Annotated in this window: 55 protein-coding genes and 6 pseudogenes (2 of these 61 cut by a window edge); 33 read left to right on the forward strand and 28 right to left on the reverse strand. The window is 60.6% G+C overall.

Annotated elements, in window-relative coordinates:
- From K6T50_RS18350 to K6T50_RS18365, 4 genes are all read right to left on the reverse strand, one after another.
- Nucleotides 1–458, reverse strand: the 5' portion of a protein-coding gene (locus K6T50_RS18350; protein WP_222609281.1) for a phospholipase D-like domain-containing protein. It extends 517 nt beyond the left edge of the window; only the first 458 of its 975 coding nucleotides appear in the window; its start codon is at nt 456–458; its stop codon lies off the left edge, out of view.
- A 20-nt stretch (nt 459–478) separates the two neighbouring features.
- A complete protein-coding gene (locus K6T50_RS18355; RefSeq protein WP_222609282.1) occupies nt 479–2,467 on the reverse strand; it encodes a hypothetical protein in 1,989 nt (662 codons plus the stop codon).
- Nucleotides 2,468–2,558: 91 nt separating this feature from the next.
- On the reverse strand, nt 2,559–6,440 hold the full coding sequence (locus tag K6T50_RS18360; protein ID WP_225935470.1) for a helicase-related protein: 3,882 nt from the start codon (nt 6,438–6,440) through the stop codon (nt 2,559–2,561).
- A gap of 170 nt (nt 6,441–6,610) precedes the next feature.
- Nucleotides 6,611–9,232 carry a DISARM anti-phage system protein DrmE domain-containing protein gene (locus K6T50_RS18365; RefSeq protein ID WP_222609284.1) on the reverse strand — a complete coding sequence of 874 codons (2,622 nt, stop codon included), beginning with the start codon at nt 9,230–9,232 and terminating at the stop codon, nt 6,611–6,613.
- 236 nt (nt 9,233–9,468) lie between these two features.
- Between K6T50_RS18365 and K6T50_RS18370 the strand changes: the two genes are divergently transcribed.
- A complete protein-coding gene (locus K6T50_RS18370) occupies nt 9,469–10,653 on the forward strand; it encodes a hypothetical protein (protein ID WP_222609285.1) in 1,185 nt (394 codons plus the stop codon).
- Between the two features lie 65 nt (nt 10,654–10,718).
- Here the strand turns inward: K6T50_RS18370 and K6T50_RS18375 are convergent, their stop codons facing one another.
- A complete protein-coding gene (locus tag K6T50_RS18375; RefSeq protein WP_222609286.1) occupies nt 10,719–11,393 on the reverse strand; it encodes a MarR family transcriptional regulator in 675 nt (224 codons plus the stop codon).
- A gap of 517 nt (nt 11,394–11,910) precedes the next feature.
- Nucleotides 11,911–12,170, reverse strand: a pseudogene (locus K6T50_RS18380) (IS6 family transposase); the annotation flags it as partial.
- A gap of 92 nt (nt 12,171–12,262) precedes the next feature.
- On the opposite strand from K6T50_RS18380, the gene K6T50_RS18385 reads away from it, so the two are divergent.
- Nucleotides 12,263–12,739, forward strand: a complete 477-nt coding sequence (locus K6T50_RS18385; RefSeq protein WP_222609287.1) for a hypothetical protein — start codon at nt 12,263–12,265, stop codon at nt 12,737–12,739.
- Nucleotides 12,740–12,829: 90 nt separating this feature from the next.
- Here the strand turns inward: K6T50_RS18385 and K6T50_RS18390 are convergent, their stop codons facing one another.
- From K6T50_RS18390 to K6T50_RS18400, 3 genes are all read right to left on the reverse strand, one after another.
- A complete protein-coding gene (locus K6T50_RS18390) occupies nt 12,830–13,210 on the reverse strand; it encodes a hypothetical protein (protein WP_222609288.1) in 381 nt (126 codons plus the stop codon).
- 135 nt (nt 13,211–13,345) lie between these two features.
- The gene (locus K6T50_RS18395; RefSeq protein WP_222609289.1) at nt 13,346–13,759 is read right to left on the reverse strand and encodes a hypothetical protein; all 414 of its coding nucleotides are present in this window, start codon (nt 13,757–13,759) and stop codon (nt 13,346–13,348) included.
- A gap of 96 nt (nt 13,760–13,855) precedes the next feature.
- A complete protein-coding gene (locus K6T50_RS18400) occupies nt 13,856–14,194 on the reverse strand; it encodes a hypothetical protein (RefSeq protein ID WP_222609584.1) in 339 nt (112 codons plus the stop codon).
- On the opposite strand from K6T50_RS18400, the gene K6T50_RS18405 reads away from it, so the two are divergent.
- Both K6T50_RS18405 and K6T50_RS18410 read left to right on the forward strand, forming a co-directional pair.
- On the forward strand, nt 14,168–15,454 hold the full coding sequence (locus tag K6T50_RS18405; RefSeq protein WP_222609290.1) for a PD-(D/E)XK nuclease family protein: 1,287 nt from the start codon (nt 14,168–14,170) through the stop codon (nt 15,452–15,454). The genes K6T50_RS18400 and K6T50_RS18405 overlap by 27 nt on opposite strands.
- A complete protein-coding gene (locus K6T50_RS18410) occupies nt 15,447–18,341 on the forward strand; it encodes a UvrD-helicase domain-containing protein (RefSeq protein WP_222609291.1) in 2,895 nt (964 codons plus the stop codon). The genes K6T50_RS18405 and K6T50_RS18410 overlap by 8 nt, the downstream gene beginning before the upstream one ends.
- A gap of 69 nt (nt 18,342–18,410) precedes the next feature.
- Here K6T50_RS18410 and K6T50_RS18415 read toward each other — a convergent pair.
- A pseudogene (locus K6T50_RS18415) lies at nt 18,411–18,682 on the reverse strand (PIN domain-containing protein); the annotation flags it as partial.
- 9 nt (nt 18,683–18,691) lie between these two features.
- Entirely contained in the window at nt 18,692–18,922 is a 231-nt protein-coding gene (locus K6T50_RS18420) for a hypothetical protein (RefSeq protein WP_222609292.1), read from the reverse strand.
- 246 nt (nt 18,923–19,168) lie between these two features.
- Between K6T50_RS18420 and K6T50_RS18425 the strand changes: the two genes are divergently transcribed.
- The 3 genes from K6T50_RS18425 (at nt 19,169) to K6T50_RS18435 (ending at nt 21,859) form a co-directional block, all read left to right on the forward strand.
- The gene (locus K6T50_RS18425; RefSeq protein WP_222609293.1) at nt 19,169–20,074 is read left to right on the forward strand and encodes an ADP-ribosylglycohydrolase family protein; all 906 of its coding nucleotides are present in this window, start codon (nt 19,169–19,171) and stop codon (nt 20,072–20,074) included.
- Between the two features lie 160 nt (nt 20,075–20,234).
- Complete coding sequence (locus tag K6T50_RS18430; protein WP_222609294.1) at nt 20,235–21,068, forward strand: type IV toxin-antitoxin system AbiEi family antitoxin domain-containing protein; 834 nt, start codon at nt 20,235–20,237, stop codon at nt 21,066–21,068.
- A complete protein-coding gene (locus tag K6T50_RS18435; protein WP_222609295.1) occupies nt 21,065–21,859 on the forward strand; it encodes a nucleotidyl transferase AbiEii/AbiGii toxin family protein in 795 nt (264 codons plus the stop codon). The genes K6T50_RS18430 and K6T50_RS18435 overlap by 4 nt, the downstream gene beginning before the upstream one ends.
- Before the next feature lie 444 nt (nt 21,860–22,303).
- Here K6T50_RS18435 and K6T50_RS19045 read toward each other — a convergent pair.
- Nucleotides 22,304–22,644 (reverse strand): annotated as a pseudogene (locus tag K6T50_RS19045) (GNAT family protein).
- Nucleotides 22,641–23,000, reverse strand: coding sequence for a MarR family transcriptional regulator (locus K6T50_RS18440; protein ID WP_222609296.1), 360 nt, complete (start codon nt 22,998–23,000; stop codon nt 22,641–22,643). The pseudogene K6T50_RS19045 and the gene K6T50_RS18440 overlap by 4 nt, the downstream one beginning before the upstream one ends.
- A 156-nt stretch (nt 23,001–23,156) precedes the next feature.
- Between K6T50_RS18440 and K6T50_RS18445 the strand changes: the two genes are divergently transcribed.
- The gene (locus K6T50_RS18445) at nt 23,157–23,348 is read left to right on the forward strand and encodes a hypothetical protein (protein WP_222609297.1); all 192 of its coding nucleotides are present in this window, start codon (nt 23,157–23,159) and stop codon (nt 23,346–23,348) included.
- 276 nt (nt 23,349–23,624) lie between these two features.
- Here K6T50_RS18445 and K6T50_RS18450 read toward each other — a convergent pair whose 3' ends face one another.
- Both K6T50_RS18450 and K6T50_RS18455 read right to left on the reverse strand, forming a co-directional pair.
- On the reverse strand, nt 23,625–24,107 hold the full coding sequence (locus tag K6T50_RS18450) for a toxin-antitoxin system TumE family protein (RefSeq protein ID WP_222609298.1): 483 nt from the start codon (nt 24,105–24,107) through the stop codon (nt 23,625–23,627).
- 3 nt (nt 24,108–24,110) lie between these two features.
- On the reverse strand, nt 24,111–24,701 hold the full coding sequence (locus K6T50_RS18455) for a DUF7342 family protein (protein ID WP_222609299.1): 591 nt from the start codon (nt 24,699–24,701) through the stop codon (nt 24,111–24,113).
- Nucleotides 24,702–25,410: 709 nt separating this feature from the next.
- On the opposite strand from K6T50_RS18455, the gene K6T50_RS18460 reads away from it, so the two are divergent.
- Nucleotides 25,411–26,067, forward strand: coding sequence for a DUF7504 family protein (locus K6T50_RS18460; RefSeq protein ID WP_222609300.1), 657 nt, complete (start codon nt 25,411–25,413; stop codon nt 26,065–26,067).
- 47 nt (nt 26,068–26,114) lie between these two features.
- On the opposite strand, the gene K6T50_RS18465 is transcribed toward K6T50_RS18460, so the two are convergent.
- Complete coding sequence (locus K6T50_RS18465; RefSeq protein ID WP_222609301.1) at nt 26,115–27,389, reverse strand: RNA-guided endonuclease InsQ/TnpB family protein; 1,275 nt, start codon at nt 27,387–27,389, stop codon at nt 26,115–26,117.
- Nucleotides 27,386–27,766: an IS200/IS605 family transposase gene (gene tnpA / locus K6T50_RS18470; protein ID WP_222609302.1), complete on the reverse strand. Its 381-nt coding sequence runs from the start codon at nt 27,764–27,766 to the stop codon at nt 27,386–27,388. Before tnpA ends, K6T50_RS18465 begins: the two co-directional genes overlap by 4 nt.
- 134 nt (nt 27,767–27,900) lie before the next feature.
- Here tnpA and K6T50_RS18475 point away from each other — a divergent pair.
- The 3 genes and pseudogenes from K6T50_RS18475 to K6T50_RS18485 all read left to right on the forward strand — a co-directional run.
- Nucleotides 27,901–28,305, forward strand: a pseudogene (locus K6T50_RS18475) (ribonuclease J); the annotation flags it as partial.
- 76 nt (nt 28,306–28,381) lie between these two features.
- On the forward strand, nt 28,382–28,564 hold the full coding sequence (locus K6T50_RS18480) for a DUF5786 family protein (RefSeq protein ID WP_222609303.1): 183 nt from the start codon (nt 28,382–28,384) through the stop codon (nt 28,562–28,564).
- A gap of 194 nt (nt 28,565–28,758) precedes the next feature.
- Nucleotides 28,759–29,076 carry an RPA12/RPB9/RPC11 RNA polymerase family protein gene (locus tag K6T50_RS18485; protein WP_222609304.1) on the forward strand — a complete coding sequence of 106 codons (318 nt, stop codon included), beginning with the start codon at nt 28,759–28,761 and terminating at the stop codon, nt 29,074–29,076.
- A 101-nt stretch (nt 29,077–29,177) separates the two neighbouring features.
- On the opposite strand, the gene K6T50_RS18490 is transcribed toward K6T50_RS18485, so the two are convergent.
- Nucleotides 29,178–29,513: a HalOD1 output domain-containing protein gene (locus K6T50_RS18490; protein ID WP_222609305.1), complete on the reverse strand. Its 336-nt coding sequence runs from the start codon at nt 29,511–29,513 to the stop codon at nt 29,178–29,180.
- Complete coding sequence (locus K6T50_RS18495; protein ID WP_222609306.1) at nt 29,510–29,998, reverse strand: DUF7344 domain-containing protein; 489 nt, start codon at nt 29,996–29,998, stop codon at nt 29,510–29,512. Before K6T50_RS18495 ends, K6T50_RS18490 begins: the two co-directional genes overlap by 4 nt.
- Nucleotides 29,999–30,321: 323 nt before the next feature.
- Between K6T50_RS18495 and K6T50_RS19090 the strand changes: the two are divergent.
- The 5 genes and pseudogenes from K6T50_RS19090 to K6T50_RS18520 all read left to right on the forward strand — a co-directional run.
- Nucleotides 30,322–30,387: pseudogene (locus K6T50_RS19090) on the forward strand (hypothetical protein); the annotation flags it as partial.
- Between the two features lie 142 nt (nt 30,388–30,529).
- Nucleotides 30,530–30,790 carry an alpha-glucosidase C-terminal domain-containing protein gene (locus tag K6T50_RS18505; RefSeq protein ID WP_222609307.1) on the forward strand — a complete coding sequence of 87 codons (261 nt, stop codon included), beginning with the start codon at nt 30,530–30,532 and terminating at the stop codon, nt 30,788–30,790.
- Nucleotides 30,791–30,947: 157 nt separating this feature from the next.
- Nucleotides 30,948–31,235, forward strand: coding sequence for a cupin domain-containing protein (locus tag K6T50_RS18510; RefSeq protein ID WP_225935490.1), 288 nt, complete (start codon nt 30,948–30,950; stop codon nt 31,233–31,235).
- Complete coding sequence (locus K6T50_RS18515; protein WP_222609308.1) at nt 31,236–32,168, forward strand: DUF2339 domain-containing protein; 933 nt, start codon at nt 31,236–31,238, stop codon at nt 32,166–32,168.
- The gene (locus K6T50_RS18520; protein ID WP_222609309.1) at nt 32,104–32,484 is read left to right on the forward strand and encodes an SRPBCC family protein; all 381 of its coding nucleotides are present in this window, start codon (nt 32,104–32,106) and stop codon (nt 32,482–32,484) included. The genes K6T50_RS18515 and K6T50_RS18520 overlap by 65 nt, the downstream gene beginning before the upstream one ends.
- 63 nt (nt 32,485–32,547) lie before the next feature.
- On the opposite strand, the gene K6T50_RS18525 is transcribed toward K6T50_RS18520, so the two are convergent.
- From K6T50_RS18525 to K6T50_RS18535, 3 genes are all read right to left on the reverse strand, one after another.
- Nucleotides 32,548–33,021, reverse strand: a complete 474-nt coding sequence (locus K6T50_RS18525; protein ID WP_222609310.1) for a hypothetical protein — start codon at nt 33,019–33,021, stop codon at nt 32,548–32,550.
- Nucleotides 33,022–33,072: 51 nt separating this feature from the next.
- Nucleotides 33,073–33,381: a hypothetical protein gene (locus K6T50_RS18530; RefSeq protein ID WP_222609311.1), complete on the reverse strand. Its 309-nt coding sequence runs from the start codon at nt 33,379–33,381 to the stop codon at nt 33,073–33,075.
- A gap of 110 nt (nt 33,382–33,491) precedes the next feature.
- A complete protein-coding gene (locus K6T50_RS18535) occupies nt 33,492–34,289 on the reverse strand; it encodes a helix-turn-helix transcriptional regulator (RefSeq protein ID WP_222609312.1) in 798 nt (265 codons plus the stop codon).
- A 223-nt stretch (nt 34,290–34,512) separates the two neighbouring features.
- Here K6T50_RS18535 and K6T50_RS18540 point away from each other — a divergent pair, with 223 nt between their 5' ends.
- From K6T50_RS18540 to K6T50_RS18550, 3 genes are read left to right on the forward strand one after another with little or no spacing between them, the layout of a single operon-like run.
- Nucleotides 34,513–35,172 (forward strand): helix-turn-helix domain-containing protein, encoded by a 660-nt coding sequence (locus tag K6T50_RS18540; protein ID WP_222609313.1) that lies wholly within the window; start codon nt 34,513–34,515, stop codon nt 35,170–35,172.
- A gap of 28 nt (nt 35,173–35,200) precedes the next feature.
- A complete protein-coding gene (locus tag K6T50_RS18545; protein ID WP_222609314.1) occupies nt 35,201–35,674 on the forward strand; it encodes a DUF7344 domain-containing protein in 474 nt (157 codons plus the stop codon).
- Nucleotides 35,675–35,712: 38 nt separating this feature from the next.
- Nucleotides 35,713–35,937: a HalOD1 output domain-containing protein gene (locus tag K6T50_RS18550; protein ID WP_222609315.1), complete on the forward strand. Its 225-nt coding sequence runs from the start codon at nt 35,713–35,715 to the stop codon at nt 35,935–35,937.
- A gap of 423 nt (nt 35,938–36,360) precedes the next feature.
- Here K6T50_RS18550 and K6T50_RS18555 read toward each other — a convergent pair whose 3' ends face one another.
- A complete protein-coding gene (locus K6T50_RS18555; protein ID WP_222609316.1) occupies nt 36,361–37,125 on the reverse strand; it encodes a carbon-nitrogen hydrolase family protein in 765 nt (254 codons plus the stop codon).
- Between the two features lie 169 nt (nt 37,126–37,294).
- Here K6T50_RS18555 and K6T50_RS18560 point away from each other — a divergent pair, with 169 nt between their 5' ends.
- The 10 genes from K6T50_RS18560 to K6T50_RS18605 all read left to right on the forward strand — a co-directional run bounded on the left by K6T50_RS18560 (nt 37,295) and on the right by K6T50_RS18605 (nt 47,967).
- Nucleotides 37,295–40,165, forward strand: coding sequence for an FAD-binding and (Fe-S)-binding domain-containing protein (locus K6T50_RS18560; RefSeq protein ID WP_222609317.1), 2,871 nt, complete (start codon nt 37,295–37,297; stop codon nt 40,163–40,165).
- Nucleotides 40,162–41,043 (forward strand): DUF6282 family protein, encoded by an 882-nt coding sequence (locus K6T50_RS18565; RefSeq protein WP_222609318.1) that lies wholly within the window; start codon nt 40,162–40,164, stop codon nt 41,041–41,043. The genes K6T50_RS18560 and K6T50_RS18565 overlap by 4 nt, the downstream gene beginning before the upstream one ends.
- Nucleotides 41,044–41,123: 80 nt before the next feature.
- Nucleotides 41,124–41,948 (forward strand): amidohydrolase family protein, encoded by an 825-nt coding sequence (locus K6T50_RS18570; protein ID WP_222609319.1) that lies wholly within the window; start codon nt 41,124–41,126, stop codon nt 41,946–41,948.
- Between the two features lie 7 nt (nt 41,949–41,955).
- Nucleotides 41,956–43,269, forward strand: coding sequence for an MmgE/PrpD family protein (locus K6T50_RS18575; protein WP_222609320.1), 1,314 nt, complete (start codon nt 41,956–41,958; stop codon nt 43,267–43,269).
- Nucleotides 43,270–43,306: 37 nt separating this feature from the next.
- Nucleotides 43,307–44,017, forward strand: a complete 711-nt coding sequence (locus K6T50_RS18580; protein WP_222609321.1) for a helix-turn-helix domain-containing protein — start codon at nt 43,307–43,309, stop codon at nt 44,015–44,017.
- Between the two features lie 55 nt (nt 44,018–44,072).
- On the forward strand, nt 44,073–44,519 hold the full coding sequence (locus K6T50_RS18585) for a universal stress protein (protein WP_225935471.1): 447 nt from the start codon (nt 44,073–44,075) through the stop codon (nt 44,517–44,519).
- Between the two features lie 112 nt (nt 44,520–44,631).
- On the forward strand, nt 44,632–45,555 hold the full coding sequence (locus tag K6T50_RS18590) for a glycine betaine ABC transporter substrate-binding protein (protein ID WP_225935472.1): 924 nt from the start codon (nt 44,632–44,634) through the stop codon (nt 45,553–45,555).
- 1 nt (nt 45,556) lies between these two features.
- The gene (locus tag K6T50_RS18595) at nt 45,557–46,291 is read left to right on the forward strand and encodes an ABC transporter permease (RefSeq protein ID WP_222609323.1); all 735 of its coding nucleotides are present in this window, start codon (nt 45,557–45,559) and stop codon (nt 46,289–46,291) included.
- Complete coding sequence (locus K6T50_RS18600) at nt 46,288–47,292, forward strand: ABC transporter ATP-binding protein (RefSeq protein ID WP_222609324.1); 1,005 nt, start codon at nt 46,288–46,290, stop codon at nt 47,290–47,292. Before K6T50_RS18595 ends, K6T50_RS18600 begins: the two co-directional genes overlap by 4 nt.
- Nucleotides 47,293–47,967, forward strand: coding sequence for an ABC transporter permease (locus tag K6T50_RS18605; protein WP_222609325.1), 675 nt, complete (start codon nt 47,293–47,295; stop codon nt 47,965–47,967). It abuts the gene before it with no gap.
- A 36-nt stretch (nt 47,968–48,003) separates the two neighbouring features.
- Here K6T50_RS18605 and K6T50_RS18610 read toward each other — a convergent pair whose 3' ends face one another.
- Entirely contained in the window at nt 48,004–48,417 is a 414-nt protein-coding gene (locus K6T50_RS18610; protein WP_222609326.1) for a helix-turn-helix domain-containing protein, read from the reverse strand.
- A 128-nt stretch (nt 48,418–48,545) separates the two neighbouring features.
- Here K6T50_RS18610 and K6T50_RS18615 point away from each other — a divergent pair.
- Nucleotides 48,546–49,019 (forward strand): annotated as a pseudogene (locus K6T50_RS18615) (DUF8170 family protein); the annotation flags it as partial.
- Between the two features lie 151 nt (nt 49,020–49,170).
- Nucleotides 49,171–50,427 (forward strand): RNA-guided endonuclease InsQ/TnpB family protein, encoded by a 1,257-nt coding sequence (locus tag K6T50_RS18620; protein ID WP_222609327.1) that lies wholly within the window; start codon nt 49,171–49,173, stop codon nt 50,425–50,427.
- Nucleotides 50,428–50,559: 132 nt separating this feature from the next.
- Here K6T50_RS18620 and K6T50_RS18625 read toward each other — a convergent pair whose 3' ends face one another.
- On the reverse strand, nt 50,560–51,129 hold the full coding sequence (locus tag K6T50_RS18625; RefSeq protein WP_222609328.1) for a TRAM domain-containing protein: 570 nt from the start codon (nt 51,127–51,129) through the stop codon (nt 50,560–50,562).
- A 1,072-nt stretch (nt 51,130–52,201) separates the two neighbouring features.
- Here K6T50_RS18625 and K6T50_RS18630 point away from each other — a divergent pair.
- Complete coding sequence (locus tag K6T50_RS18630; protein ID WP_222609329.1) at nt 52,202–53,467, forward strand: orc1/cdc6 family replication initiation protein; 1,266 nt, start codon at nt 52,202–52,204, stop codon at nt 53,465–53,467.
- Between the two features lie 176 nt (nt 53,468–53,643).
- On the opposite strand, the gene K6T50_RS18635 is transcribed toward K6T50_RS18630, so the two are convergent.
- From K6T50_RS18635 to K6T50_RS18645, 3 genes are all read right to left on the reverse strand, one after another.
- On the reverse strand, nt 53,644–54,861 hold the full coding sequence (locus K6T50_RS18635) for an RNA-guided endonuclease InsQ/TnpB family protein (protein WP_222609330.1): 1,218 nt from the start codon (nt 54,859–54,861) through the stop codon (nt 53,644–53,646).
- 687 nt (nt 54,862–55,548) lie between these two features.
- Nucleotides 55,549–55,995 carry an Hsp20/alpha crystallin family protein gene (locus K6T50_RS18640; RefSeq protein ID WP_222609331.1) on the reverse strand — a complete coding sequence of 149 codons (447 nt, stop codon included), beginning with the start codon at nt 55,993–55,995 and terminating at the stop codon, nt 55,549–55,551.
- Nucleotides 55,996–56,012: 17 nt separating this feature from the next.
- Nucleotides 56,013–56,529 carry the 3' portion of a hypothetical protein gene (locus K6T50_RS18645; RefSeq protein ID WP_222609332.1) on the reverse strand. Its footprint extends 203 nt past the window's final position, so the window shows 517 of its 720 coding nt (coding positions 204–720); the start codon falls outside the window, past its right edge — the gene reads right to left on this strand; the stop codon is at nt 56,013–56,015.

Below are 56,529 nucleotides of genomic sequence, written 5' to 3' on the forward strand. Positions count from 1 at the left end.
GATTCGGTAGGCTCCGGCTGCCGGGCTGCGTCGACGGCCTTGTTCGTGGCTGCGGCTATCCACTGGTCGAAGTAGGACTGTGCGAGGTGGAGGTCGACGGCGAACGTGTAGCGGGCATAGCTGCTTGCTCCGGTATCGTATTCGACAGCGGCGTCGCCATCGATCAGCGATGTTACCAATGTCGTGAACTCCTGGGCGGAGAGCAGGCGGTCAGCCGATGTGTGCTGCTCCAAGCGTTCGTTTAATCCGGATAAGTCGATTTCGACCACCGTCGGGTCGCTGCTTCCGTCGTCCGGCGACGATGAGGGCGGGAGTTGGGTGCCATCGTCCCCGTAAGTTGCGAGTGCGTCCCTGATATGGCCGAGCCGTTCGGGAGATTCGATGATGCGGACGGGTGTCCAGTCAGAGACGAGGGGAGTCCCATCAGAGAGTTCGTGCGGCGGATCTGCACCTGTCATGAGAGAGGGGTTATCACCGGTTAGTCTGCCGTGTTGCCTGCCTCGGCCTCCTGGATCGCTTGTTCGACCGCGTTCGACCGTTGCGGCACGTTGTCGTCGATTTCGTCGTCGTAGAACCCGACGGTGTCGCGGGAGCCGGTGAGAAGACGCCGATCCAGGTGGCGGTTCATCGCTTCACAGCTGGTGAGGTTGACGTGGATACAGGCGTCGCAGGCAGCACTCTCGGGGTCCTCGCGGCATGCAGGGTCAAGGATGCACTGTTCCGCGACGCTTCGTGCATCGCCGAGCCACGGGTGGAGCCGGGTCTTGAACAGGGTGAACATGGCGCCGAGGGAGAAGCTCTCGGTGGACGCCGCGTAGATGACGGTGGCTGGCACGACCGGGAGGATTCGCTCGCTCAGGCTTCCGACCGAGAGGCCGCACTGTTCGGGTGCTGCGTCCATCAGCGTGTGGCTGATGGTGTGGAGCAATCGGTAGATGTCGCTGGTTATCGGGTCCTCGATGCTCGTGAACCCGGTTTCGAGGTCGGTGGTCTCGATGTGATTGATGAACCACCTCTTTAGCTCTACCTCGCTGTCGGTGTCGGGTGCCTCTTCCTCGGTGATCCGGTCGTTGGCGAGAAGCCAGTTGATGATCGCTGCCCGGTCGATCTCGAAGATGATGGCCTCGCTCGGGGTCCGGTCGCCGAACAGGGGGATGGTCGGCTTCTTGAACGGGTGGTCGAACGCGTGGAGATCCGTGTCCCGTGGACGGGGTGAAGCTCGTGTACGGCCGTAGAGGATGTTCAGAAGTGGGAACTGGTCGACGACCCACGCGTTCCGGAAGTGGCTGTCTGCCAGCTGGTCGTGGTACCGCTTCGCTTGTGGATGCCGGTCGATGAATCCGGGGTTGGTCAGATAGTCGTCCAACGAGTCGGGAACCGGGTGACGGCTGTCTTGCCGGTCGTCTTCATCGCCCTCGTAGCCTTCTGTGGACCGGATGAACGTGAACAGTTGCTGGGCGACGTTCGCCCATGCGAGGTTCGTCTCGCTGCCTTCCGGCTGGGCCTGGTCGCTGTCGACGTCCGGCGGAACGATGTCGTCGGTAACCTCGGCAGCGTATCCACGGCCGCGGAACGGGACGCCCAGTTCTTTGAGGCGGTCGCGGAGTTCCTCGCGGTTGTCACCGCCGAAGTCGTCCAGGAGTCCTTGGACCATATCCATCTGCCCCTCGTTCGTGGCCAAGCTTTCGAGGGTGTGGTCCTCGTCGGTGTCCATCAGTCCGAGGTGGACTGCCGCGAGGGTTCGTGCCCAGGGTTCCCCGCCGGGGACGTCTTCGGGATCTTCGTCGAGGAACGGGATGTCGACCATGACGACTGTCTGGGCGTACTGCACCCGGTTGGAACTGGCCGGGAGTGGGCCGTCCATCGGGTCGCCGCAGACCTCGCAGATGGTCGAGAATCCGCCCATCCGTTCACCGCACTTGCGGCACCGGTAGTACCAGGTGCCCGGGCCGCCGCTTGTGCGGACCAGCCGGTAGTCGTCGAGGCCGTGCGAAGGGCATCGGTCCTGCCAGTCCGGTTCTGGCCCTTCGATATGGCCGCAGGTGTGGACGTTTACGAAGGTGAGCTGGGTGAGGTCGGTTCCGCAGGCGTAGCAGTTCCCATCGGACGTAAGATGGTCCGGGCTGTTGGCGGTGTGGACCTTTCGGCACTCGGGGTCCTCGCAGTAGAACACCAGGGGGAAGAGTTCGGTGGTGACGCCGTGGGGCTTGAACACGTTGAGGGCGCTGGCCTGGAGGCGTTCCCATTTCCCGCTGGTTGTCCGGTTGCGGAAGCGGGATACTCGGCCTTTCAGGATGGTGGCCACGCGGTCCATGTCGATGTTCTCGAGCTCTTCCGGGTTGTCGAAGGAATCGACCTGGGTGGTGACGCCGACCTGGCCGAAGTTCACGACCTCGCCGGGAGTGTAGTTGTGCAGGACCTGCGAGAGGCCTCGCGGGAGTTCGTAGTCGTTGTCGCCGGCACTCATGAGTGGATACCCTCCTGTGTTGCGGTTATGGTGATCTGTCCGGTTCGTCGCTGCCCGTCCGTTGGCCGCCGTCCCGGGGGTGGCGATGTCATCATTCGTCGTCCCCCCGTGATTGGTGGAGTCCGGTGATTACCTGGTTGGTTTTTCCACCGATCCCGACCAGGATCTGCTCGTCGATATCACGGAGACTCCGCATCGGCTTGCGAGCGTCTTCATCCCGTTCGAGCAGGCCAGACAGGAAGTTCGACTTGTTGTTGTCGGCCTTCTGCTCGTACTCGTCCAGCCGGTTCTCGTCCTTGAACAGGGCCTCCCAGACCTTCTCGAACTCCGTTCCGATCTTCCGCTCGTAGATCTCGATAGCGCTCGTGTCAGCGAGCAACGGATCGCGGTCAGCGTCCGGTGAGGGAGCGAGGCCGTACGCTTCCCGGACGAACGTGTACAGGCTTTCGTAGGTGAGGACGCCGGCGTCGCTGGCCTCGTCCAGTCCCTCGCCCATGTAAAGCCGGGGTGAATCGATGTCGGGCTCGGCGTAGTAGTCAACCCACTGCAGCAAGGTGCTCGTGACGATTCCGGGAAGGGAGCATTCGATCGCGTACTCCGCCCACCGTTCGAGCGGGGTGGCTTCGACCAGCAGGTCCTGGTAGGCCTGGTGGTGCTGGAACCGACGGTAGTACGACCGGTCCCGTGACCGGAGCGGGTAGTGGAGCATAAACACTGTTCCCGGCCACTTCCGTCCGACCCGGGAGTAGGTCTGGATGTACTCGGCGGTCTCCCGTGGCAGGCCGAAGAAGCTGATGAAGTTCAGCACGGGCTGGTCGACGCCGTGGCTGATCATCGACGTCGCGATGAGCATCCGGATGTCGTCCGGACCGGGCCGGTGGAACGTGTCCGGGTCCAGTGCCGACATCACCTGCTGCACCGTGTCGAGCGTCGTCTCCCCCGTCATCAATTGGCCCTCAATCCTGTCGTAGTCCTCCATGTCGTCAGCGAGGTGCTGGTTGATCATGGTCCGGAGGACACGCATCATGAGGTCGGTGTTGTCCTTCGAATGGTGGTACGACACCTGGACCTCGTAGTCGTCCATGACGTCCCCGAGCACCTCCTCGCGGTCGTCCGGGTCGCTCGGGAGGGCCGCATCGGATAGGTCGAACGGATCGTCGGCCGCGGCACGTTGCACGGCATCGTAGAGGTCGTCCGGGTTACGGCGGAAGTCCTGGACGATCCGCGCCCACTCCTCGTGGACGCGTTCGATCGCGTACGTCCGGCTCACCGTTCGGGGGATGGCCCCGACCATCTGTCGCTGCGTCCGCTTTGGATGGGCGTACGCGTAGAACGATTGTCGGAGGCGCGGTCCGTCGCTGGGGAACTGTATCGTCTCCCGCTGGTAGAGCGCTCGGACCTGGTTCTCCGCGCCCTGGATCGTTGCCGTTGCGGCGACGACCTTGGTTTGCCAGCCCGGGGCGATGCGGTCGTAGTATGCTTCCAGCAGGGTCTCGTAGTGGGAGTCGAACGCACCGAACTCCTCCCGGAGAAGGTGCAGCTCGTCCTGGATCAACAACGATGGCGGGTCGGTTGATTCGACCTCCGTCCAGTCGTCTTCGTCGCATTGGCCTTCCGTGGAAAGTGCGGAGCTCTGGACGGTGCACTCCGATTCGCCGGAGTAGCCGTGCTTCGCACAGCGGATCTTGGCCTGACCGAACAGGGTACGCATCCGCCGCTGCATCCCGACGATCGAGATCTTGTCGATGGTGGAGACGACGAAGGTCGGGGCGAACCGGTACACCTCGCGGTCGGTGAGGTAGACCGGAAGCACGTCTTCGTCGCAGTCCGGGTCGGTGCACCGGTGAACGATCCGGCCCTGAACCGGGTCGCCGTCGACGATAACCGATTTCTCACCGCAGAATGGGCACTCCTCGAGGTGCAGCATCTCCTCCTTGTAGTCCTCGTCGTACTGGGCGAGTTCGACGTAGTTGTTACCGTCGTCGTAGAGGGCGTTCGGGGTGTTGCCCTTCCCGACGAAGTAGCCGACGCTGAACTCTTCACCCTCGCTGGTTACCGGGTGGTCGCGCCGGATCAGCTCTGCTTTGGCGAGCAGCCCGGTGATGCGTTCGAGCTGCTCCAATGAGAGGAACCGCAGCGGGAACTTGGTGAACGCCGTCATCCCGAAGTGTTTCCCGCGCAGCCGGTCGTGGAACGCGGTGAACACCACGAGCCCAAAGTACGCCTCGGTCTTGCCCCCGCCGGTCGGGAAGTAGATGACGTCGGCAGCGTCCAGATAGTGGTCGAAGTCGACGTCGGGCTCCAAGTCCTCGAGCGGTACCCGTTGCTCCCAGTCGGTTGCCCGCTCGTCCTGCGGGCTGATCGGTGGCGGGCCGCCCGATGTCTTCGCCTGCGCCACCATGTCCGGGACGGCCATGACGATGAACACGATCTGAAACGTCCGCCAGCGGTCGTATCCGAGGTCGGCGAACGCCTGGTTCATCATCGTGAACGCTTCGTACGCTTGCTCGTTGTCGCGGAGCAGGTCGATCCCTGTCTCGAACCGTTCGCGCTCGCGTTCGAAGTCGTCGATGGCTTCCCGGAAGGAGCTCTGCGCACCGGAGGGCTTCTTGGACACGACCTCGTCTTCGATCGCCTCGTAATCCTCTTGGGCCTCCTCCATGGCGGACGCGATATCGGTGAGCGTGTTGAACACCTCCTCGCGGCCGTTGTTCCCGGCCAGTGCGTCGAACGGGGCAGCGATTTCCTCGGGATTCCGGGAGAGGTACCGGGCCTGGTGGTACGTGGGAACCGTTCGCGTCTGAACACCGATGGCAGGTGCGCCGACGACGGAGTGACCGCCCTCCGGATAGACCGGATCGACAGCGCAGTTCTCGCCGACGCCGTATATGGTTCCGTCGTACTGGTATTCGTCCTCGATCTTCTCGGACTCGAACCCGATGAGCGTAGGCGTATCCCTGTCGTCGCGGTGGAGCGTTGCCTCCACACCGACATCGAACAGGGTCGCTCGCCATGCTTCGAACTCGGGGTCGGTTGCTTCGTCGTAGTCCTCTCCCTGGGTGTTGACCATTCGGACGACGACCGTGGTGTAGTTGTCGCCGTCGTCGCGTCGGGCTTCCAGTTCGAGCCGCGCGTCCCAGAGCGGGTCCAGTTCCTCACCAGAGAACGTTTCGTCGAGGTACGTCTGGAACGTGTCCTCGTCCTCCAGTCGGGGAACGGGGATGGCGTTGGCTTCAGATGCGGCAAGGCCGCTTGCACGTTCCCGGAACCGGTTGTCGATGGCTCTTGCTTGGGCTTTGGCGTCGCGGATGGTATCTGTCAGTGGAACGTGGCGAGGAGAATCCGACTCCACGAGGTTCTGGATTTCGGCCACGCTCAGTGCGAGCGTATCGAACTCGAACGGGATCCGTTCGTACACGCGTACGAGTTCTTGCGTGTCGCTGGGACCGTCGCTGTCCGGCGATGCAGCAGTAGTTCCGCCGTCAGCTACTGCTTCGCCCTCGTCATCAGTCTCCGGTTCGTCAGGCTTCTCCTCTTCTATCCGTTGACCGCCACGACCGTCGTCAACGGCCTCGAAGAGAACATCGGCGTTGTCCTCCGCGTTCGAGTGCGTCCGCTGTTCGTCCAATGTGGGGAAGCGGCGCTGGTAGCCTTTCGCCTGCGGGTCGAACTGGATAGTGACGTCCTCGGGCAGGTCGGTCGGGATGCGGAAGCGGACGCCGATGGTGAACGGTGCGACGTCCTCAGCGAATTCCTTGAAAGCGTCGTCCTCGGCCTGTGCTTCCCGATACGCGTACTGGCTGGAGAGCGCACCGCCGAACAGGTGTTTGCTGGGCTGGCTTCCGAACAGAGTCTCGGTGTCCTCACCGCGGCCGGTCAACTTCTCGATCAGCCGCGTGGTGATCGCGTCGTTGACGAATTGGTGACGGATGTATGACTCTGCGAAGTCTCGTTCCTCCGCGTCGTAGTCCACGTGCGGGTCGTCGTATGCGTCGTCCGGCGGTCGAGTGAATGCCGGTGTATCCCGCGGTGGTATTGGTCGTCTGTTCCCCGCCATCTAAATACGTGACTACAGACTAAAACGTGCGACTTAAACCTAGCCACAGTTAGAACTCATCGATGGATGGCGGTTTCGAGGGGGGTTCAGTCGGGTCGATGCCGCCACCGCCCGACGTAGCTTACAGGCCGTTCGACATCGTCGACGACCGTTTGGATCGTGTGCTGTTCGACGAGCGCCCGGCCTTCGTGGTCGGTCGGGTCGAAGTCCGAGAGGCGGACGTCGAGGTCGTCATGGAGGACGATGTCTTCGTTGGGGTCGTGGTCGGCCAGGGCGTCGGCTGCCTGCCGTTTGAGCTGCTTGATCACCTCTCGTTTGATCTTCCGGATCTTCCAGTTGGCGTCCCAGACGTCGTTGATGTGTTCGGCCACCTCCTCCATGTCGTACGCGTCGACGATCGCGCGGAGGTTGGCTTTCGACCGGGGCATGTTCACCTCGCCGGTGTACCAGCCCTCGAAGGTGCCCTCGGAGGAGGCCGTTGCACCGGCGGCTTCCACTTTCTCTCTGAACTCGTGGAGCGAGTCACCGCTATCCTCGAGTTCGATGTCGAGTTGCTGGTGCCACATGTGGGCGCGGACAAAGATATCGATCTCGCCCATGTTCATCAGGTGGTCTTCCACCGCCTGCCGGACTGCCTGGTAGTCCCGGACGAGGACGACGCGTTCACCGCTCTTCACGTCGCTAAGCTTCTTTTCTACGGTCGTTCCTTCGCCCATGCGGACGACCTCGACCGTGTCGGATGGTTCGCCGGCGTAGGCATAGCCGTCGTCGGTTTGTGCTTCGACGAGGCCATCGATGCGGCGTGTCTCGTGGGGACCGCTACGTCCACCGCCGCCTCCACCGATCGGTGGAATACCGCCACCACCACCGCCGCCACCGTTGCCACCGCTGCTGCCGAAGTTTTCGACTGCCGAGCGGTGTTCACCGACCGTGTCACGGACGAGGTCGTCCAGGGATTCGTCACTGTCCCCGCCGACGATCGTGTACCGGTCGACAGGTGAGTCGGTATCATCGTCGTCCTCGCCGCCGAACACGACCTCGGGCGTATCGAATTCCGCGACCTCCTCTGGATCAGGGATGTCCAGGGAAACACCCTCGTACGGCCCGACTTGCCGGGTCGGGGAATACTCCCCGTCGTCGGACTTGCCTCCACTGTTGAGCGAGGGAACAGCTCCGTCCAATGCGGTGTTGCGCCGTACCGACTCCGTGTCGGTCGTGTCCGGGTCGGTGACTTCGACCGGTGTGAAATCGGCGATCGCCTCGTTGAGTGAGCGGACCTGGTAGTGCAGTAACCCGAGTTCGTGCGGGTACGCGAGGATGGTTAGACGCTTCGCGTGTGGTGTCCGGAGGATCCACAGGTCACCGCGCCGCGGCGGACCGTACAGGATGAGCTCGTCGGCGACAGGTGCTTGGGCGAGCGTCGCCGGGCTGTGAATGTCCACCCGGCTTTTCGCCCGGCCCCAGAGACTGCCCCGGTTCAACTGGAGGTCGGCGCGGACAGCTTTCCGGGCTGGCTCGTCCGGTGCCACGATGTGCAGCGTCTGCTCCTCGTTGTCGACGATCGACTGGATGGCCCGCAGCACCGAGCCGCGCTTCCAGTCGCCCAAGTTGTCTTCGTCGTTGACGGCGTCCCGGATGTCTTCCAGTCTCCGGACACCCTTCCGGAGGGAATTGGCGATGGCGCCTGCGTCGCCAGTGAGTCCATCGGCGACCGCTTCCAATTGGCCGATCCGGACGTCGTGCGGTTTGGCGCGGCCGTGACCGACCCGGTAGTTCCGACTGTATTCGGGGTCGGCGATCAGTCGGGAGTACCCGTTGATAGCCCGTTCGACGCCTTTTACTGCGGTGACGGTGTCGTCATCCCCGATCTTGTACGCGGATTCTTTCAGTGAGTCGTGCCTGTTCCAGGCGGCCGATAGGGCTTCGGCGACATCGCCGGAGGGGAGGATTTGCAGGTCGAACGTCACGCCCTGTGCCCGTTGCTGGAGGAGTTCCTGGTCGCGGAGCGTGGTTTCGGGGACGATGCCGGCACCGTCCGATGCCGCGGACGTGTCCACGCCTCCATGGCCGTTGTCGTACATGTCGGCTATCGCTGACGGTGTCCATCCCCACGTCGTATCGACCTCGTCGAGAACCTGGTCGGCGACCGGGCTGGTCGGGTCGCGGCAGAAGTACACGACGCTCGCGATATCGTGTTCCTCTCGCCACTCGGTGAATTCGGTCCAGCGATCCCAGTCGAAGGTGACCGTGCTGTCGTAGATGACGGTGTGCACCCGGTCGGCGTCTTCACCCTGTGGGAGGCGGGTGCTGTACTTGGCGTAGAGGAACTGGGGGTAGCCGTCCTGGTCGGTGTAGAGCTCGGTTTTCTGCGCCAGGTCGCCTCCTGCTTTGACGCTGGCCAGTGTCCAGTGCGTTTCGCTGTAGATGAGGTGAGGGCCGCGAAGCCCGACGTCCTTGTATCGTCGGCGGACCCCGGCGTTCGACGACATCACCATGACGCTGGTGTTCTGGGGTGAGGTGAACAGGGCGGTCAACGCATGGTACTCGAGGTAGTCCGGGTGGAGCGTGGGGACGAGGATGCACGCATCGACTTCCTGTTGAGTGGCGTTGCCGACGATGCGGGCGTGCGTGTACTCGGTTTCGGGTACCTCGTAGTCTGCACCGTCGATTTCCAGGTCGGGAGGGAGCTGCGTTTTACCCCGGGGCATTGTTCGGACCGGCTCCACAGTTCCGGTTGGTTGTGGTGCTACCGTAGTAAATTGACAGCGGACATTAAAAATGCTAGCCTCGGGTAAATGAGCGAATTGAACGTGTTCGGCCCGGGGCCATCCGGTCGTGGTGGAACGTGGACGGTATCGGTCTGGGCCGATTGACACGTATCGGCCCCCCAACAGCGACGGCGGTTGAGCGAACCGTTATTTACCAACGGTAGCGAACTGCAGCTATGGATAAACTCGAGTGGGCCGTCGACACCGTCGACGGAACAACCTTCGAGAAGATTGCCGGCGAGGTACTGCGGAACGAAGGCTACGATGTCCACGAAAGCGGCGTTATCGGGACCGACGGCGGATGGGATGCACGGATCGAGATCAACGGCCGGAAGGGAATCGGCCACGCCAGCGTCGACAACAACTGCCGCGGGAAGCTGCGGGACGATGCCGAGAGCGTGGAGGAACTTGAGGACGAACAGGACGAGTCCTTCGCCCTCCTGGTGTTCATCACGAACCAGCGCGTCACCGGGCAGCAGGAACTGGACATGGAGACGGAGATCGAAGAAGAGTACGGATGGGATCTGAAAATCCTGCACCGGCGGCATATCATCGGGATTACCGGTCACGAACGACCGGACCTCGCGGAGCGGCACTTCGGATTCAACCCGAAGCGGAACGACGACCACTTGGACCAGATCATCGATATACGGGACGAACGCCTTGACCTGATTTCCAACCGGGAAGGCGTGGCCAGCGACTTGGAGGACGGCCCGACAGCGGTCGTCAACCTGATTCCGAACGGCGTTTTCAGCGGGAACTACGTCCAACGATCCGACGATCTCCCCGGACTTCCCCGGATGGGCAAGCTGAACGTCCATCCCGGCACCGAGACCGTGGGGAAAGGGAAGCTGAACGCGGGCGGACGGATGGGACAGCCGTACAAGTCCTACACGTACCTCCGGAAGGACGGACTGTACGAAGCGGTCGATACGTGGGTATTCCGAGAGGACGAGGGCGTCGGTCTTCAGTTAAATAATTACCGTGATACCGACAAGTCGCTGGACTGCAAGGCGGGCATCGCGGTGCAGGCCGGGATCCGCGCATTGAAGATGATGGGTGTGACCGGAACCGTGTTCTGCTTCATCAGCCTGCTGGACGCACAGGGTGCGACCATCGCGTACGAAACTCGGATATCGGGACCGGCGGTGCAGCAGCCGTTGCGGACGGACCGGTACACGACCGACCTGGCTGAAATCCCGTTGGCCGAGGCCGACGTCACCGACTCGATACGCAACCCGCTCACGGAGATTTGGCAGGAACTGGGCTGGAACGTCAACCTCCATTACGACGAAGATGGGAACTGGATGGGACCGACCGTCCGGTTCGGGGATATTGTCCAGTTCCCTTCTGGGGGCTGAACGGCCGACTTAGAAATCGCTGTGAACCGTAGGAGTTCGATGGGTGCCACTCCGATTGCCGAAACTCATGACTGGACTCGCTCAGTCTTCCTGTCGGTGATACCGAGATCGAGGTCTTCGTACATCCGGTTGAGCATTGCCAGCGCCGATTGGAACTGGGCGTAGTTCTCGCGCATATACTCGATTGTCTCTGCTCTCGGGATCACCGGGTACCCTTCGACGTGCTCAATATCGAGTGACGCGCGTGGCTCGAGGACGATCTGCAGCGGTCCGTCCAGCTCGTCACCGGGCTGTCGCTCGAAAGCAGTGGGGAGGCCGAATGACTCGAAAAACGCTTCCCAGGCGTCGACGTCCCGCTCACGGACGGCCAGGAACAGCGGATAGTCATCTGGATTCCGCCCAACTTGGTAGCCGCCTTGGGTCCACACGTAGACGGCGTCGATACGTGTGAACGCGAACGGCCAATCGCCGAATTGTGGGATGACGTAGGACTCCTGGATGGTGGGTAGACTGACACCGGCGCTGGCAGCGACGAGCTCGAAGGCTGCGTCGCGTACGCGCTCGTCGACGACCGTGAGGCCGTCGTCATAGGTGACGTAGCCTGCGTCTTCCAGCCGATTGACGGCCTGTCGCACCGTTTCGTAGGGCGTGTGGAGGTGTTGGGCGACACGGCGGATGGAGTCACCACCCTCGATGGCGAGGATAGTCTGTGCCGCCGTGTCGTCAAGCACCTCATACACCTGTCCGTTACCAATAATCCGGTAACTATTAAAAGTCTAACTCGACGGGGATGAAGCACTATCTCTCGATTCGTCTCGAAGGTAGCGGTGAATCTCCGCGTACTTCAAGACGACTCGATGTGCGAACTACTGGAGAACCTCGTCACGGAACCCTGTCTCTGCCCGGAAGCGAATCAGGACCGTTGTACAGCACATGTACACTGATTCGAACAAACCAGGGGAACCACCCTACGTACTGTTTCGATATTTGAAATAATAGGTGAAGACCCCGAAGGCCAACCCACCAACCGCTCCCGGTATCGCAGCAGAAGTTACATTTCCATCAGAAAGTAGCACATCTATCGAAATCCACAATAGTACCCAAATGGCGACGTTCATCGAGATATATAGCCACGGATTCGAGAACCGATTCCATACTCCTTCAGACATCTTCTCGTCTTTTCCGCTCGTCACGTAGTTCTTCTGAAACTATCGCATTCAATTATTGACACTTCGAAACACTACACCTCGTATTCGGTTCATCAACCGCGACGTGTCCGGGTCGGCGCCGTCGAACGGCTGTCGATCTGCCGTCTGTGCTCAGTTGTGTACAGTGGATCGACAGCGATCGACACCCAACATATCGAGAATAGAGATGGAATCCGAACGTGATAGCCCAGCCAAATGGAGTCGGATACCGAGCGTCATCGCTGGCTCGGGTGTCGCCTCTCGCTCCACAATATCTAACTCAAAGTAACCCCTATCGCCGCTAAGGGGGTCGAATTTGAGCTTGAGCACTCAGAAACCGTACCCCCTCACTCTTCATCCTTCTCTGAACACTGTCCCCGCTACCAGCAGTTTCTTATCGGTTATAGAACATGGTGCTGACAATGTCGCTGACACGTCGAGAGACCATCGGATCTATCGTGCTCGCCGGCCTCTCCGGGTGTGTCGGATTCGGGTCGAACGGTGGCGACGAGGAGACACCAACTCCCATCGAGGTAGGACCCAGCGGTGGCGGAGTCTCGCTTGTTCGTCATCACTTTGAGTATCCCGATTCCGGTCCGAAGCTGTTCGCGACGCTCCAGAATACTCGCGACGCCGGGTTCGAGCTCGCAGATATGCAGTGTTATGTGTACGAGGGCGACACGTTGCTCGCTGAAACGTTCCGGACGATCTCCATGGACGGGAATGCGACCACAGAATTCAGTCTCGGCTTCAACATCGGAAGCAAACAAGTGGACTTCCAATCGTCGACGCGATACACCATCACTGTCGATGTCCCCTACGAAAACGGCGTCACCGACAAGCTAGAGAAGGAGTTCGATCAGCCCGTCCAATTCATCCAGACAACCAGTACCGAGTGACCTGACTGCGTCCTCAAGGGGACGAAGAACTCGTTCTGAAGCCAACGCAACGCCGCACAGACATAGGCAGCTTGTGTGGACCCGACGCGTTCACCACGACGACACATTGAAACAGCACCTCCGTGACACCAACGCGTGCCACTTCGGGAGGCAAAATCCATCGATACCCTCGCCGCCGAAACGCGCGATGCCGATCTCACACTCTCTGCGGACCCACCACTCACGCTCGCGCTCGACCGACACACCAGTACTCCACGCCTCGGTCGCGCCAGCGCAACGCCGCGAAGTCACGCCGCAAACGAGTTCGTCCCCAGTGACCGCCGTCGCCTGTTCACCGAGCTCATCACCCAGACGGACCTCACGTGGAAGCAGGCCCACCGGGCACTCGATCGCTGCCTCCAGTGTTGGGACAAGACCGGCGCCCTCGACACGATCACCGACTATCCAGAGTTCGATACGCCGCAGTTCCATACCACCCGCGACATCCTCCACGAGGCCGACTCAAGCTACCATGACCTCGAAGACACGACACTCCCCGACAGTACCGATGTGGCGGTGATCAACAAGGCCGGACTGAGTCCACTCGATCGTACTATCCTCACCGATTCATACCAGCAGGTCGACCCCTTCACAGGCGACACGACCTCCCTCCCGGAGTTTCACGTCTTCCCCTCCACCTCGGCGATCGTCGACGCGCTCATCACACAACTCGATCCGCACACTGCCGAGGCCGTCGGCATCGTCCTCGACGAGTCGAGCCTTCTCAGTCCCCTCGTCGAGTCCGCACTCGAAACTGCCGGCATTCCGTATCAGGGTGGCCCGGGATTCATCGACGACGTAGATGTCCGGACGTTCCTTCGACTCGCCGACGCGGTCTTCACCGGCAGTGATCTGCGTGTCGCCGACCTGCGCCCGCTCGTCGAACGACTCGGCATCGACCTCGACAGGACCGCGGATCACCGGCGTGTCGATAGTGTCGATGTCGGCCCTGCCTACGAGCAGTTCGCCGACGCGCTCCACACAGGCACCGTCGACGACGCGATCTCGGCGTACGAACGCGCCGCCGCGAGCTCACTCTCCCAACTTCGCGAGGAGTGCGACAAGCTCGGTCTCCTCTCAACAGCGTTCACGCCGCAGCGACTCACCCAACTCCAGTACTATATCGAGTCGTTCGATATCCCGGTCGACCAGCCGAACGAGGGCGTATTGCTCACGGACGGCGCGGCGACCAGCTACATCGACCGCCCGGTCGTGTTCTATCTCGGCCTCGGAGACGGCTGGACCCAACAACCCTCCGACCGCCCCTGGGTTGACCCGGTTGAACACGTCCAACAGGACCTCAGCCGCTTCGAGATCCTCCTGCAGAACGGTCAGGAACGACAGTTCCTCGTGCAAGCCTCCCAGGCTGACGCAGACAGCTCCCCGTGCGTGTACTTCCAAGACCTCGTTGATCATCCCGTCGAGTCATTCAGCGATCTCCCGCACACGACACACGGCGCCGATGCGACTCGTGACAGCGTCGGTACGCCGTTCGTCGCTCCTGAGACACCAGACGGAGAACAAGAGCCACCGGCAACAATCAGTCAGTCCACACTGCAACGCCTTACTAACTGTCCACGTGAGGAGTTCTTTCATCGACTCGTCGAGTCACCAACGACAATTCCGATGGCCCGCGGCACCGTGATCCACGAAGCCGCGGAGGTATGCGTCACACATCCAGAGACGGTTCGCGAGCGACAGAGGGATGTCGTCGACGCGATGGTCGACCAGATCCGTGCGTACGCAACAACGGCCCGTGAACGGGTCGAACGAACGCAGTGTGTACTTGCACTCGAGACGATCCAGCGGTATCTCGACGCGCACCCTCCAACCGATACGACGTACGAAACGTACACCGACCGCTCGCAGTCCAACGACCTCGCCGAGCGCCTCGGACTCACCGTCGACTCCACACTAACCGAGCGATGGTTTCAGGCGCCGGACGTCGGGCTGCATGGCTTCGTCGATCTGCTTCACTCGGAGACGACACTCGTCGACTACAAGACCGGCTCTCAATCGACCGCTGGAAAGCTTCGCCAGCAGGCGTCACTCGACCCACTTCACGACGAGTCGAATTTCCAAGCGGCGGCGTATCTCGCCAAACACCGCCGTGAAAACCCGAACCAGCCACTGGAGATCCGGTTTCTCCATCTCCTCGAACACGACACCCGACTGGCCCGTGGCGACACCGTCCCGCTCGACGATCTGGTCACCACGGTGGAGTACCTGCCCTGCACGTTCGGTGAGTTCGCCGCACACCGCGAGACGTTCGACGCCGTCACCGACTACGCCGACTCCAACGACCGCGTGAAAGCGCTTGACCCGCTTGGCTACGAAGCATACCGCGAGTTCTTCGAGTCACATGAGCTCCCACGAGAGGGAGTAAACCCTGAGAAGCGGGAGGCGATCATCCAGTCGTTCATCGAGTATACCATAACCCGCGTCAAGGACACGAAATACGTCGAACGCGGTTGCCGCTCCGCGGTCGATGACATCGATGGCCTCGTGGGTGAACGATATCTCACGGAAGACTTGGACGCCTTCGAAGCGTTCGTCGCCACCCAACGTGAGCGTCTTGCCGTCTACCGCGACGAGGGATTCCCCGTTCGGACCCGCGAAGACGGTCCCAATTGGGATCGGGTCGACGCACAGGAGTTGGTGATCGACGATGTCTGAGCCGACCCCGAACGACAACCAACAGCGACTCATTGAGTCCACCGAGGGGATCTACCGTGTCGATGCCGGCGCCGGGACGGGCAAGACGTTCGCGATCACCCGGCGATACGCCCACATCTTGGAGTCGACCGACGCGACGCCGGATGATATCCTGCTGGTCACGTTCACTCGCAACGCCGCTCGCGAGATGCGTGAGCGCATCGTCCAGCAAACCGACTACGACCTGCGAGAACTCCAAGGCGCGCCTATCAGTACATTCCACGCCTACTGTTTCCGACTGCTACGCCGCTATGGTCACACCGTCCCGGAGACGCTGGGCATCGACGACCAGATTCCCGACTCGATCGACCTCATCGAGGAGCCGGTCCGCGAGAAGCAGTTGTTTCAGCGATTCATGTCGACCTTCGCCGACGAACACCCAGAATACGCGGACATGCTCCGTATGTTCCGTGACCCTGCCACGCTCCACACCCTCATCGGCGAACTCGCTGCGAAAGGTGTCATCCCCACTCGTGACGGGTGGTTCCGCTCGAGCGACGCTCCCCTCGAAGGCGACCGCGAGGCGTTCTTCGAGACGGTCGCCGATGCGAACTCACCCGGAGAGGGTGCCTCCGGTCCGACCAACAGCGACGCCCGGGCGGCAGTCGGCGGGTGGGACGCGAGCGAGTACGCGCCGGACTCCCCCTCGAAAGCCGAGGTCCACGACGATCCACAAGTCGATCGCGGCGTCATCGAACGCGCCTACGACGAAGATCGAACGGCCCTGCGGACGTTCGTCCACGACGTCTACTACGAGTATCTCACGTTTGCCCTCCGGAACAACTACCTCACGCAGGGGTTGATGCTGGCGCTGGCGTTCGTCATGCTGTGTGACCGGCCGCAGGTTCGCGAGCAGGATGCCCACGAGTACGTGATGGTCGATGAGTTTCAGGACACGAACGAGCTCCAGTTCAAGATCGCGTTGCTGCTCGCGATCACGAACAACCTCTGTGTTGTCGGGGACTGGAAACAGTCGATCTACGGCTTCCAACACACCAGCGTCGAGAACATCACGGCGTTCGATGACCGGCTCCAGCGCTTCACCCGCGAGTTGAACGCCGACCGGACGCGGATAGCGTACCCCGTCGATTCGGTCACCACGATTCCGCTGTACGAGAACTACCGCTCCTCGTCCTCGATCCTTGCATTCGCGGAGCAGAGTCTCTCGATTCCGGCGACGTACAGCGAGGACATCGACGATCCACTCGCAGGCGAGCGCTCGCTCGCGGCGACGAACCACGTCGACAACGCACAGATCGACGCGTATCAGGCGCCGAACGAGCACGAACTCCTCCTCGATCGGATCCAGATGGTCGTCGATAACGACGACTACGCAGTCGAGGTCACCGATGAACCACAACCAGACCCTGGCGCCACCACTGCACAGCAGGAAGCTGCCGAGCGCGAGCGATTGGGTGCGCCTTCGTACGGAGACATCGCTGTGTTCACCCGAACACGTGCGTTCGCTCGGGAGTTCCTTACCGTCGTCGACGAGTACGGTGTCCCGGTCGCCTACGACGGCGGAGTTGAGCTGTTCGACACGCCAGAAGCCAAACTCGCACTCGCGTGGCTACGCATCGCCGAATCGAACGCCCGTCGTGGTTGGGCCGTCGTCCTCGAGCGCGCTGGCTACTCGTTCGATGACACGGAGACGATTCTGGACACCGAAGCGTATCCCGATGCAATGGTGCAGTTCCGCGAGGAACTCGCTGCGATCGACACACTTGGGGGCTTCCTTCGACGCGTCTTCGACCGCTACGGCCGTACGAGCGCATACGCTGATGCGCTCGTCGATCACCTCACGAGTCTCTACGAGAATAGCACGCTCACGCGGGGAGAGGCGATCCAGTACATCGAGGCCAACCTCGATGCAGGAACCACCGTCGATATTGAAACCAGCCCGGGTGAGGACGCGGTGACCCTCCAAACAATCCACGGTGCAAAGGGACTCGAGTACCCGATCGTCATCCTCGCGAATCTCAACGACCGCGCGTTCCCCCACTACGGTCAACCGCCAGCCTGTCCGATCATCTACGACGACGAGTTGGGGCTTCGCCAAACCCGGGCATACAGCGAGGCGGGCGACTATCCGCACGTCTACCAGCATTGGCCGACGAAGCTGTTGCAGTCGATTCAACCGTCAACGTACGATGAAGAGCGGCGCTTGCTGTACGTCGCGATGACTCGTGCAAAACGGCATCTCCTGTTCACCTCTGGGGACGACCCAAGTCGCTTCATGGACGGCCTCTCGATCGACGCGATTGAACTCGAACCGACACCCGAGCCCGTCACGGTTGCCCGCGAGTCTACTGCTCCGTTCGTGACAACGATCCCAGACAGTAGCACAGTTCCCCGCCGGCTCAGCGTCCACGATATCATGGACGACAGCGTCTATGACGAGCGCAATGGTGGTCGTGGGACCGACTTCGGAACCGAACTGCACGACTTCGCCGAGGCGTACGCACTCGACGAGCCAGTCGAACCGAGTAACGACGACGAGCGCGCGGTGGCGACGCTCATCGATGACCTTGATGGGAAACTCATCCCGGAAGAGCCGGCGTTGCTCCCGCTGCCCGGAGAACCACAGGTGACGCTCGCGGGGATCATTGACCTCGTCCACGTAACGGACGACAGCGTCGAGATCATCGATTACAAGACCGACCCCGACCGGCTGGCCCACGATGAGTACCGAACGCAGCTGAGTGTGTACTACCACGTGCTTGCGAGTGTGTACCCCGACCGACCGATTCAGGCGACTGTCTTCTACACACAGACCGCTACTCCGGTCACTATCGACCCGGTTTCGATCGACGCGCTCGACCGGCTGTCGAGATCGCGCCACGCGTAAGAACCTCGCCGATCCGACCGAAATCAGATACAGATCAGACCGGATCCGACACCGCGCTCAGCAGATCTGATCTGTGGGTGCTTCAGGTGCTCTGTCGATAGCGGGATAGAACTCCTCGGCTGGAACGGTGTCGATGGACTGGAACCGAAGATCGATGAACTGTGCGATTCGGTCCGGCTCCAGCCCGGACTTCTCCACGATCAGATCTTGGTAGGTCCTGATTTCGTCGTGGACGAAGGCAGGTGTCAGCAGGTCAGGCTCGAGCGTGACGATGAGTTCCCGCGTTTCGAATCGGCGATGAGTGCAGAGATGGCGACGTTGGCGTCGATGACCAGCTTCATTCGTCGTGTCTACGCTGATTCCTCGTCAACACGCCTGCGCCCGCTTTCGTTGATCCTCTGGGCGATTTCATGGACGTCGCCCTCGGTGAGGTCACTCCGGCTGGTGAGTTCGTCCATAACTTCCAGTGTCTCGACCTTCTCTTGAATGGCTTGGCGCGTGACTTCGCTCCAGTTGATCTCGGGGTGGTTCTCCATTCGCTCTTTGAGGGCGTCGTCTACGTTGACGGTGATCGTAGGCATACAGAAATATATGAATACACAGATTCCTGTGCTTTCCGGTGTATCTCAGATCCGCTGATTTTGGCCGCCTGACAGCCTCCAAGGGGAATCGATCGCCACTCGAACAGAAGACTGCAGAACGTCGGTGATCTCGGGGAGGAACACGAGAGTGATCTGCTCACAGCTGCTGATAAAGAGAAAATTGAGCGGCTATCCTAGATACTCAACTCACCCGACATTTTTCGCAGTGGTGGTCGTTGGTGACGTATGGATTTGGATCGGGCGCGCGGTGTTGTTCTTGGATTGGCGTGTGGGGATGCGCTTGGCCGGCCAGTTGAGTTTGCGTCTGCGTCGGAGATTAGCGCTGAGCACGGACGACTTGACGAGATGGTCGGGCACGGCACGTGGAATCAGCCGGCGGGGACGATTACGGACGACACCGAGCAGGCGCTGTGCATCGCGCAGAGTCTCGTCGAACACCAAGCGTTCGATCCGGCGGATGTCGCTGAGCGGTTCGTCGCGTGGTACGACAGTGGCCCGTTCGACATTGGAGGCATGACGAGGCGGTCGCTCACCCGGCTCAAACGCGGCGACGCGTGGGACGAGGCAGGTCAGCACGTGTGGGAGAACAGTCCGGAAGGGCAGAACGCGGGGAACGGGAGTGTAATGCGGTGTCCACCGCTCGCCATCCCGTACATGACGGCGTGGGATCGACTCGCCGAAGTGAGCCGGCAGTCCTCGCAGATCACGCATGCTGACCCGCGGTGTACTGAAGGCTGCGCTGTCCTGAATCTCACAGTGGCTGGCCTCCTCGACGACTCGGACGCGCCGTTGCAGGATGCCCTCGACTACGTCGGTGCAGACGCGCCTGGCGAGCTCGTGGCGGCGCTCGAACCGGTCGCTCGTGGTGAGTCGCCCGACACGCTGGAAACGTCAGGGTATGTCGTGCATTCACTGCAGACGGCACTCCACGATGGCCTCGTCGCGGAGAGTGCCGAGGACGCGATTGTGACGGCGGTGAATCGTGGCGGTGATACGGATACGATTGGGGCGATCGCGGGTGCAGTCGCTGGCGCGCGGTTCGGGGCGTCACAGCTTCCGGATCGATGGCTGAGTGTTATCGACGAGACCGACGAACTCGAAACGCTGGCCGAGCGACTCGCGGCGGTATGATACAGGTGACGGAAGGAACACTCCTGTTTTGTGTCGGTGTCGAAGACATATTTAGAGTCTATGTATTCTGAGCGGCTGTGAAGACGACTTTCATCAAAATGACTCTCAACGACCACCTTTATCCCGAGGGAGATTTAGACTCTATGTACGCTGAGCGGCTATGAAGTCAACAAACGACGAAGAGACTCAACGGAAGAGCCTGTCGACGCGTGAGTCGCAGGCACTGTCACAGCTCGCAAGCGAGAACCGGCAGGTCATCAGTATTAGTGACATCGCGGACGCGCTTGACATTCCGCAGAAGTCAGCCAAGGACATGGCGTATGCGCTTAAGGAGAAAGGGTGGCTTGAGCGGATCGCGCACGGGAAATATCTGATTCTTCCGCTCGCTGCGGGTGAGAACGCCGTGTATACCGCACACGAGTTCGTGATCGCGTCAGCACTCGTAGAGCCGATGTACATCGGGTACTGGAGTGCGTTGAATCACCACGGGCTGACGGAGCAGATGTCCCGCACGGTGTATGTCGTGACGACAGAGCGCGCCCAGGAACGTGAAATCCACGGGGTTACGTATCGTCCGGTGACGGTCACGGAGCAGAAGTTCTTCGGGTATCAACCGACTGCGGTCGGGTCGAACAAGGTGAACATTTCGAGTATCGAAAAGACACTGGTCGATTGTGCCGACCATCCGGAGTTCTGCGGGGGTATCAGCGAGCTTACGAAGGCAATGCAGAACGCTGTCGACACACACTGTTCGTGGGAACGCATCGTCGAGTACCTGCGGCGGGTTGGGAACGGCGCTGCAACGAAACGACTCGTGTACCTCGCCGATCAGTTGGGCATCGATCTTCCGGAGTACCGGGACCTCGTCGAGAACTTCACGACCGGGTACCCGCTGCTCGACCCGACGAGAGAAGCGACGGGAACCCGGGATAGCACGTACCAACTCCGCCTAAATGTTGACCCCGAATCGTTCCTCCCTGGTGACTTCTCATGATTTCCGAAGCGCAACTCCGACGGCTGGCCAGACAGCTGGATGTTCGACTTGGGTACGCGGAGAAGAACTACGTCAATTCGTGGATTCTGTGGGCGATTTACACGAGTCCCTACGGAGACAACCTGCTGTTCAAGGGCGGCACTGCGCTCAGCAAGTTGTATTTCCCAGAGACGTGGCGCTACTCGGAAGACCTCGATTTCGGTGTCGATGGAGAGTATCACGGGAGCGAAGCGGAGTTGCAAAGCACATTGGAAGACGCGACCATCGACTTCGAGGTGACCAAACACCGCGAACTGCAGAAAGAAGCGTATCCGACGCACTACGTTGATATCGATATTCAGTACGACGCTGTGCTCGGTCACAAGAACACGACAAGTCTGGACGTGATGATCGATGAATACGTGGCGTTTGACTCGGTCCATCATCATCACAGCTACGAGGATGTCCCGGAATTCGAGTTGACCGCGTACAGTCTGGAGGAAATCTTCGCAGAGAAGTTGCGAGCGCTCTATCAGCGGTCACAGGCGCGTGACTACTACGACCTGTATCGGATGCTTACGGAGGCTGACGTTGATGACTCGGATATTCTTCCGGCATTCACGCGGAAGTGTGAACACGACGGCCTGGACATTGACCTTCGGGAAGGGCTTCCCGGAGAGAAACGGAATGAGATTCGTGACGGCTGGCAGAACACGCTTCCCGATTTGGTTGCAGACCTCCCCGAGTTCGGTCCCGTGTATGACACACTCGAAGATTACGTCGATTCGCTAGTAGACGAGCAGCAACGCTAGTTCCGGAAATGGGCGACGGCAGGACCGAGTGTCCGGGCGTGTTCGCTCTCGGCCACATCGTACCGCTCTTCTATGTTAATGCGCCGGTGTCTTCGGCGAAAAACCGTTCCAGCTTCACAGACAGGGCATTGTTCGTCGGCGAGTTCATCAATGGTCTTGACCGCGTTCGACCGGCGTCTCGGCCGTCGTAGCGGCCCTATCGAGCCAGCCGCCCCGTGGTTCGGACCCCGGCGACGATTCACGCCGGGGTCTCGTATCGGTGATCACAGACAGTGAAAGACTGCAAGAGGGGATATGCCTCAGCCATCTAGAGTGAAGTAGTCCAGGGGGTCAGACCGCATCGAGATCCGGCTTTTGGTATGGTCGAATGCCGTTCCACAGCAGTTCCGTACGAACTGTCAATAGCGCATATCGGAGTCGCTGACGGGTGAAAGTAGATTCCGCTCACGAAGAGATGTAGCCGACCGTTTGCGTTGCCACGTCCGCTATCCGTTCGTCGACAAGCGAGGTCAGATGATATTCAACGCCTGCAGAGCTGTTGAGCGTCGCGAGCGACCACGGGAGGACGTGACTTCGTTTCGCGAGTGGCTCACCCGCGTAGTCGTCATCGTGGAGCGTGAGCGATTCCTCGTGATAGGTCTTCGAAGAGATCAAGACGGTGATGAGTTGGACGCCGTGGGCTGGGAACCGTGGGCTCCCAAGATGAGCATTGGGCGACCCTTCTCGGAGAGTGGGTCAGTCTCCCAGATGATGTCGCCGCGTTCGAGGTCATCGAACGCGGTCACTGCACCCGCTCCATGTCGTCGGTCTGGAGCTCTTCGAGTTGCTCCTCGCCATACTGCTCGGCTGCAGTCTCGTGATGCTCGTGCAGCCGGTAGGCAGCTTGCAGCCGCTCTTCATCGTCCGTTATCGCCCAGTACGGACGCTTGTGTCGGACGAGCCCGCGTTCTTTGAGTCGTGAGAGAATCGCACTGACGGCGTCGGTATCCAGTTCAAGTTCTGCTGCGATTGTCGCCGCCTTCCACGCCCGGTCGTCGTTTTCATCGAGAAACAGCACGATGCGCTCGGTGTCAGTCCGCCCTTCGAATTCGTCGGGATCGGCGTCCTCAAACTCGTCGATATCGATGGTGCCGCTCGACATGAGTGAGTGTTGGTACTGTTTGGACATGGCTGTTTGGACTGTTGAATCACTGGCTCTGATGCATCCATAGTATCGTCGCGTCGCTGCTGAAACAACTGATAGGAAGGAGCTGCGAACGTACCAAAAGAATTTGAGAACCCCGACGGAATACTGTGCATGCAGCTCCCCGTAAAGACCCTCGTCCTCACGGTCGCCCTTCTCATAGTCTCACAGTTCTTCGCAGTATTCGTAGAATCACAACTTGCTGCACTCCTTTCGTGGTATCTCATCTACGCACTCATTATCCTTATTCCGCTGACCCTCCTGTATGAAGGATACACTCGGTTTTATCCAAAAAATCCCTCTTGAGAACGCTCTATTCAATTAACCGTCTGTACCTATCGCTTGCACCCACCCCTGAAAGAGTGGGCTTCCGCTAGCACCGTGTCACCGCATGGAAGGAGGGCGCCTACGAGCCACTCATCATCCACAACGTCGCCGATGTCCGACGAACTCGAGAGTTGATAGATATTGCAGAACGGTATTGCTCAAAGTCAGATTTCTCGATGAAGTCGCTGGAGCCTATCGCTTGAAGAAATCGCTTCTCAGTGGGGGGTTCGTGGAGGAAAGCACTCGGATTGGTTCCTACGGCGGGTTACGACCTGTATTTAACGGCTCATACGAGTCCGTGTGGTAGGCGACCCGCCAGAGTTTGAGGACGGCGCGAGTGACTAACTCTTCGGGAGACTGTGTGATACAAGACGCTTCGACCTCGTCTGGATCAGAACTCGCATCGGGCGGTGGGTGATAGTGTTCTAATCCGGAGACGTGGATGTAGTCTCCTGCGTGTGGGTGCTTTCCCCAGCGCAGATTCACACCTTCCGTGTCCGTATAGTGGAGCTTGTAATCATCTCGTGTCGTCCACTTGATGTCGATTCGGGCCTCATCGGCCGCACACAGTCCGTCGTCAAGCACGACTTCGAGGACGGATGGATTGAGAAAGTCGTCGAGTTCAGCTGTTGCGAGCGGTTCCATCTCCTCGACGACGTCACGAATCGTCAGTAGCGCCGGTCGATCCGTAGCCCCCCGAAGAGTATGGGTTTCGGCTTGGTCAGGAGAATCCCGCATTACTCAGGCAGGGACGCTGTCGTCAGTCGACCGACGGTCACTGTCGACGAATTGCTCGGCGTTGCCGATCGAGAGGGCGGCGTTCGCAAATGCGAGATTCCGACGGAGCGTCTTCCACTCACGAATGGTCTCTGGGTCGATCTCGTCCTGTGGGGATCCGGTCTCGCTGAGCGCCTGGTTCGTCTGGTTGACCGCCAATTCTTCGGGGGAATCAACACCGAATTCGGACCGATACTCGGTGAGCTGCTCGCGCATCTCCTGAATTCGGGTGACGAGTTCATCGGTCGAGACGTGCTCAAGAATGTCGGCAGCCTGTTCGACGACGAGTGATTCAGGGGAGCGCCGATAGAGCGTGCCACCCTGTTCGCCGGGTGTCGTCTCGACAAACCCCTCGTCTGCGAGTGTGTTCAGGTGCTTTCGTGCGGTCTTTGGAGCCGTCCGTGCATCGTCAGCTACGGCATCAGCTGAGACGGGGCTGTACGTATGCGCAACGACGTGTCGAATGCGCTCATAGGGTGTTGTTTCTGCTTCCCATTCCTCACCAACCGATTCGTTGACGTCTGCAAACTCATCTGGTGGGTTTCGGTCGGTCATATAGAAACGCACGTCTCAGAGGAACATAGTTCTTTGGCAAATTCCTATATTCCTCCCGATGGTGAGTACACCGGCTGAATCCACAAAGGTGAATTCCTGATATCGTTCAGAGATAACGGAGAACAGACAAACGGTTAGAAAACACCAGTAGAGTCGTTCTTGGGGCCATACGTTGAAGTCAGGAAACGACACGCCACAGCTTATCGGCGGCTCGAACATCAGAGAGACCTAGATGGCGTTCAGTATCGATTTCCTGGACGACGGCCGCGTCACAGCGAAACACATTTGCAGCAGCCACTCAAAGCTAATCGCGAGGATAATCCTCGGTCCCTTCTTTGCTCACCCATCGGTCCGCCGCTGTCAAGGCGTCCATCGATGGCACTGCTCTGAGATGCGCCGTGCCGGATGCCGACCCGGTCGCGGTACCGTCGGGTTCCTTCGACGGGATCGAGTGCACCTCAGAATCCACATATGAACGAACTAGCCATCTCCCGTTCGAACTGCGGGACCGACCTCATCACTGAAGAACCCGGCACTGAACGACAGTGGTTCCGACAGAACAGAGCGAAACCCTCCATTTCAAACCGTGCCCCGGGTGTGAGTACCCGTATTTTCTTGAGTAGATCTGTCATCCCCTGCCAATGGGACATTCCCCGTTTCGCGTCCGTGGAGGTGCAGGGCGGACAGGTAATAGTTAACTATCTGATGCATGAGTAGCCGTCGACTCGATTCGTTTCCGGAGAGCCTCAGCGAGGGATCGACCGTCATCATCGCGTCCCCAGGTTCTCCGACCGAGAACGCGGTAGGACTCCGGATTTTGAGTCAAGAAGGAGGACCCGCCGACACCGCACTCGTCGTCACGACGACCGAAAGTGTGGCCCGCACGGAGAACCGATACAAGCAACTCACCACGGACTTGGGTGGTCCCGCGCTCCGGATCGTCGATACAGTCTCAGAAGGTCAGTCTCTCTCAGCGCCATACAGGGAGACACCTGTAGTGTTTACACCCTCTGCCGGAGATCTAGAGCGGTTGGTGATGGCGCTCTCGGAACTGTCGCAGGATCCAAATGGGTCACACGAACGTCGACACCTACTCATCCGATCGCTTACGCCCATCCTCGCTACCGCGTCGACTGACCGTGTCAGTCGAGTTCTTGATCGGATCAGCGGGCTTCGTACCCGAACTGGACTCTCCTTGTTCGGCCTCGACTATACCGCCCACGATGAGGACACGCTGTCAGCGCTCGCAGAACACGCCGATGGAATCCTCTGGGTATCGTCTTCGACGCCGGAGGAAATTTCATTCGAGTATGAATCGACCGACGGTCGGCGCGGGTCGGCCACAACAGAAACAACCGAAAATTGACATCCTCCCCGCGCTAAAGCGCGAGGATTCCTCCGTTGGGGGTTCGGCTACCGACCCACGGAGGCAACTTGCGGGTTTGTGCGCGCTTCTTTGGGACTGTCGTGAGGGTGTGGTTTCCCCGACCAGTTGTGGTCGTCCCACTCGAATCGCACGGGCCGTGCCATCGGCCTGACTTCCGTATCGCTATTTTCTCGAAGGAACGTCTCTGACGCCGTGAGGTCGGCATGCCCCTCGAATCCACATGGACACGTCAGCGTATCCCCGTGGCGAACCGTCTCCTCGTGGTCACCACACTCGGGACATGTCTGACTCGTCCACGCTTCCGACTCAACTTCGAGACTGATGCCGTACTCCTCACAGACGCACGCGAGGCGGTGGATGAACTTCTTGAACGCCCAGAAGTTGTGCGTCTTCTCGTTCACCCTGACCGACCAGTGCGTTTCCAACACGTCGGTCAAATCACCCACGTACACCGTCGCCACACCCTCGTCGTACAGCCGTTCAACGAGGTCGCGCACCAGCGCGTTCTGTGCGTGGTCACGGCGCTTCGTCCGCTGTCGGTACAACTGTCGAATCCGCTTGGAACTGTAGCGTCCCTCTCGGAGTTTCGACTGTAGGCGGGCGATCTCGTCTGTCGTCTCGCGGAACCGTCCGAACAACTCCCGACCGTCGTAGAGGTACTGGTTTCCAGTAGTCGTGGAGCAGGCGACAAGATTGTTCGCGCCAACGTCAAGGGCGGCTTCGTGAGAAGCCAGTGGTGAATCCAGTCGAGAATCAGGTACGGTGACTGGTTGGAAAGCCCTGAACGTGTCGCTCACCTCGTCGTACTCAAGTTCCAGACGACCCTGTTTGCCGTCCCACTTCGGGTTGCCTCGGACTTCGAGGCGAAGTCGTTCATGGTAGCCGAGTCCGTATTCATCTTTCAGTTCTTGCCCAACAGGAATTTCGAGACGGCTACGCTTGCCCCACTCAATTGTGTACTGGTTGTTGCGGATGTAGGTGCGGAGTTCGCGTCCGTCCTCCCCGTTGCCCCAGTACGACGGCGGGTTGGCGTCCTCGCTGTTCTCCGTGAGGGCAAAGAACGAGCGCCACGCTTCGCTGTTCTTGCGCGTGACCTGTTGAACAGTCGCGCTTCCGACGACACCGTTGTACTGTCCACGGTACTCGGAAGTGTCCCACACGTCGCCGTCACCGAAGTAGTTCTGACGACGTTCATAGGTGAGTTCGTTCCACAGAGAGGCGGAGGCGTCGAGTAGCCGCAGAAGACACTCTTTGTCGTTCTCGGTCTGTGGAACCACCTCGAAGGTGTTGACGCGTTTCATTCGTCATCGCCCTCTTGTTCAGCAATGTACTGTTCGACAGCGCCCTTCGAGGCGCTCCCCGCCGTACCGACGTAGTACGAACGAGTCCACTTCACGCGGTCGTCGTACCGCTGATTGTACTTTCGCGCCGAAATCCCCTTAACCCAGTTGACGATGAGTGAGGGGGCGTTCTTGGGCGGACTCCCGATGAACAGGTGTACGTGGTCGGGCATGACCTCGGACTCGGCCAGTTCGAGGTCTTTATTTTCACAGATTTCCGCGAAGATGGCTTCGAGACGTTCCTTCGTCGTCCCCGTCAGGTGCGAACGCCGATATTTCGGCACGAACACTATGTGGTAGTAGAGTTCGTATTTCGCATGACGAGTACTCTTTACCATCTATGTATACTATCACGGACAGACGTGTTAAAGACTACGTTGTAACCCCGTCTGTGCCATTGTCGGCGGTTGAATACTGTTGGTCGGCTTCATCCCCGCCCTGAAGGGCGAGGCTTTCGCCTCGAATTTTCCGTAAAGAGAACTTCTTCCCGGTCGTCACTGGTCATCAAGGCGAACCGCGTGCAATGCTCACGCGAATGGGACGTGGGGAGACACCCTACGACCTCGACGAAGGGGACAAGGTGATCTTCTCGGCGCGAGTAATCCCGGAACCGACGAACGAGGGGCAACGCTACCAGTCCGAGCGTCTCCTGAAGATGCAGGGTGCACGCATCTACGACGACGTTCACGTCTCCGGCCACCTCTCACAAGAGGGCCATTACGAGATGCTCGATGCGCTTCAACCACAGCACGTGATTCCCGCCCACCAAGACATGACTGGATTTTCGAGCTACGTCTCCCTCGCAGCCGGTAAGGGATACAAGATCGGCAGGGACGTTCACGTCACTGCCAACGGGAATATCCTCCAACTCGTGTAGGCGCCAACGTACCGGTTGATTGCCCTTCTGTCCGGAAGTCAGTGGATTTTATGAGAAAGACTCCGAACACACGAGTATGGGTTTTGGAAGCTACGATGAGTCCGAGCAGCAGAACCACGAGGTAGAAACGGACGACGATTCGGAGGGAGTCGACGTGCATGAAAACGATCACGAAGGAGAAGCTCGCTTCGAAGCGGGAGCCTCGACCGACGATCTCGTCTCCCAATTGAAGGACATGAAGTCGGAAGACGACGAGTGAGGAACTGAGTAGTTCTTCGTGGAACTACAATTTTGAGTTCCTCTCTCAGGCAACACGCCATTGATGTCGGGCAAGATCAACGGTTGCAGATTACCGCTTCGAAAACTCAATGCAGGCAGCAAGAGAAGGTGCCTGAAACTTCGACGGATCGGAAGTTAACACATATATCCGACACCCGTACATTCCTACAGTATATGCGATTCTGTGACGGGTGTGGTTCGATGATGCACACGGAGGGCGACACGTGGGTGTGTCGCGCCTGTGAGAACGAGGAGCTTCGGGACTCGCAAGCGGAAGCGGCGATGACGACCAAAGACGGACAGCGGGACGACGGGGCGCCCACCGTGGCCGACGCGACCCGGAGCTCCACCGAGACGATGCAAGAGTCCTGTCCTGCGGACGGCTGCGACAGCGACCGGGCCGACTACGAGATGATACCGAAGCCGGGCGGCTCCTACGAAGTTCGGCTGTTCACCTGCGTCGAGTGCGGCCACAGGTGGCGTGAGTCCTGACTCCCCGGGTACCCGAACAACTCAATTCGCAGCGTTCCTCTATCGATTCCATCAGCCGTTCCCGTGAGGCGCACAGAGAGTCGCCGGTATATGCAGGGAAACTATCCCTGGGCTGGTTCGGCGACCTGAACCCACCCGTCCCCGCGGACGGTGATACGATACCTGCGGTACTCGAAGTCGAAACTGGAACCGGTCGCACCACGAATGTTGGGTTCCGTCCCCCCGAACAGCGCGTCTTTGACGGCGGCGATATCAACGACTTCGTACAACGGTGGCTCTCTGATGCTCGTCTTCTCCACACCGTCGGCGGTGGCGACTGCCTCGATGATGACGGTCGTCAGGTCGGAACCGTCCGCCGGGTCGTACGCTCGCTGTTCGACCACGTGATACTCTGTCTGCTTTCCAGTAGTAGGGTCAGAATCGTTCCGCTCGCTCATGAATTACGGTCAGTACCTGGGTCGCTGTCGTACGCACGGCCGGCGTGATGTTCCTGTGCGTGGTCGAGACTTCCGCCTGCGCCCGCAAGCATAGCAAGGACCTGTTCGGCATGTTCCGCCCGGGTTATGGTCTCGGTCTCGGAATCGAACGCGACGATGTCCTCGTCAACGAGTTTCGGGACGTGCGTGTGATACAGCGAAACGTAGACCCGGTCGCGACGGTTGGCGTCAACGGTCGCTTCGTCTACGTCCTCCTCCCACGCCGCCAGTTTTGTCGCCAAGGCATCGAGAATCCATTCAGAGTTCTCTGCGAGGGCGTACATGACATATCGCCGTCTTGGGTTGCTCAACGCCGAAAAAACGTGATCTAACTCCAGGATGGCCGGGTCGATAGATACCCGGCCATCACCAGTGGCGATATCGCTGTCTGAGGGGCTCGACTCATTTAGATCGTCATCCTCCGACTGGCCTCTCTCAGAAACCATATTCCCACTTACCGAGCTAGACTCATAATTCTAGGGCCTGAGAATATATATCTAGGAAATATATTATTAATAATTACTTCGTAAAAGATAGATTACAGCCAATCTGCAAGAGACCACCTGAGGCTAGTGGTGAGTCAGACGATGATAGAAATGCACTCTTCAGCGACCGGCTGTTTCAGACATAAAGTATCTGAAATATAGGATTTCAACAGAGCCACCTCACCCAGATCGGAGCCGGCGAGAAGCCGGCCGAGCAGATATACCAGTCGCTCGAGAGCCGGTACCGGATCGGCTTCCCGAACCACGCCGGGTTCCTGACCTACATCGAGAACCACGACGAGGATCGCTACGTCGAAACGCCCGGTCGCCACGGCGTCGAAGCAGCCGCCACAGCGTCGTTCACGCTCCCCGGCGCGCCGATGATATACGCCGGCCAGGAGATCGGTGAGCACTGGGGGGCGCGGGAAAATCCACCAGGAAGACGCCGACGAGGACCTGCTGGCGTTCTATTAAAGTTAACAGCTCGGTCGGGTGCGTGGCGAGTTCGACGCGCTCGGCTATCGAGCCGACTTCGAAGAAGTACAGGTGGAGTCGACCTCCGAGAACGTCGTGGCCTACGCCCGCGAGAGCGACGGCGAGCGGGTCGTCGTCGTGTTGAACTTCGGCCACGAACCCGAGGAGGTCGGACTGCCAGGGGAGCGTACCGAGGCGAGTGACCGACTCCGCGGCGAGCGCGTCGCTTCGGAGGGCGGTGTCTACGTGGAAAACGCGGTCATTCTGCCCGCGGGGTGAACCGCAAGCAACACGACCAGCTCCGGGACCGGATTATGGAAGTTTCAAGGGCTAAAAACCCCCCCTTCAGGGCGGGGATACAGCCGACAACTCCTATACAAGCCACCGTCGATAGCAAGGCGGATATTCCACCCCAACCAACACTATTAAGAAAACACTGTTCACAACCGTTCAGCTCGAAGACGAACGTCACACACTCACGTCAGGCGGGTACGCGATGGCTCCTCGTGAGGTTCCACACACCTACCGGAACTCGGGCGACGATCCCGCCCGCGTCCTGTTCATCTATACGCCGGGGAACCACTGGCGATACCTCGAGGCGGCAGCAGAACAGAGCCCCGTCGAGGACGAGTCCGACATCGATCGGATGCTCCCGATACTCGAACCCTACGGTATCGAAATGGTCGGGCCGCCGCTCGACGTGGACGACGCGACGGTGAGTTAGATGACAACGAACGAGGAGTCTCGGCGGGAGTTCGGCGGGAGGCTGTCGAACCGCATCTCAGTTCGACGGGGTGCATTCTACACCGTGGTCGTGGGGACACTCGGGCTCTACGCCGTCCTCATGCGCGACCTCTTACCACTGGCCGCCACAGCGTGGGTCGTCGATACCGGTAGTCACCGGTTCCACGATCTGAATCTCTTTGCGCTGATCTGGATTGCGATCCTCGGACTCGCAGTCCAGCTCTACAGGCCCGACAGGCGTGTCACTGCAGCCATCGTACCGGCGCTCGTGATGGCACCGCTCGCCGTCGTCGCGATCTCGACGAACTCGCCGATCGCGACGATGCCGATCCTCTTTACTGTCCTCGGAGTCGTCGTCGTTGCGCTCCATCCGGCCGGCCGGTCGATCCTGAAGATCCGGCGCGTGCAATCGGTCGATCGGGTGCCGTCAGGGCTCGTGAGTGCCGCCGTCGTTCCGTTGTTGGTATATGCGAGTGACCAGGTCGCAAAGCAGTACACGGTCGTCGACGACCACGCCGCGCTGGTCCATTACGGATCCATGGCTCTGATCGCCGTCTTCGTCCTCGTCATGGGGACGTCGGCGGTTCTTCGGAGGCGTGACTGGCGGTTCGCGGCGTGGACTGCCGGCGTCCTCGCCGTCTACCTCGGGGCGAGTTCGGTCGCCTTCCCCGGCCTGGCGTCGAGCGCCGGTCCGGTTTGGGGTAGCCTGGCCGTCGGCTGGGGCCTCGGGTTCGTCGCAGCCGTCGAGCGGGGACGCGACAACGGGTTCATGCGCGTCGAATCGACGATCGAAATCGACGCGCCGATCGAGACCGTGTGGGAGGTTACGACCGATCCGGGGACGTTCGTTGAGGGGATCAACTGGGTGTACGAGACGTGGTGGGAGGACGACGGTCCCCTCGGGGAAGGGTAGCGTCTACATCGAGCGGGCCGAGCCCGGCCTCACGGAGGACACCTACCGCTGGGAGATCACGGCCTTCGAGCCGCCGAACCGGATCGTCCACTACCACGAGGGCGGCGAACTCGAGGCCGAACTCGACGTACTCACGGAGGCGATCGACGAGGAGACGACCCGCTACACGCAGGTCGTGCGCTACCGGGCACTTCCGGCGTTCCAACCGCTGGGGTACGTCCTCGAACGCACCGTGATGAAACGGAGGATGCAGCGGGACTTCGACGAGATGATCCTCCCGAACTTCAAGCGAATCGGCGAGGAGCGGGCGAGGTGACGCCGTGAACGGTTTCGTCACACGCCGAGTGGGCGTCGCTGAAACGGTCACCCGAGTTCTCGGTCACGAGCGGCCCGCGATGGACTGCAATCCCTGGTAGGCCCGTACTCCCCCGACGAGGACTAAGAGAGTGACCAGTAGGCTCGGCGCGATATGGATCACCCAGTCGTATCCGAACCCTGGGCGGTAGTGAACCAGAACGTTCGTCGCGAGAGCGATCAGCGCGATACCGAGACTCGTCGTCACCGCCCATCGGTATCCACGTTGGATCCCGTACCAGCCGAGGGCGATCAGTGTGATGCCGAGCGCGACGAGGAGACCACCGAGGCCGACGTGCAGGTGGTCCATATAATGAAGCATCTCCGGGTTGCTCGCTTCGAGATCGGTTCTCGTGACGCCACCGAGGGTGTCCACACCCAACTCGAATTCGGTCCCCAAGTAGGCGGTGTACAGGAAGGTCAAACCGTACCCGACGATCCCACATCCAGTGGCGGCTATCAGTATCGCTCCCTGTCGCAGTTTCGGCTCGGTGATCACTGGAGTATGGCCCCAAGTACGTGGGTCGCTATCATGTGAGTGTGCGCTCTCTCAGATCGTGATCTCTCCCGCGACACGGTTCGGGTCAGTACTCGGGGATTCGACCCGGCGAATACCGCCAATCGGGAGGCGTGCACGGACGGCGAGCCAGCCCACATGGCCTTCCGTCGGCGCAGCATACCGGGATGTGCCTTCGGATATCGTCCCGTCTGCACTGAGCGTGACTGTCCCACCGAGGTGCGTGATTTCGTTCGTTTGGGCCTGCAGGTCGGCCAGTGTTTCGAATGACCGTTCGATCACCTCTGTTGGCGTCCCTGTGTAGTGACCATCGAACGTATAGGTGACTTCGTAGGTCGGCATGAGTGCCCAGCGAGGAGTAGCGCAGGTGAGACGGTAACGATTCCCGCTGCAACGATTCCACTAGGTGGATTCAGTTCACATCGTGGACAGGCACCCGGAACAGGACGCCATCACTCTGCGAGGGTGTTGGCGCGTATTTGCTCGGCCTCACGGCGATGCTCCTCGATCGTCGACACAACCCACGAACACACGTACCGGTCATCAGTTTCGAACTGGGCACGCTGGTTCCCATCCCGATCGATCTGCGTAATCACCGCCACCGTCTCGTCCGCGACCCCAAGCGTCTGCGAAACGCTGCCGTCGTAGCGATAGAACTCGGCGCTCCCCGATTCGATCATTTCCCGTGTCCGTTCGCGGAACTCTGGCGAGTCACTGACGGCATCGAGGAGGTCCCCGGTTATCACGCCGACGAGAGTGAGCTCCCCCTGGACGGTTTGCTCCCGGAGGGTCTCTACGAGGGGAGACACGACCGTGTTGGTGAGAAACCGGAACTCGTTAGCTTCGTGTAATAGTTCCCGAGCTCGTCGGACCGGAGCACCCGGATCGGTTTGGGTCGGCGTCGTAATCGTCGCGTCGCGGAGCCGGTTCAACTCGAAATCGGTCTCGTCCACTGGTAGATAGTCGATCACGTCTTCGAGGTGCTGCATCGTCTCAACGGCCTCCTTGAGCGATGTGAACTCGTCGGCGAGGACCGCGCCCAACGGCGTACTGTTGCAATCCGAACCGTGTTGTGAGATCCAGTTTTGTGCTTCCAAGCCGGTGAGAACTCGGCTGAGCGTTGATCGGGGGATGTCCAGTTGCTCGCTGAGTTCCTCGCGATCGGCCGGCGCTTCGCTCAAGTATTCGAGCACCCGCACGCGGTTTTTCGACATCACAAGATACTGAATCTGGTCGAGTGGATCCGTCATTGTATGTCATACGTTAACAACCCTTATGTCGGTTGCGTTGAATCAACAGGCGGTGTTCAGATAACTGGCCCTGGCGCATCCATAGTATCATCGCGTAGATGCCGAAATGACTGGTAGGAAGGTGATGCATATTTTACAAGAACTGTTTTAAAATAGGGGAGTCCGTTCCAACGGAGCAATTGTCGGTACAAGCGATTATCAGAGGGTATCCAGTAGTGGTAATATGAGTGTCATAGCCGAATTCTCCATCGAGGCAGATCAGTTTTTGCTAGGGAGGATCATCGCGGAGTTCCCCAATCTCGCTGTAGAAATAGAGCGGGTCGTTCCAACCGGCAATCGGATTATGCCGTACATCTGGGGGTATGGTGAAGATTTGGACGAGTTCGTCAGTGCAATGCAAGACCATCGAAACGTCAAATCGATCATTGCTGTTGATCAGGTTGACAACCAGGCATTGTACAAAATCGAGTGGGAGGACCCTACAGAACAGCTCATTGCGGGGATCGCAGAAACGACAGCAACAATTCTGAAGGCACGCAGTAATGATGTTTGGACCTTCGAGATCAGGTTCGAGGATCACAAAGGACTGGCCGAATTCAACGAATATTGTACCGCACACGGTATCGAGTATAGTCTAGAACGCGTCTCAGCACTGACCGATTCCCAGTACTTCGAAAAAAGCTACGCACTCACAAAACCCCAGTACGAAGCGCTATCGCTGGCAGTCGAATACGGATATTTCGAAATCCCACGAGAAGTCACCTACAAGGAGTTAGCTGAGCAACTCGACATCTCGGAACAGGCGGTGTCGGAGCGTGTCCGCCGCGCAACGAACAAGGTGTTGCGAGCCATTATGCGCGGGCAGTCGTCGTTTGACTTCTGAGGGTGGAGAACCGGCGAGTCACGTATTTATGAACGGGAGACTCTCTGTGCCTCTGAATTTAACCTGCTTTACTGCACAAGGGTTCGACTTTAGCAGAGATACGCCGACGACAAATGTAGCCATGAGTGGGACAAGACCACTTTCGCGGCTCAGCGGGGACGACCTGTTGGACGCGCTCTACAAAACGCTGGCAAACCGGGAACGACGTAGAATACTCCGGTATTTGGCCGATCTGCCAGAGCCGATCCCAATCTCTCAAGTTGCGACTGAAATAGCAGCCCTCGAACACGGTGACGACTCGTCGGGCATCTCTACCAGCCAGCAATCGGATACACATGTGGCTCTTCTCCACATCCATCTTCCGATGCTCGATGAGGTCGGGTTAGTGAACTGGGACAGGGACAGTGATACCGTTGCGATCTCTCATACCCTGGAGGAACTGATCGTCACGACGTCTGGCAACGTTCTCGACGTGTCAGTATCAGTTGGTAAACAAACATAGATACCAACGTCGCTTTGACGAATGTATTAGGGAATGCTATGAGCGGGTACAGTGTTCAGATTGTCCAGAAAGTCGCGGATAAAGAAGACATGCATCCGACTGAACTGGATTGTACACTGGGCGACGTGGTCGATCCTGATGCGTTAAATCAGTTGATAGAGTCTTTAGAAGAAAACGACGAAAATTCGAACGCGGTTCTTAGATTTGGATTTTGTGGATATACGGTGAGTGTGTCTCCAGCAGGCAACATCGAGATACATTGAGCTGTAAAATTCCTAATAGTTCTTTCGTCGGCTTCATTCCACGGACCAAGCCTTGAGACACTTGTCCTATTCACCTGTAGAACACGTCTCGGAGCGGTAACTCTTATCTGTGATTATCGAACAAACCAATCGACTTTGGTACCTGCGTGACTGACGCGGCGGTAGCTTCGAGGTCGGAACGGGACTGCTCCCAGTCGACCGCCATCGCCTCGTTGACGCGCTCGAGGCCGCCGGCTACGAAGTGGCCCTGGTCGACTTCTCCTGCACGACTCGCGACTGGCGCTCCTGCGGTGAGGCGAGTGAACGGCGGAACTCAACACTCGTCTGTGAGACCAACAGCTGTTCCGTCGAGATATTGGTCGTGATGAGTCTGCAGTAGCGATGATCGTGCAGAGCGCAGTTACAGGGGTCAGCGTTGTTCACTTACTCGGACGACAACTCCTGTCGAGTCTCGCGAACTGGGTTTCGCTCCATTGCGGCGTCAAGCTCCGAGGAGTCAACCGTCGTGACGGCTGCGTCGGACGCCGTTCCTGTCTCCACGAGTACCTCGCCCTTCGGCCCGGCTACGAGACTCTCGCCGGCATGTTCGCGTCCACGCTGATCGCCCACGTGGTTTGCGCCAATCGTGTAACAGGGACCGTCGAGCGCTCGCGACCGCAGGAGGAGTCGCCAGTCGCCGCGGAACGAGGTCCGCCACGCAGCACCGACAGCGAGCACGTCACAGTCCCGTTCGGCGTATTCCAATGCCAGTTCGGGGAAATTGAGGTCGTAGCACAGAAGGAACCCGATGCGACCAACGCTCGTGTCAGCAACAACTGGGCCAGTCCCGGTGTCGAACACACTCGGCTCGTCGCCCCAGGGGTAGCGCTTCCGGTAGGTTGCCTGCACGCCGCTACCGTCGACGAGGACGAACACGTTGTACAGTGCGTCACCGTCGCGCTCAGGGAGGCCGACGACGAGTTCGGTGTCGGTCCGGGAGGCGATGTCAATCAAGGGCGACGTCAGTTCACCGGGGACCGGTGTCGCCCGCTTCCGTGCCACAGACAGATCGTACCCTGTCACGCACAGCTCTGGAAACACGGCGAGGTCCGCGTTCACCTGCTCGGTCAGCGTCTCGATGCGGTCGTAGTTCGCGTCGAGACTGTCCACAACTGGTTCGAACTGACACGCGGCGACGCGCGGTGTCATACCGGGCCACCTGTGTCATGTCGCTCGAACATCTCGTGTTGGGGCTGACGGCAGCCAGGTAAGGGCGTTACCGGCCACATGTCCACCGTTTAAACGACGGGCCGGGCGAATAAACCCCGGCATATGTTCGTCTGAAAGCCCAACGGCGGCTGGCGAGACCCTCTAGATAATGAGCACTGACGACGCGACGACTGTCCCCGACGGCCTCGCCGTCCGACTCGACGGCGAGGTGGATTTCGGCGCCGCTGCCCGGCGCCTGTACGCCACCGACGCCAGCATCTACGAGGTCGAGCCCAGCGGCGTGACCTTTCCCCGCTCCCGCGAGGATGTCCGCGAGATCGTGGCGTTCGCCCGCGAACATAACCTCTCCATCACGGCCCGTGGTGCCGGCTCGTCGCTGACGGGGAACGCGGTCGGTGAGGGTATCGTCGTCGACTGCGAACGTCACCTTGACGACGTGGTCGCCGTCGACCCCGACGCGCAGACAGTGACCGTTCAGCCAGGCGTCGTCCTCGATAACCTCAACGAGATGCTGGAGGCGCACGACCTCCACTTCCCCCCAGATCCCTCGACGTCAAGCACTTGCACAATCGGCGGGATGGTCGCCAACGACGCGGCCGGCGCCCACTCAGTCCGCCACGGCACGACTCGCGACAACGTTCGGCGCGTCGAGTGCGTGCTGGCCGACGGAACCGTCGCCGACTTCCGGCACTACGAAGGTGCCGACCTCGAGGCGGTGCTCGAACGGGACGACCGCATCGGCGAGGTCCACCGGACCGTGCGCGACATCGTCGCCGAGCACGCCGCTGAAATCGACGCCCGCTACCCTGATGTCGAGCGGAACTCGAGCGGCTACGACCTCGAGTCGACCGCCGACCCCGACGGGGAGTGGCTCGACCTGTCCCGGCTCGTGGTCGGTAGCGAGGGGACGCTCGGTGTCATCACCGAGGTGACGCTCGAGTTGACAGAGCGGCCGGAGACCCGTGCTGCCGCACTCGTGTTCTACGATGACGTCGTCAGCGCCGCGGCCGCCGTCGCCGGGACGCTCGAGGCGGACCCCAGCACGGTCGAACTCATCGACGACGGCTTGCTCGGCTACGCCCGCGACGCCTGGGGGTTCGACCTCGTCCCCGAGGACGCGGGGGCAGCGCTACTCGTTGAGGTGGAGACCACGCTCGCGGCCCAGGAGGGCGACCTCGATGCGGCTGTCGCCGCCGCTCGAACCGACGCGACGGTCGCGGTCGAGCGGGCGACCGATGACGCGATGCAGGACCGTCTTTGGAAGGTGCGGAAAGCGTCCAACCCGCTGCTCAACCGGCGGATGGGTGATGAGCAGGCGCCGTCGTTCATCGAGGACGCCGCGATTCCGCCCGAGTCCCTCCCGACCTATCTGGAACGCGTCGGCGACGTACTCCGCGAGCACGACCTCGAGGCGAGCGTGTTCGGCCACGCGGGCCAGGGCGTTCTCCACATCAAGCCGTTCCTAAACCTGCAGGAGGAGGCCGACCGCGAGGCGCTCCGCGCGGTATCCGAGCGGGTCCACGACATCGTGCTCGACATCGGCGGCTGCGTCTCCGGCGAACACGGTGACGGGCGACTCCGCTCACAGTATCTCCCCCTGATGTACGGCGACGAACTCTACTCGGCGTTCGTGGAGGTGAAGCGGACGTTCGACCCCGAGGACGTCTGCAATCCCGCGAAGGTCGTCCCGTCGCGCGACGGGGAACTGGCGTCGGTCGACGAGGATCTCCGGTTCGAGGGGTACGACCCGGCCGCGGTGGACACAGCGCTCGACTTCGGCGACGAGGATGGGCTCGACTCGTTGGTCGAACAGTGCAACGGCTGCTCGAAGTGTCGGACCACCGGAAGCGGGGTGATGTGCCCCTCCTACCGGGCGACCGGCGAGGAGATCACGAGCACCCGGGGGCGGGCGAACATGCTCCGGGCGGCTATCGACGGCGAACTCGGAGAAGACGCGCTCACGAGCGATGAGTTCCAGGAGGCTGTTCTCGATCGCTGTCTCGCGTGTAAGGCCTGCGAGACCGAGTGTCCGACAGGCGTCGACATGGCGAAGATCAAGACCGAGGCGAAATACCAGAAGCACGAAGAGGAGGGGGTACCGCTCCGTGCCCGACTGTTCGGAAACGTCCGGGTCCTCAATCGAGTGGGCAGTGCGCTCGCGCCGCTCGCCAACCGCCTGAAGGAGTTCGGCCCGGGGCGCGTCCTCGCGGAGAAGACGCTAGGCATTGATCAGCGACGCACGCTCCCCCCGTTCGCGGCCGAACCGTTCCCCGAGTGGGTCGCAAGTCACGAACCACACCCAGCGGCCGGCGAACGTGGCACGGTCGCGCTGTTCCCGGATTGCTACACGGCGTACAACCACCCCGAGGTCGGCCAGGCGACAGTACGGCTGCTCGAATCGCTCGGCTACGCCGTCGAGGTCCCCGAAGTCGACTGCTGTGGCCGCGCCGCGCTCTCACAGGGGCTCGTCGAGCAGGCACGCGGGTTCGCAGAGACGAATGCCGACATCCTGGGCGCGTACGCCGATCGCGGCGTTCCGGTCGTGGGCGTTGAGCCCTCCTGTGTCAGCGCCCTCACGGAGTACGACAACCTGCTTGACGAGCCGAACGGGGTACCTGCGGTGAGCCGGACCGTCGCGTCGTTCCTCCGCGACCGCGTGGACGCCGGCGCCATTGACCTCGCCGACGCGGCGGACACGACGGATGCGACCGTCGCGTTCCATGGCCACTGCCACGCGACGACGAAGGGCTGGGACGTCGACCCAGTGGCGCTACTCCGGCAGACTGGCTACGAGGTGCAGCCAGTCGACGCCACCTGCTGTGGGATGGCCGGCGCGTTCGGCTACGAGACTGAGCACTACGACCTCTCGACGACGCTTGGCGCCGAACTGGAGGCGAAGCTCGACACCACGGACGCCGATCTCGTGGCCGCAAGCGGCGCGTCGTGCAGCCAGCAACTCGCCGACCGGGATGTGGAGACACATCATCCGATGGAGTTGCTCGCGGAGGTGGTCGCGTGACCGCCATCGACGACGCGGAACCGGAGTACGATCTGCTCGACGGGGCGATCGACGTACACGTCCACACCGCGCCTGACCTCGTCGAGCGGTTCCAGAGCGACGTCGCGCTCGCACACGCCGTGCGGGACGCGGGGATGCGCGGCGCGGTCGTCAAGAGCCACGTCGTTCCGACGGCAGGGCGGGTCGAACTCGCAAACGAGGCGCTCGGCAAACAGGTGTTGTACGGCGGGGTCGCGCTCAACGGGAGCGTGGGCGGCGTCAACCCCGACGCCGCGGAGGTGGCACTCGACCTCGGTGCGAAGGTTGTCTGGCTCCCGACCGCGTGGAGCCATAACCACGCGAGTCAGGCACGAGCCGCGGACGTCGAACAGTTCGTCGGCCAGCGAGTACCCGACGCCGACGAGGACCTCCACGTCACCGCCGACGGCGACCTGACGCCCGACACTCGGTGCGTCATCGACCTCGTCGCGGAGCACGACGCGGTGCTCGGGACGGGCCACGTCCACCCCGACGCAATCGAGACGGTGGTCGACGCCTGCGCCGACGCGGGCGCTCCATGTCTCGTCAACCACCCCTTCTTTCGCGTACTCGATCTTTCCATCGACCAGCAGGCATCACTCGCGGACCGGGGCGCAGTGATGGAGTTCTGCGGGTATGCCGTTCAAAGCACCGAGAGGCACACGGTCGAGCGCGTCGCCCGGGCGGTCGAGCGCCTCGGACCCAGGCACTGCCTGCTGGCGACGGACTTCGGGCAGGCGTCGAACCCACCCATCGAAGGACTCGCGAAGTTCGCAGCCGCGCTCGTCGACGCGGGACTTGACCGCGGGACCGTCCGTCGACTCCTGTGTGAGACGCCGATCGATTTGCTCGGCGAGTAGCAGGACGCCGATCCACACTTGAACGGTGTGCCATGTTGCCGCGAATCCTGATACGGGATATCCCGCTACGTCGACGTGCAATGGCAGACTACCCTGTCGTAAACGGTCACCACCATATCGGCAACCCCAACGCGGAACAGGACCGCACGTTCGAGTGGTCCGAAAGCATCGCCCAGATCATCGGCGCGATGGACGAGAACGAGGTCGACGCGACCATTCTCCAGCCGCTCGGCGGTGAGAACGACCGCTCCGTTTCGGAGGTTCACGATCACATCTACGAGGCCTCACAGGCGTACGAGGGTCGGATCTTCGGCACCGCAGCGGTCAATCCCCATCTCGGAACCGAGTTCGTCCACGAGGAGATCACTCGCTGCGTTCAGGAGCTCGACTTCAAGTTCGTCAAGCTTCACACGTTGGCCTGGGGTGTCGACCCGACCTCCGACATCGCGTACGACGTCTACGATGCCTGCGTGGAGAACGACGTGCCAGTGATGGTCCACACCGGTCCACACGGAATGCCGTTCTCGATCCCCGGGATGTTCATGCCGGTCGCCGAGGACTACCCTGACCTGCCCATCGTCTTCGCGCACATGGGTGGCGCGTACACGCTGACGCAGGAGGCTATCCTCATGGCCGAGCGCTACGACAACATCTATCTCGACACGACGCTCGCGCTGAACATGTACGTCCGGCGGGCGATGGAAACGGTCGGCGCAGACCGGCTCCTCATGGCTGCCGAACACTCCACGAACATCCCGGTCGCGCTCACGAAGATCGACTGCATCGGCGCGAGCGAAGAGCAGAAACGGAAGATACTCGGCGGAAACGCCGTCGACCTGTACGACCTCGACGTCGCGAAGCAGGACTGGAACGCACAGGAAGTGGCCACGGCGGACGAAGACTGATCGACCCGTGACGACCGAGGACGCCGTCGCGTTCGCCCACACCGGGAGCCACCTGGAGGTCCCGGAGACGGTCACCAGCCACCTCCGGGCCCGAGTGCTCGACACGCTGGCCACTGTGACCGCGGGCTATCGACTTCCCACGGCCGACATCGTCCGGACGTACGCCACCCATCGGTTCGCCGGCGCTGACGATGCCACGCTTCTCGACGGCACCGGCACTGGTGTGTCGCTCGAGGCGGCGACGCTGGCGAACGCCACCGCCGCCAACGCGCTCGATATCGATGACGGCCACCGCGAGGTCAAAGGCCACCCCGCGGCGGTCGTCGTTCCCGCGGCGCTGGCTGCGGCGGAGGCCGCGGACGCGACGGTCGGCCGATTCCTCGACGCCGTGCTCGTGGGGTACGAACTCGCGGTCAGAGCCGGTCTCGCCATCCACGCAACCGACGACGTCTACACCGGTACCGGGTCGTGGGGTGCAGTCGGAGCCGCGGCCGCCGTCGGGCGACTCCGAGGAAACACCTCGGAAACGCTTGCGCATGCTCTCGGCACCGCCGAGTACCACGCACCGCGGACGCCCATCACGCGCGGCGTCGAGCAGCCCGGAATGACGAAAGACGGCATCGGCTGGGGCGCGTACGCGGGCACCGTGGCGGCGCTGCTTGCCGAACGTGGCTTCACCGGCTCCGGAACCGTCTTCGACGAATCGTCAGTCGACGTCACCGACTCGCTGGGCGATCAGTTCCACGTCACCGAGGGATACTTGAAGCCGTACCCGTGCTGTCGATGGGCTCACCCCGGTGTCGCGGCCGCCATCGACCTGCGCGAGCGGGCCGCCATCGATCCCGACACGATCGAGCGCGTGCAGGTCGAGACGTTCGTGGAGGCGACAACCCTGGACACACACGTGCCCGACTCGGCGGAGGCCGCCGAGTACTCATACCCGTACCCGGTCGCGGTGGCTCTGGCCCGTGGTCGGTTCACACCGACCGACCTTGACGCGGCGGAGCGGTCCGATCCAGCCGTCAGATCGCTGGCTGACCGCATCGACATCGCCGTGGACGAGTCACTCGACGAACGGTTCCCCACCGAATGTCTCGCCCGGGTCACCGTCGAGACGACCGACGGGACGTACCAGTCGGACGTGACGCGTCCACCGGGCGCCCGAGAGCGACCGCTCACACAGGGAGAACGCATCGAGAAAGCGAGCCGGCTCCTTCGACCAACTGTCGACGAGACTGCCGTCGAGTCGATCCGCGAGACCCTCCGGGCGCCAGACCGGCCAGTCCGGGCCCTCCTCGCACCGTGGTCGGAGGAGTCATGACTCTTAACCCACCCGGTAAGCTCTATCCGAGGGAGCCATGTTGACTGCGAAGGTGTGCGTCCGGTACGAGGGCGACTGGACGGCGAAACTCGCGGCCCACGACGTGTTCGGCGAGTTCATCGCCTCCACGTTCCGCGACCGTCGCTACGTCGGCATCATGGCTGTCGAATGCAACGCGGACGAAGTCGACACGGTGCTCGACGTGATCGGGAGCCACCGATTCATCGACGAACTGGAGGTCGTCGAGGAGTTCGAAGCCGATGGGCGCGACCGCATCTCGATGACGCTGTTTCTCGAAGGCGGACTCACCGAGTTCACCCCGCTCCAAACGCTGTTGTACGAAGGGTTTCTTCCGATCGGTCCCACGAAGCTCGAGAACGGTCGGGAGTGTTTCGACCTCTTGTTGCACGACCGTGACGAACTGTCGAAGGCCATCGAACTGCTCGAGGAGTTCGGCAACGTGACGCTCGACCGGATCAGCGAGGAGTTCCGCCGGGAGGTCGTCCCCTCACGGGCGGGTTGGCAGGCGTTGCTCGCGTCGATCCCGCCACGACGGCGCGAGGTACTCAACCTCGCGCTCGAGGAGGGCTACTTCGAGATCCCGCGGCAGGTCACGCTCGAGGAGTTGGCAGACGAGATGGGCATTACCAAGACCACCGCCTCGACTCACCTTCGGAAGGCAGAACGCCAACTCGTCGAGTTCCTGCTCCCCTATATCAACCTCGCGGCCGAGGAAGGGGAACCATAAACGTCGCCATATGTTTGGCGGGTAACTGAAGCCGTCACTCGCCGATCGTCCGCACGTGACACGCGTTCTGCTACCCGCGAGCAACCACTCACAGTGGGCGGAGAGCGTCGCCGATGTCGTCGTCGATACGGAGGACGACGACGACCTCACGGCGGTCGTCGCCCACGTCTTCGACGACGACGAGGTCGAGTCGACGAACGAGAACCTCGATATCGAGGGACGCGCGAAGGTCGACGAGCTCGCGAGCCGCAAGTCCGGAGTCAACGCGGCGACACAGCGACTTGAGGACGCGGGCATCGACACCGAAGTCCGCGGCGTGGAACACGAGGGCGAGCCCGCCGAAGCCATCGTTGCGGCGGTCGACGAGGAGGACGCCGACCGGCTGTACATGTACAGCCGGAAGCGGAGCCCCGCCGGCAAGGCCGTCTTCGGCAGCACGCTCCAGGAGGCCATCCTCAAGGCTCGGGTTCCGATCGTCGTCGTTCCGTCGAACGCGCTGTAACCGAGTCGTCCAAGGCTGGATAATAAAAGGTCACAATAGTTCGCGCGAACCGTTACCCAAGTACATTCGACATACACGATAGACAATGACAGAGAAACACACGCGTCGACAGGTGCTGAAGCAGGGAGCCGTCGCGGGGAGTACAGTCGGTCTGACATCGCTCGCCGGATGCATGAGCTTCGTCGGCGGCGGTGGCGGCTCGGTGAAAGTCGGGTCCAAGCAGTTCACCGAACAGGAACTGCTCGGGTACATGGCTCTCGAGTCACTGAAGGCAAACACGGACGTAGACGTCGTGAACGAAGTCGGACTCGGCGGGACGACCACCAACTTCCGGGCGGTGAAGAACGACGAAATCGACCTGTACTGGGAGTACACGGGTACGGCGTGGGCCACGCTCCCGCCCAAACACGAGGAGGTCATCACCGACTCGGAGGAGATCTACAACGAGGTCGACGAGGAGTTCAACGATCGACACAGCCTCGACTTCCTCCAGCGGGCGCCGTTCAACAACACGTACGTGCTGACGGCGAACCCGAACTGGGTCGAGGAGACCGGGGTACAGACTATCTCCGATTTCGCCGAGTATGTCAATGCCGGGAACACCGACTTCACGGTCGTGTTGAACGCGGAGTTCGAGAAGCGGTCCGACGGCTGGCCCGGGGTGGCGAAACACTACGGGTTCGACGACGTCCGCTCGGAAATCGAGGTGACGAACGTGAGCTCAGGACTCACCTACCAGACAGTCGGACAAGGCGACGCGCAGGTCGGCGTCGGGTTCAACACGAACCCGAAGATCATCGAGTTCGACCTCGTGGTGCTGGAGGACGACGAAAAGTTCTTCCCGGTGTACAACCCGGCGCCGCTGGTAAACCAGGATGCCCTCGAATCGAACCCGGCGATCAAGGAACCACTGAACGCCATCGGATCAAAGATCTCGACGGACCAGATTCGGAATCTGAATAAGCAGGTGTCCATCGGGGGTGAGGACGCCCAGAAGGTAGCCCGGGAGTTCCTGAAGAACGAAGGGCTCATCTGAGATGCTCACCGCCGTCCCGACCGTCGTGAGTCCCCCGCTGTTCGTCCACGCCTACGTTGAGTACATCCTCTCAAACAGCGGGAGCCTTGTGGGGCTCACTCTCCAACACATCTCCATCATCGTACAGGCGATCGCCATCGCGGTGCCGCTCGGCGTCGTGGTTGGCACGCTCATCACGTACAACGACCGGGCGGCGACGGTTGTGCTCTGGCTCGCTGGCGTGATGATGACCGTTCCGAGTATCGCACTGTTCGGGTTGCTTATTCCGACGTTCGGCATCGGCAAACCCCCCGTTATCGTCGCGCTCGTGCTCTACTCGCAGTTGCCGGTTATCCGCAATACGTATGTCGGGCTTGACCGGATCGATCCGGCGGCCGTCGAGGCCGGCACCGGCCTCGGGATGACCCGCGTCGAACGGCTCCGGCGCGTGAAACTCCCGATGGCCCTCCCGGTCATTATGGCCGGCGTACGCAACGCCGTTGTCGTGCTCATCGGCATCGCGGCTATCGGAGCGTTCATCGGCGCAGGCGGTCTCGGTGACCTCATCTTCAATGGCGTCTCCGAGCCGGACATCCAGGAACTCGTCGTCGGCACCGTCGTGCTCTCGCTGCTGACGCTCGCCGTCGACTACGGCTTCGGACTGGTCGAGCGCGTCCTCCGGCTCCGCAACGGTGAGGACGTCCAATTGCCGCGGCTGGTGCGAGGCGCGGTTTCCAACACAGGAGGAACCTCATGATCGAGTTCGAAAACGTCACCAAGGAGTATCCGGACGGTACCGTCGCCATCGAGGACATCAGTTTCGCAGTCGAGGAGGGCACCACGACCGTCCTCGTCGGACCCTCGGGGTGTGGGAAGACAACGACCATGAAGCTCGTCAACCGGCTCGAGGACCCCACCGAAGGGACGGTGTATTTCGACGGGACGGACATCTCTAAGCTCGACGAAATCGAACTCCGGCGCGACATCGGCTACGTCATCCAAGAGATCGGCCTGTTCGACCACATGACCGTCGGCGAGAACGTCGCGACCGTCCCCGAACTGAAGAGCTGGGACGAGGCGCGCATCGATAATCGCGTCGACGAACTGTTGGAGTTGATGGACCTCCCGCCCGAGCAGTATCGCGACCAGTATCCCAGCGAACTCTCAGGGGGACAGCGCCAGCGCGTCGGCGTCGCCCGGGCGCTCGCCGCGGACCCCGACGTAATGCTGATGGACGAACCATTCGGTGCGCTCGACCCCATCACCCGCGAGAACTTACAAAACGAGTTCCTCGACATCCAAGAGGAGATCAACACGACCATCCTATTCGTCACTCACTCTATCGACGAGGCGCTGAAGATGGGCGACCGCATCGCCATCTTCGATGTCGGCGAACTCGTCCAGTACGACACGCCTGGTGAGATCCTCTCGGACCCGAAAAACGAGTTCGTTGAGGACTTCATCGGCGCCGACCGAACGCTGAAACAGCTCCAGGTGACGCCTGTGCGCAAGGTCATGGAAGAGCCGACCGACGATCACCGTGAGCTCGTCGCGGCCATCGAGGGCGACGGGCCCGTAGGCACAGCCGTCGGTGACGGTGGTGAGGTGGTCCCAGTCGAACCGACCGACAGCACGCAGGTCGCGCTCTCTCGGCTCATCCAAGGCGGTGTCGACGCGCTACCAGTCACTCGTGACGGGGAAGTCGTCGGCGTCGTGACTGAGGCCGCGATCCGTGATGGCCGCAACGGAGGGTCGTAAATGGGTATCCCGCAACAGCTCCCGGCCGCATGGGACTACCTGCTGGCGAACCAGCAGCAGTTTGTCGAACTACTCATCACACACCTCCAGCTGGTGATCGTCGCGGTCGTCTGTGCCATCCTCGTGGCCGTTCCGGGCGGGATCCTTGCAACTCGCCGGCCGAAGCTAAAGGGGTATATCCTCGGACTCGGCAACATTGCGCAGTCGGTGCCGACCATCGCCATCATCTTCCTGGTGTTTCCAATCCTCGGCATCGGATTCACGACGGCGCTCGTGGGGCTGTTCACCTACGCCATCCTCCCCATCCTCACCAACACCATCACGGGCATTGAGGACGTCGACGAGTCGACGGTCGAGGCCGCCCGCGGCATGGGAATGACCGACTGGGAGATTCTTAAGGAGATTCAGATCCCGCTTGCGCTGCCCGTGATATTCGCCGGCATTCGCACCGCCTCGGTCATCACTGTCGGGACAGCCTACCTCGCTTTCTTTATCGGCGGTGGGGGACTGGGGCTGTGGGTCGTGGTCGGCATCAAACTGTTCAATATGCCACAGGTACTCGCCGGTGCGATTCCCGGTGCACTGCTGGCTATCGGTATGGATTCGCTGTTCGCGCTCGTGGAGCGGCAGCTCGGCGGTGAAGGGCTCCAGAAGGAATCTGCCGCCGGTGCATAACTGCTGAAGAACGGATTTGGGTCGAGATATCGGGAGCTACGCTTCTTCCGGACGGGGAGCATTCTCGTATTTGATCATCTTCTCGGACTTATCGGAGATAGTCTCGTAGATCTGCTGGAGGGTTTCCTCCGCAGCAAGGAGGTTATGCTCTTCGAGGAATGCTCGACCCTCCTCCGTGAGCCCGTAGAACTTCCAGGGATATCCCTGTCGGCGCTGGTCATCGTTGAGGGCGACCTCTTTCACGATGCCGGCGTCGATCAGCTTCTGGATGTGTTTGTAGACGGTGGCGTCGCTCACGCTGGGGTTGAGCTCCTCGAGCTCGTACATCGACGGGAGCTGCTCCGGGTGCTGGAGGATGTTGTTGATCAGCGCGAACCGCGTCTGCTGGGTGACGAAGTGGACGAGTTCGCGGGTTTCCATCCCCTCAGCAGTCCCAATGTCAGAGCTCATACGGCACAGTACATGCCCTGGCGCCAAGTAGTTTACTCTTGAGTAAATCACTCTAGAGTAAGCCACCAGTGACTACCCCAGTAAATTACTTCAGAAACCATATCTCACAAGACTGAGAAGGACCGCCAATGTCGAACGAGGAGTCACCCGTCCCTGAGGAGGTCCTCACGAGTGCGAAGGAGCAGCTCGACGAGGAGGAGATCTCCTTGGCCGACAACGAAGAAATCCTCCACACGCTGAGCGAGCTCACGCCCGTCTACGAGAGCAATCGGTCGTACTTCGTGCTCGGGAATTACGATCGAGAGCCGATCCGCCGACTGAATCTGGTGGTCGATCGCCTCAACCGCCGGCAGAACGCCTACGCCTTCCGTATGGTTGATATTCGGGGTGAGTGGGACAACAGTATTCAGAAATTCTGTCTGATCGCCGATATCGTGACCTACCTCGTTGGTGTCGCCGAGAAAGAACCAAGCGACTTCCTTGTTGAGCAGGGACTGCTCGTCGGCACGACTGAGTACTTCGCGAAGAGTCACGTCCTCAAACGAGACTATGAGGATGAGGAGCAGCCCTTCGGTTGGATGCAGGACGGTGTCTTCGAGTTATAAAGAACAAGGAGAATACCCGCGCCTTTAGGCCCGGGATGAATCCGACATTCTGACCGACAATCCACCGACGACATTCCAGCCGGATATTCCACACTCGGCCGTTGTTTTTAATAAGAACTCTCTAATAACGTGTTATGAAGTCGGTTCGATGCTAGAGACAACCCGCACCTACGTCGCCCGAATCACGAACCACCAACAGGTTCGTGACGATCTCAACCAGTGTGGGTTCTCCGCATCCAAACTGTGGAACGTCGGACGCTACTACATCCAACAACGGTGGGATGACGATGGTGAGATACCTGACGAAGCCGAATTGAAGTCGGAGTTGAAAGACCACGAACGCTACAGTGACCTGCATTCTCAGTCAAGTCAGCGAGTTCTTGAAGAACTTGCTGAGGCGTTCAATGGCTGGTACAACTCCGACGACGGCAACAACCCACCGGGCTACCGGAAACGTGGCGACGACCACCCACGCTCCACCGTCACATGGAAGAAACGGGCCATCAAGTACGACGACAAACACGACCAACTTCGCCTCTCGAAAGGCTTCAATCTGAAAGAGAGTCGGTCTGACTTCATCCTCGCCGAGTACGAAACCCGCCCTGACGTAGAAGTTGAGAACATCCAGCAGGTGCGTGCTGTCTGGAACGACGACGAGTGGGAACTCCATCTCGTCTGCAAGAAAGAGATTTCCGTCGAAGACGCACCCGGTGACAAGACAGCGGGTATCGATCTCGGAATCAGCAACTATCTCGCCATCGACTACGAAGACGGCGCGAGTGAGTTGTATCCGGGGAACGTGCTGAAAGAGGATAAGCACTACTTCACTCGTGAGGAGTACCAGACTGAAGGCGAGAATGGCCCGTCGAAGAGAGCGCGGAAGGCTCGGCAGAAACTCTCCCGACGCAAAGACCACTTCCTCCACACCCTCAGCAAACACATCGTTCAGCGGTGTGTCGAAGAAGACGTGGAGAAGATAGCGGTTGGCGACCTCAGTGACATCCGCGAGGATGAGAACGGTGACTCGCAGAACTGGGGTGCGTCGGGGAACAAGAAGTTGCACGGCTGGGAGTTCGACCGGTTCGCCCGCCTTCTTGAATACAAGGCCGAGGAACACGGCATCCTCGTTGATCGTGTAGACGAGGAGAACACCTCGAAGACGTGTTCGTGTTGCGGGCAAATTCGAGACAGCAACCGCGTGGAGCGAGGGCTGTACGTCTGTGAGTCGTGCGAGACGACGATGAATGCAGATGTGAATGGTGCGGTGAACATCCGGAGAAAGATAACTCAGAGTCCCCCGACCGGGGATATGAGTAACGGCTGGTTGGCACAGCCCGGAGTCTTCCTGTTCGACCGCGAGAGCGGGACGTTCAAAACGAGAGAACAGGGAGACTGCAAACCCTAATATCCCAACGCTCGGGATTCCTCCGGCTTTAGCCGGAGGAGGATGTCAATCGGATGGAAGAGCTTGAAGGCATCCGTGAGAACAGCTCATGGTCAGGCGTTCATTCGTGGCACTTCCACCAACTCCAACAGTTCATTCGTAGTGGTGTCGTTCGACCCGCTCGACGACCTCCGCGAACGCGACGTTCTGCTTCACGCTCGTGACCCTGATCCGGACCCGCTCCCCCTTCTCCGTGTCCGGGACGATGATCACGTACCCGCGGTCGACGCGGGCGATCCCGTCGCCCTGGTCGCCGATCCCCTCGATGTCGACGGTCACCTCGTCGCCACGGTCGACCGGGGGCTCCGGTTCGCCGGTTTCGTCCGTCTCGTTCGTTGTATCGGAAGGCTCCCCCGAACCCTCGGACGACGTAGCACTTGGCGACGGTTCGGCGTCGGTGTGGTTCGGGTGGTCAGTCGAGGCACCGCCCGATCCATCAACCCCGTTGGTTCCGGCATCACTGGTTGCCGTGTCGACATCGTCGTCTGAGGATACCCCCACGTCCGCACCCTCGCGTTGACCGAGGATGGCGACGCGATAGACGTGTTCGGGACGAAGCGTGTCCAGACGGACTTCCTGCTTCGGTACCTCTACTACGTACGACCCGTCCTGCTCTTCCACTTCGGCACTGAATACACAGCGTAGATCCTCTGATATCTCCATTCACTCGAGGTTCACACCGCAGTTATGTTAACCCTACGTGTCCCCGAAGCCGAAACTGATCGGTCATTCGACGTGAAAACTCGGAGAACGAATCATCACTGATCGACTGTTCAGTGATCACTCTTCTCGACCAACACCGTGAGAGACCGAAAGGCCCAGTCAATGACTCCACCGGGCGACTCACCGGGAACTACACCACGATGTCCGCCGTAATTGCCGGAAGATCGCTGGTCCGGTCACGCCAACACCACCGTGTCCGCAGTTTCTGCCGAGACACGTTGGTCGATCGGGTCCGTTGGAATAGAATTCCAGGAGAAGCTCTGTGTAGTCGCGCGGAGTGGGAGAACAGAACAGCGGACATCGTGGTGTTCGAATCCGCACGTTCGCCGGAGTTCCGACCCCGATCACTGTCGCGAATGGTGACGACGCGTCGTTGTGGCTGATGAATCCGTTTCGTCTCTACCCCACGTCGTCAGGAACGACGAACCCACGTCGATATCGTCAGAGGTGAAAGCAGTGTATCCTCGTCATCTCGAGGACACACCACGATGTCCGCCGTTCTTCTGGCGAAACGATCGGCGGAACAGCGGACACGGTGGTGTTAGCTCGGTGAGTCGAACCGCGAAGATATCCGAGTTCCGGGCGTATTTCGGTCTGTTGTCCGATAGCTATCCATCGAGTGAGATTTCCAACCGGGTCGGACACTCTCCCCCCACTATGTCCGCGGTTCTCTTGCGGACCAGTGTCCCCGCTGATGAAGTCGAACGTTCTCGGGCCGAAACGAGTTCGTTCAGTTCTAGTATCTTTCAAAACACCTAATCAAAACTCAACTTCTACTGCCATACGGACTAACTCGTGTTTGTGTGATATAAATCCACCGGGTTTCTAGAACAGCAACCTCCCCCGGGGGACACCTGATCGCCAGAACAGCGGACAAAGTGGAGGGGGTGTGTCCGAACGCCATTATATACATTTTATACCATCTCCCGGAACAGCGGAAACGGCGGACGCTCCGGACACTCCGGACGCGGTGGTTTTATCATTCGTCCCACGTATGTACCGACGACTACCAATGGGGATGTTCGAGCGGGATACAGATATCTACCGCGACCGCGACGCCCTCCGGGAGGATTATCAACCGGAGCAGTTGGTCGGCCGCGATGAGGAGCTCGACACCTACCGCGCCGCGCTCCAACCCGTGATCAACGGGGAACAGCCGAACAACGTCTTCCTCTACGGGAAGACCGGGGTAGGGAAGACCGCGGCGACCCGGTACCTTCTGCAACACCTCCAGGAGGACGCCGCACACTACGACGACATCGAGCTCACCGTCGTCGCGCTCAACTGTGACGGGCTGACCTCGTCGTATCAGGTCGCGACGCGGCTCGTCAATGAGTTCCGGGACGACACCGAACAGATATCCACAACCGGGTATCCGCGGGCCAGCGTCTACGAGATGTTGTGGAGCGAACTCGACGAGTGCGGCGGGACGATCCTCATCGTTCTCGACGAGGTCGATCACGTCGAGGACGACTCGATCCTCTATCAGCTCCCGCGTGCCCGGGCGAACGGGAACCTCTCGACGGCGAAGATCGGGATCGTCGGCATCTCCAACGATTTCTCGTTTCGCGACGACCTCTCCCCGAAGGTTCGGTCCTCGCTGTGTGAACAGGAGATCCACTTCCCCGCCTACGACGCGACGGACCTCCAGAAGATCCTCGAACAGCGCGTCGAAGTCGCGTTCCACGACGGCGTCCTCGATCCCGGCGTCATCCCGCTGTGTGCCGCCTACGGGGCGAAGGACGCCGGTGACGCCCGCCAGTCGATCGACCTGCTGATGAAGGCCGGCGACCTCGCTCGCGACGACGACACCGAGCGAGTCGCCGAGGAACACGTCGAACGCGGACGTCGCGCGCTCGAACGCGGTCGGATCAAGGAGGGGATCACCGGATTGACCCAGCACGGGCATCTCGTTCTCTACGCCCTTCTCACGCTCGATCTCGAGAACGAGGCTCCGGTCCGTTCGCGGGACGTTCGGCCGCGGTACACACGCTTCGCCGAGATGGCCGACCGCGATCCGCTCGTTCCCCGCCGAATGCGCGATCACCTCTCGGAACTGGCGATGTTGGGTATCATCTCGGTGACTGAGCGAAACGAGGGTCGGCGTGGCGGCACCTATCGTGAATACGCGCTCGACATGGACGTCGACCTGCTCCTCGACGCGATGGCGGACACCGTTCAGGACGTCGGTGTTCACCAGTCGGTGAAGGAGTTCCTCCTCGAAGACCCGACTGACGACTTCACCGACGCTCGCGTCTCGGACTTCGCGGAAGACTGATCGCGGCACGACCGACCGCTGACCTCCGAGACTCCTTGCGACACCGGGACCGCTCCAGAGTAGCCGCAGCAGCGATCAGTAACAGCGGACGAGGTGGTGTGGCGAGGAAGCGAGTAGAAGGAAGCGAGTAAATCGCCTCGGGGTCAAGCCCCGAGGCTTTCGCGTGGACTCCCGTTCTATGCCTCAGTAGAGGCAGGGGGGACGTACTCCCCGCTTACATTCAGCGTCCCGCGATTCAAGCGCACATCTACGGGTGCGCCTCCATCGTCTGCGTTTTGCCGACGACGGAGATACTGCAAACCGATGTTCTTGGAAGCGTTGTAGTCCGCGTGGTTCTCGTACCCACACTGCTGACACTCGAACGCTGCTCCTGACCGATTGGCGTCGTGGGTAAACCCACACATCGAGCAACGCTTCGACGTATTTCGGGGGTCAACCTGTACGGCCTCGATACCGAGTTCTTCGGCCTTGTATTCGACGTACTCATAGAGACGTCGGAACGCCCAGATGTGTTGCCACGTCGCCTCGGTGATGTTCTCCCGAATGTGGGTCAAGTCCTCGAACACGATGTGCGAACAGTCATTTTCGACGGCCTCCCCGGTAAGTTCGTTCGCCACCGTGTGCAGGTGTATTTCGAACCGCCCGTACTCTTTCTGCCCCACTGACTCGATGTTTTCGTGGGCGTGACGAGAGCCACACTGCTGGAGCGAGCCACGACGCCTCTCGTATTCTCGACGCCAGTGGTTGAACTCGTCTGCCGACCAGAACACCCCAGTCGAAGTGACCGCGAGGTTGTTCACGCCCAAATCCACACCAAGGACTGTTCTGTGCTTGGAATCGGATTCAGACAGTTCCTCGTCGGCTTCGACTTTCCGCATGGATGCGTGCAAGTACCAGTTGCCGTCGCGGTACTGCAAGTGCGCCATCCGAAACTCGAAATCCTGGTCGGAGACGTACTTCGTCGGCGGAATCTCCGAGTCGTCGGGAAGGATGTAATCACACTCAATGCGCCCGTCTACGGTCGAAAGCGATACGTGGTCACGGTGGAACGTTGCACTCCGCTTATCGTACACTGCGCTGTCTGCCGAGAAGTGGGGTTTCGACGTGTTCTCACCACGTTCAAGACGCGAGACTCCGCTTTTGGTGGCTTCGACAGCGCGACGAATCCCTTTCTGGACGAGATTCGCGGTAAGGTCGGTTTCGTCGCGGAGTTGGTCGTACAGAGCGCGTTCGGCTTTGGCTTTGGAGGTGACGTGGTAGCCGTCGTTACCGTGCCAGCACCACTCACTTGCGGTGTTGGCGCAGTGTTTGAACTGCTCGACCGTCTCTCGAAGGGAGGCGTCGGCTCCTTCGGGAGTGTCGAGTTTGATCACGGCGGTACGACGGTATTCCACTGTGTTTTCACAAATACTGTCTGTGTTACTTATATGCCTGGGAGTCGGCCTACCATCGTAACGTGGTTTGTGTCATCGGTTGTCCGCTTCCTCCCCGACCTCAAGGGTCGGGGCATCCGCCTTGTACCGCTTGTGAAATAATGGCTTGAACGGGAACGGGGGATCGGAGTACCGTATTCGGAATTCGAACAGCGGACGAGGTGGTGTGAAAGCTCCGGACACGGTGGTGTAGATCCGGCCGTCTGTGGGTCAGGTTCACCACTCATCCACGGTCACCGCCCCGGCGACCAGACAACTCGACCGGGCCAGCGACGTATCCCTGTCCATCACAACAGCGGACACAGTGGTGTCGATGCGGCTCGAACGGTTCGGTACAGCCGCTCGAACTCGCCGCGCGTCCTTCCGACTCGCCCGCGGAGGGAACAACTGACACTCATTCGACGCAGCTGACAGTCTCGGTTCGATCAGAATTCGAAGGTATTAGAGCCATATACCGCTGATTCCATGAAGAACTCTTCCGAATCGAGGTCACCGGACACCACCGCGTCCGCTGTTCTGCTCGCGCCTTACCGTGAACAGCGGACATTGTGGTGTGACAACCACCGCACTGACTTGCGTATCTGAGATCGGACGCCGTCGACGGCGCTTCGACCGCCCGCGCCGAAGGCGGGCGGACGGCCCCTCGACCTACTCGCCTTTGACGTGAATCTCCTCGTATCGATCCGTCGCGGCTTTCGGCAGCGAGATCATACACACGCCGTCGTTGAGTTCCGCCTCGGCGCCGCCGGCCCTGACGACCGCCGGGAGCGTGACCATCCGCTCGACGGTGGTCGGGCGCTCGCGCGCGACGACGGTGTCGGTCTCTCCGATCTCCTCCTCACGTGTTGCGTCGATCAACAGCGTCTGTTGATCGATACGCACCCGAATGTCGTCGGCGTCATAGCCGGGGAGGTCGACGTAGGCGATGACCGAATCGCCCGCGTCGACGATGTCGACGTCCGGGTACGCGAACCGCTGTTGGTTTGGCTGGAACGTCGGCTCCTGCGTGGATTGCGTGACGTTCCAGTCGGTCGCCTGCGATGTCTCGCCGCCGCGCGACTCGACCTGCGTTTCGTTGAATGGGAAACTGGACATCCGATTCTCTCAGGTGGTTACTTCTGCGGCTGCTGCGATTGCTGGGGCTGCTGACCCAGTCGGGCCTGCTGGCCGACGCCCCGCTCGCTCGGGGACATCTGGACCGAGCCGTTCCGGAGCACCGTCGAGGCCTGTTGGATCTGCGCGTTCAGCTCCTGATGCGCCGGGTCGTTCGGCTGCTGCTGGAGCTCCTGAAGCGCCTGTTGGAGGTTCTGAGCGACGGTTTGCCGGAACGATTCCGCGAACGGGGACCGGCGGAGGATCAGCTTGCGCTCCGCTTCGACCATCGTCTCCAGGTCCTCGGTGATCCGTGCGACGGCGGAGTTGCCGTTCTCCAGCGCGTACACGTTCGCCTGCTCGAGAGTGCGTTCAAGTTCCTGCAGCGTCGTGGCGATCTGTCGACCGTCGGCCTGCGTCACCTGTTGCGAGGGGGATCCGGCCTGTTGAATTCCCTGACTCACTGCCGGAGGCTGTGCCTGCATGGACGGTGACTGCCTCTGCGGGACCTGGTAACTCGGCTGTCCCTGCTGAGCG

Source organism: Halobaculum magnesiiphilum (assembly GCF_019823105.1).
In the GTDB taxonomy this organism is placed as follows: Archaea; Halobacteriota; Halobacteria; order Halobacteriales; family Haloferacaceae; genus Halobaculum; species Halobaculum magnesiiphilum.

Bases quoted from the DNA above. Each gene is read 5' to 3' on its own strand.
- K6T50_RS18420 (WP_222609292.1), bottom strand. From the start codon at position 18,922: ATGCCTACGATCACCGTCAACGTAGACGACGCCCTCAAAGAGCGAATG.
- K6T50_RS18355 (WP_222609282.1), bottom strand. From the start codon at position 2,467: ATGAGTGCCGGCGACAACGACTACGAACTCCCGCGAGGCCTCTCGCAG.
- K6T50_RS18440 (WP_222609296.1), bottom strand. From the start codon at position 23,000: ATGTCGAGCGGCACCATCGATATCGACGAGTTTGAGGACGCCGATCCC.
- K6T50_RS18425 (WP_222609293.1), top strand. From the start codon at position 19,169: ATGGATTTGGATCGGGCGCGCGGTGTTGTTCTTGGATTGGCGTGTGGG.
- K6T50_RS18390 (WP_222609288.1), bottom strand. From the start codon at position 13,210: ATGGAACTGCGGCGTATCGAACTCTGGATAGTCGGTGATCGTGTCGAG.
- K6T50_RS18480 (WP_222609303.1), top strand. From the start codon at position 28,382: ATGGGTTTTGGAAGCTACGATGAGTCCGAGCAGCAGAACCACGAGGTA.
- K6T50_RS18545 (WP_222609314.1), top strand. From the start codon at position 35,201: ATGAACGGGAGACTCTCTGTGCCTCTGAATTTAACCTGCTTTACTGCA.
- K6T50_RS18540 (WP_222609313.1), top strand. From the start codon at position 34,513: ATGAGTGTCATAGCCGAATTCTCCATCGAGGCAGATCAGTTTTTGCTA.
- K6T50_RS18605 (WP_222609325.1), top strand. From the start codon at position 47,293: ATGGGTATCCCGCAACAGCTCCCGGCCGCATGGGACTACCTGCTGGCG.
- K6T50_RS18430 (WP_222609294.1), top strand. From the start codon at position 20,235: ATGAAGTCAACAAACGACGAAGAGACTCAACGGAAGAGCCTGTCGACG.
- K6T50_RS18410 (WP_222609291.1), top strand. From the start codon at position 15,447: ATGTCTGAGCCGACCCCGAACGACAACCAACAGCGACTCATTGAGTCC.
- K6T50_RS18560 (WP_222609317.1), top strand. From the start codon at position 37,295: ATGAGCACTGACGACGCGACGACTGTCCCCGACGGCCTCGCCGTCCGA.
- tnpA (WP_222609302.1), bottom strand. From the start codon at position 27,766: ATGGTAAAGAGTACTCGTCATGCGAAATACGAACTCTACTACCACATA.
- K6T50_RS18365 (WP_222609284.1), bottom strand. From the start codon at position 9,232: ATGCCCCGGGGTAAAACGCAGCTCCCTCCCGACCTGGAAATCGACGGT.
- K6T50_RS18450 (WP_222609298.1), bottom strand. From the start codon at position 24,107: ATGCGGGATTCTCCTGACCAAGCCGAAACCCATACTCTTCGGGGGGCT.
- K6T50_RS18530 (WP_222609311.1), bottom strand. From the start codon at position 33,381: ATGCCGACCTACGAAGTCACCTATACGTTCGATGGTCACTACACAGGG.
- K6T50_RS18595 (WP_222609323.1), top strand. From the start codon at position 45,557: ATGCTCACCGCCGTCCCGACCGTCGTGAGTCCCCCGCTGTTCGTCCAC.
- K6T50_RS18455 (WP_222609299.1), bottom strand. From the start codon at position 24,701: ATGACCGACCGAAACCCACCAGATGAGTTTGCAGACGTCAACGAATCG.
- K6T50_RS18370 (WP_222609285.1), top strand. From the start codon at position 9,469: ATGGATAAACTCGAGTGGGCCGTCGACACCGTCGACGGAACAACCTTC.
- K6T50_RS18490 (WP_222609305.1), bottom strand. From the start codon at position 29,513: ATGAGCGAGCGGAACGATTCTGACCCTACTACTGGAAAGCAGACAGAG.
- K6T50_RS18550 (WP_222609315.1), top strand. From the start codon at position 35,713: ATGAGCGGGTACAGTGTTCAGATTGTCCAGAAAGTCGCGGATAAAGAA.
- K6T50_RS18435 (WP_222609295.1), top strand. From the start codon at position 21,065: ATGATTTCCGAAGCGCAACTCCGACGGCTGGCCAGACAGCTGGATGTT.
- K6T50_RS18640 (WP_222609331.1), bottom strand. From the start codon at position 55,995: ATGTCCAGTTTCCCATTCAACGAAACGCAGGTCGAGTCGCGCGGCGGC.
- K6T50_RS18610 (WP_222609326.1), bottom strand. From the start codon at position 48,417: ATGAGCTCTGACATTGGGACTGCTGAGGGGATGGAAACCCGCGAACTC.
- K6T50_RS18515 (WP_222609308.1), top strand. From the start codon at position 31,236: ATGACAACGAACGAGGAGTCTCGGCGGGAGTTCGGCGGGAGGCTGTCG.
- K6T50_RS18555 (WP_222609316.1), bottom strand. From the start codon at position 37,125: ATGACACCGCGCGTCGCCGCGTGTCAGTTCGAACCAGTTGTGGACAGT.
- K6T50_RS18570 (WP_222609319.1), top strand. From the start codon at position 41,124: ATGGCAGACTACCCTGTCGTAAACGGTCACCACCATATCGGCAACCCC.
- K6T50_RS18485 (WP_222609304.1), top strand. From the start codon at position 28,759: ATGCGATTCTGTGACGGGTGTGGTTCGATGATGCACACGGAGGGCGAC.
- K6T50_RS18535 (WP_222609312.1), bottom strand. From the start codon at position 34,289: ATGACGGATCCACTCGACCAGATTCAGTATCTTGTGATGTCGAAAAAC.
- K6T50_RS18445 (WP_222609297.1), top strand. From the start codon at position 23,157: ATGCAGCTCCCCGTAAAGACCCTCGTCCTCACGGTCGCCCTTCTCATA.
- K6T50_RS18625 (WP_222609328.1), bottom strand. From the start codon at position 51,129: ATGGAGATATCAGAGGATCTACGCTGTGTATTCAGTGCCGAAGTGGAA.
- K6T50_RS18580 (WP_222609321.1), top strand. From the start codon at position 43,307: ATGTTGACTGCGAAGGTGTGCGTCCGGTACGAGGGCGACTGGACGGCG.
- K6T50_RS18465 (WP_222609301.1), bottom strand. From the start codon at position 27,389: ATGAAACGCGTCAACACCTTCGAGGTGGTTCCACAGACCGAGAACGAC.
- K6T50_RS18630 (WP_222609329.1), top strand. From the start codon at position 52,202: ATGGGGATGTTCGAGCGGGATACAGATATCTACCGCGACCGCGACGCC.
- K6T50_RS18620 (WP_222609327.1), top strand. From the start codon at position 49,171: ATGCTAGAGACAACCCGCACCTACGTCGCCCGAATCACGAACCACCAA.
- K6T50_RS18495 (WP_222609306.1), bottom strand. From the start codon at position 29,998: ATGGTTTCTGAGAGAGGCCAGTCGGAGGATGACGATCTAAATGAGTCG.
- K6T50_RS18385 (WP_222609287.1), top strand. From the start codon at position 12,263: ATGTCGCTGACACGTCGAGAGACCATCGGATCTATCGTGCTCGCCGGC.
- K6T50_RS18460 (WP_222609300.1), top strand. From the start codon at position 25,411: ATGAGTAGCCGTCGACTCGATTCGTTTCCGGAGAGCCTCAGCGAGGGA.
- K6T50_RS18600 (WP_222609324.1), top strand. From the start codon at position 46,288: ATGATCGAGTTCGAAAACGTCACCAAGGAGTATCCGGACGGTACCGTC.
- K6T50_RS18400 (WP_222609584.1), bottom strand. From the start codon at position 14,194: ATGATCAACGAGGTCTTGGAAGTACACGCACGGGGAGCTGTCTGCGTC.